Raw genomic sequence first — 56,279 nt, forward strand, 5'->3', positions numbered from 1 at the left:
AGCTCACCGAGGAGGAGTCCTCGCGGCTCGTCTTCATGGAGAAGGCCCTGCACCAGCGCGTCATCGGCCAGGAGGAGGCCATCGCGGCCCTCTCGCGGACGATCCGCCGCACCCGCGCGGGCCTCAAGGACCCCAAGCGCCCCTCGGGCTCGTTCATCTTCGCCGGCCCCACCGGCGTCGGCAAGACGGAGCTCGCCAAGGCTCTCGCCGAGTTCCTCTTCGACGACGAGAACGCGATGATCTCGCTCGACATGTCGGAGTACGGCGAGAAGCACACCGTCTCGCGGCTGTTTGGCGCCCCTCCCGGGTTCGTCGGCTTCGAGGAGGGCGGCCAGCTCACCGAGAAGGTGCGCCGCAAGCCGTTCAGCGTGGTCCTCTTCGACGAGATCGAGAAGGCGCACCCGGACATCTTCAACTCGCTCCTCCAGATCCTGGAGGAGGGTCGGCTGACCGACGGCCAGGGCCGTGTCGTCGACTTCAAGAACACCGTCATCATCATGACCACCAACCTCGGTGCTCGTGACATCGCCGGTGGTCCCGTCGGGTTCCAGATCGAGGGCGACAACGCCACCGGCTACGACCGCATGCGCGGCAAGGTCAACGAGGAGCTCAAGAAGCACTTCAAGCCCGAGTTCCTCAACCGCGTGGACGACGTCATCGTCTTCCCGCAGCTGTCGAAGCCCGAGCTGCTCCAGATCGTGGACCTCTTCATCAAGCGCCTGGGCGACCGTCTCCTCGACCGCGACATGACGGTGGAGCTGACGCAGCCGGCGAAGGAGCGCCTGATCGAGGTCGGGTTCGACCCGGCCCTCGGTGCGCGCCCCCTGCGCCGCGCGATCCAGCGCGAGATCGAGGACCAGCTGTCCGAGCGGATCCTGCACGGCGAGCTCGGCGCCGGCGACCACATCCACGTGGACTTCGTCGACAACGCGTTCGTCTTCACCACGACCCCGCGGCTGATCTCGATCAGCGCCGGCGCGTCCACGGGAGCGGCCACGGCCGGCCCCGCGACGCCCGACCTGATGTCGTAGCAGGCTCCCGATCGACTCCGTGCCCGTCCCCTCTCGCGAGGGGGCGGGCACGTCGTCGTCCGGGGGCGGGCGCCGGCTCGCAGGATCCCGCGCCCGGTGCGGCCTAGGCTTGTCGAATGGCCGATTGGAAGTACCCGGTGCGCCGCGCGCGCACGAGCGATGTCCCCTTCATCCAGGAGCTCAGCGAGCCGCTCGTGAACGAGCGCATCCTCCTGGGCAAGGACCGCGTGGTGCTCTACGGCGCTGTGCAGGAGTTCCGCATCGCCGAGGACGGCCACGGCACGGCGATCGGCTGCGGTGCTCTCCATGTGATGTGGGACGACATCGCGGAGGTGCGCACCCTCGCGGTCGCGCAGGACTGGCTCGGCAGGGGGGTGGGCCACCACATCCTGGAGCGCCTCGAGAACGACGCGCGCGAGCTCGGCCTGAAGCGCCTGTTCTGCCTCACCTTCGAGGTCGATTTCTTCGCCCGTCACGGCTTCGAGCCGATCGGCGAGAAGGTCGTCGACCCCGAGGTCTACGCCGAACTGCTCCGCTCTCCCGACGAGGGAGTCGCCGAGTTCCTGGACCTCGCCCGGGTGAAGCCGAACACGCTCGGCAACACCCGCATGCTGAAGACGCTCTGACCATCGCCACGTCGTAGCCTGTCCCGGTGACTCCGCCGCCCCGCCGCCTGCCCTCCCGGGTCTACCGGCGACGCCGCGCCGGGCTGCTGCTCGCGCTGGTCGTCATCGTCGCGGGCCTGGCGGTCGTCCTCTCGCTGCTCCCGCGGATGACCGGGTCCGACGCCGAGCCGAGCCCCACGCCGACCGTCGCGCTGCCGACGCTCTACCCGACCACCTCGCCCGGTGCGACGCCCGGCGCCGCACCCGCCTGCACGGCCGACTCCGTCGCCGTCACCGCGGTCACGGACGCCACGAGCTACGCGCCCGGCGAGGATCCGCAGCTCTCGCTCTCGCTGGCCAACATCTCGAGCACCGACTGCGTGATCGACGCCGGCACCAGCACGCAGGTCTTCACGATCACCAGCGGCTCCGAGCAGATCTGGACCTCGACGGACTGCCAGACCGGCGCGGCCGACCTCCCGGTGCTCCTCCAGGCCGGCCGCTCGGTGACGGGCAGCGCGCTGACCTGGGACCGCACGCGCTCCTCCGCCGACACCTGCTCCGGCGGACGCGAGGCGGTCGAGGCGGGCGGAGCGGCCTACAACCTGTCGGTGTCGGTCGCCGGCATCCCCTCGGGCTCGCCCACGCAGTTCCTGCTCCAGTAGTCCGCCCGGGGGACGTACCGGGTCCGCGGCGGCGCGTAGCATCGCAGGCATGTGGGGGCTGCTCGGCACGATCCTGTCCGCCTCGACCGGCCGGGCGGGGGTGGTCGCGCGGCGAGCGGCGGCCGTGGCCCTGGCGGTCCCGCTGCTGGTCGGCGGAGCGGCGGCGCAGGCCGTGGCGGCTCCGCAGCCCGTCGCCGGCGTCGTGCGGGCCGGTGTGGACGACTTCCGGTTCTCGCAGTACTCGGCCGACTTCCGCCTCGACCGCGACGACGAGGGCCGCTCGACGCTGACCACCGTCGAGACCTTCGTGGCCGAGTTCCCGCCGTCGCAGAACCGCGGCATGCAGCGCGCGATCCCGCTCGACTACGAGGGGCACCCGACCGACCTCGACCTCGTCTCCGTGACCGACGGCGACGGGGCGGCGCGGCCGGTCGACACCGAGCGCGAGGACGGCTTCCTCCTGGTCACCAGCGCGGCGGACGAGTTCGTCAGCGGTAGTCAGACCTACGTCTTCACCTACACGCAGCACAACACGACCCTCCCGGGCTCCGGCACGCGCAGCGGCGAGGACGAGTTCTACTGGGACGTCAACGGCACGGGCTGGCGCCAGCCGTTCGACCGCTACGACGTGCGCGTCGAGCTCGCGGGGTCGCTGGCCTCCGCCGCGACGGGGACCGTCAGCTGCTACCGGGGACCGGAGGGTTCGACGACGCCCTGCCCGATCGGCCGCGACGGCGCGGTCGTGACGGCATCAGGGGAGTCGCTGGCTCCGGGCGAGAACGTGACCGTGGCGATCGGCTTCGCCCCCGGGACCTTCACGCCGCGCGACGACCGCTACCTCGCCTCGGGCTGGTCCTGGGTGCAGCTGGGCGGTCTCGCCGCGGTCCTCCTCGGCCTCGCGCTGGCGGTGCACCGCCGCCGGACCGTGCTCCGCGACGCTCCGGGTCGCCCGACCGTCGTCGCCGAGTACGACCCGCCCGCGGAGGGGCTGTTCCTCTCCGCTGCGCTGCTGGGCAAGACGTCGAAGGCGCCCGCGGCCGGACTCCTGGACGCCGCGGTCCGCGGCCTCGTGCGCATCGAGGAGACGGGGGAGGGGCGGAAGCAGGAGTACGCCGTGCGGGTGCTCGACCCTGCGACGACGCCGACGCGACGCGCGGGACGCCCGCGGCCCCTCGCCTCCGACGACCGCGAGTTCCTCGACATCGCCGTGGGAAGGGTGCCGGGTGCGGTGCGCGAGCTCTCGGGCAAGGACAAGCAGTTCGGCAAGGCCGTCGGACAGTTCCGGACCGCGCTGGGCAACCGGGTGACCGAGGCGGGACTGAAGAAGGCCGGGACCATCGGCGGCAGCGTGCTCGTGCTCGTCCCGTTGCTGCTGGGCGTCATCGCGGCGTTCGTGGGCGCCGTCCTCCTGATGACCGGGTCCTTCGGCGGAGCGCTCCCGCTCGTGCTGATGCTGATCGCGATCGCCGCGGCCGTCGTCGGGACGATCCTGGTCTCGAGGGTGCCGCTGACGGCCGCGGGTGAGGAGCTGCGCGACCACCTGCGCGGGCTCGAGCTGTACATCCGCCTGGCCGAGGCCGACCGGATCGCGATGCTGCAGTCGCCCCGCGGGGCGGATCGGCGCACGGTCGGTCCGGTCGAGGTGGTGGAGGTGACGGAGCGACTGCTGCCGTGGGCCGTCCTGTTCGGGCTCGAGAAGGAGTGGTCGGCGGAGCTCGCGTCGGCCTACGAGCGGACCGGTGAGGAGCCGGTCTGGTACTCCGGGCCGAGCGGCTTCCACGCGGCGGCCTTCGCCGGCAGCGTGTCCTCGTTCTCGTCGTCGACGTCGAGCTACGTCGGATCCTCGTCGAGCTCGTCGAGCGGCGGCGCGGGCGGCGGCGGCAGCTCGGGCGGCGGCGGCGGAGGTGGCGGCGGGGGCGGCGTCTAGGCGGCGGTGCAACGGGGCGGCCGCAACGAAGTTGCCGCGCGGAGCCGGTGCGGCAGGGCGGCCGTCTGGCCTGGCCCGCGGGGAGCCGGCCGGTCCGTCTCCACAACTCGGCGCGCGCGCCGCCGCTGACCTGAACAGACGCGGTGCGAGGGCGCCTGCGGATCCGAGCGCTGGGCCGGTGCCTGTGAACCGCGCCGGGCACGGGTCGGTCAGTGCGTGGGGACCCGCTCCGGACGGATGCGCTCGGGCACGGGTACGAGCGCGTGGGTGATCGCGCTCGAGAGGGTGAAGGCGCTGGAGTCGAGATGCGAGGAGTGTCCGAGGCGGGTCGCTTCGGAAGCGCGCTGCTTCGCTCCGGACGCGGGCCGGATGTCTCCCGAGAGGCTGATCTCGCCGAAGGCGGCGATCCCGGGCCGCAGCGGCGTGTAGGCGTGGGCGGAGGCGATGGCGACCGCGATCGCCAGGTCCGCCGCAGGCTCCATGAGCTTCACGCCGCCGACGGTCGACACGTAGACGTCGCAGCGTCGCAGGGGGATGCCCGCCTGGCGCTCGAGGACCGCGAGGATCATCGCGACCCGGGACGCGTCGACTCCGTTCGTCACGCGGCGGGGGTGCTCGCCGTCGTTCGCGATCACGAGCGCCTGGATCTCGACGGGGAGCGCGCGGCGCCCCTCCATAGCGACCGTGACGCAGATGCCCGGGGTGGGGAAGCGGGTGCGGCTGAGGAACAGACCGCTCGGGTCGGGGATCTCGGCGATGCCCTCGGCCGTCATCTCGAAGCAGCCGACCTCGTCCGTCGGGCCGAAGCGGTTCTTCAGCGAGCGGACGAAGCGCAGCGCCGTCTGCCGGTCGCCCTCGAAGTGGCAGACCACGTCGACCAGGTGCTCGAGCAGGCGCGGCCCCGCGATGGAGCCGTCCTTCGTGACGTGTCCGACGAGCACGAGGGGGAGCGCCCGCTCCTTGCAGACGCGGATGAGCGTCGCGGCGACTTCGCGGACCTGGCTGGGACCGCCGGGCAGGCCGTCGACGGTGTCGCTCGCGACCGTCTGCACCGAGTCGACGATGAGCAGGTCCGGTCGGACCTCGTCGATCTGGCCGAGCACCGTGGCGAGGTCGGTCTCGGCCGCGAGGAAGAGGCTGTCGTGCATCGCGCCGGTGCGCTCGGCCCGCATGCGGACCTGCGCCGCCGACTCCTCCGCGCTGACGTAGAGGACGCGCTGCCCCTCGGCCGCGGCCCTGCTCGCGACCTCGAGCAGAAGGGTCGACTTGCCCACGCCGGGCTCCCCCGAGAGCAGCACGACCGCGCCGGAGACGATCCCGCCGCCGAGCACGCGGTCGAGTTCGCCGACGCCGGTGGGGCGGTGCGCCGCCGACGTCGTCTCGATCTCGGTGATGGGCCGCGCGATGCGGCCGGTGGCCGGAGCCACCGCGGAGACCGCGCGGACGAGGCCCGTGCGCTCGGTGCTCTCGATCACGGAGCCCCACTGCTGGCACTCGCCGCAGCGGCCGACCCACTTCGCGGTCGTCCATCCGCACTCCGAGCAGCGGTAGGGGGCGGTGCGCGTCTTCGAGGAGGCCATGAGGTCCTTCCGGGCCGGAGGAGGGGGACGAGCGCGACGCTACGGGGAACCCCCGACACCGCCGCTCGTTCGAACGTGTCTTCGACAGTACCGTCGACCACCGACGCGGGGAGCGGGGCGCGCCAGGCCGGGGGAGAGGTCTCACGGAAGCCGGCTGTGGAGGAGCGTCGATGCAGAGGAGCGGAGGTGGAGGATCGCGCCACGGAAGATGCCTCCACCCCGAGCGCCGCCCGGTCGGCGTCGGACGTCTGCGGGAGACTGAGGGCATGCCCTCGACAGTGCACGTCCTCAAGTCCGGCCGCCCGCTCGGCGTCAGCTGGTCCGGCCCCGAGGGCGCCGAGCGGGTCGTCGTCCTGGCGCATCCCGCTCCCGGCTCCTCGGACTTCGACCCCGACCCGGAGGCGACCGCGCGCCACGGCGTGCGCCTGCTCTCGTTCGAGCGCCCGGGCTACGGCGCCTCCTCCCTCCTGACCGACCTCGACCCCGCCGGAGCGGGTGTCGGCGCCAGCCCCGAGCAGGCCGCCGCCGACATCGCCGAGTACCTCGCGACCGTCGGCATCGCCTCCGTCAGCGCCGCCGGCTGGTCGGCGGGAGGCCGCGTGGCCCTCGCGCTCGCCGCGAACTACCCCGGCCTCGTGGAGCGCGTCGCCGTGATCGGCACGCCCGCCCCCGACGACGCCGTACCGTGGGTCGGCGACGAGAACCGCGCCGAGCTCGCCCGCCTGGCCGACCTCCCGCTCGACGAGGCCGTCCGCTCGCTCACCCGCTCCCTCGAGGGCGCCTTCGGCCCGACGCCCGCCCCGGACGCCCTGCTCGGGATGCTCGGCTCCGGCGACGCCGACACCGCGGTGCTCGAGACCCCCGGCGTCCGCGAGCGCCTCTCGCGCATGCTCGAGCGCGCCGTCGCCCAGGGCGCCCTCGGCATGGCCGCCGACCTCATCGGCTACGGCGTCCAGGACTGGGGCTTCGCCGTCGAGTCCGCCGAGCCGCCCGCGCTCCTCCTCTACGGCGCCGAGGACGCGGTCGCCGGCCGCCGCCACGCCGAGTGGTACGCCGCCCGTCTGCCCGACTCCCGCCTCGAGGTCGTGCCTGGCCGCGGCCACCTGCTCGCGATCCCGGAGTGGGACCGCGTGCTCGGCTTCCTCCTCCCGGCGTGACAGCGGCTCGTCCGCTCGATTGGCGCGACTTCCGGCCGTCGCGTACACTCGACCCCGGTACCGTGTCCGAGCGGCCGAAGGAGCATGTCTCGAAAACATGTGTGGGCTTGCGTCCACCGTGGGTTCAAATCCCACCGGTACCGCCAACGAGAAGGCCCCCCGCTTCCACGGAAGCAGGGGGCCTTCGTCGTTCCCGGCGTCGTCCGGTTGCCGCGACGAGCGGGTCAGCCGGCGCGGAGCAGCCAGGAGCGGCCGGCGCGCAGGGCCCGGTGCAGGCGCCTGACCGCGTGGTCGGCTTCCGCCGAGCCGACGTCCGAGAAGGAGCCCGCCCCACCCCAGAGCCCGAGGGCCTCGGCGGCCGCCGCCCGGACGTCTCGGCGGGTCGCCGCTCCGGCGAACAGCTCGTCGAGCCAGTCCGCGGCGCGGGCCCGCGCGCCGTCCTGCTGCGCCCGGGCGACCTCGCGCACCTCGGCGACGGCCGCCGTGATCTCGGCGAGCACTGCGGGGATCGTGCGGTCCATCCTCCTGAGCCTAGGAGCGGGAGCGCCGCGATGCAGCGTGGGTCAGCAGCGTCGCCACGACTCCGACGAGCACGCCCAGCGCGGTCTCGAGCGCCCGGTCGCGCAGCAGCATGAGCTCGTCGACGGGATGCGCGAGCTCGACCATGAGGATCGCGAGCGGAGTGACGAACGCGAGGGTCAGGCCGTAGTTGCGGCCGACCACGAGCTCGGCGGTCATCTGGAGGAGCACCACCACCACGATCACTGCGAGCGGGGACAGCGGCAGGGCGAGGAGCGCGGCCGCGATCAGCACTCCGACGATCGTGCCGAGCATCCGGTGGCCCGCGCGCACGAGCCGGGCGCCGGCGTCCGCTCCCGAGACCGCCGCGACGGCGGAGACCATCGCCCAGTAGGGATGGCCCAGGCCGGTGGCGGTGGGGATGACGCCCGCCACGAGGACGACGGCGCCGAAGCGGAGCAGGGCGGCGCGCGTCGTGGGGCGGGCGGCCGCCGCGCGGAACGAGGTGCGCCACGGAGTCGGAGCGAGGCGCCGGGCGCGAGGGAGCGCGAGGCCGCTCAGGCCGACGACGAGTGAGAAGGCGGCGGAGCCCGCGGCGAGGGCGACGGCGAGCGGGATCCGCGAGGGCTCGGACGGGACGGACGCGCACGCGGTGACGGCGAACACGGGGAACAGCGGGCCGGGCGGGTGCCAGTGCAGCGCGTCGCTGAGGTAGACGGCCGCGACGGTCACGGCGACCACGACGGGGATGATCAGCCAGTCGCGGTGAGGAGAGAGGGAGACGACGGTCCCGAGGGTCACGGTCGCGACGAGGAACGCGGCGGCCGACAGCTGCATCAGCAGGCGGGGCCGGTGCGTGTGCTGGCGTCCGTAGAGGGCCGTGAAGGCGCCGAAGGTCGCGTAGAGGGCGAGGTCGGTGCGGCCGAGTGCCCAGAGCACGAGCAGGGGCACGGCGATCGAGACGCCGGCGCGCAGGGCGACGCGGTGGGCGCCGGCGTGCGGGCCGAAGGCGAGGAGCTCGCGGGGGTGGGGCAGAACGGGGGTGGCGGCCATCGGGTCCTCTGATCGGAGTCCGAGCGGCGGCGGCCGGAGAAGTGTTTCACGGGTGAAGCAGATATACTTTACGCGTGAATCACTCTGAAAGCCAGCCGGACGACGCGGTCGACGAGATCAGGGCGGGCTGGGCCGTGCTGCGGCCCGAGCTCGACACCTCCGCGGTCGACGTCGTCGGGCGGGTGATCCGCGCCTCCGCGCTGATCGTGCGGGCGACGGAGGAGCTGCTCGCCGCCCACGGGCTGACCCGCGGCGAGTTCGACGTGCTGTCCACGCTGCGTCGCGCGGCCACCCCGCAGTCGCCGACGACCCTCCGGACGATCGCCCTCGCCTCTGCGCCCGCGATCACCAAGCGCGTGCACTCGCTGGAGCGGCGGGGCCTGGTGCGGCGCGCCGCGAACCCGGCGGACGGACGCGGCTCGCTCATCACGCTGACTCCCCAGGGGGAGGAGCTGGTCGACCGGGCCTTTCCCGAGGTGCTCGATGCCGAGCGGGCGCTGCTCTCGGGGGTCCCCGCCGATCTGCGGGCGGACGCGTCGCGCTCGCTCCGTGCGGTGCTCGCGAGCGTCGAGGCGGCCGCGAGCCGGTGACCCGCGTGGTGACCGCGAGGCGGCGGGCGCTCGCTACCGTGGTCCCATGCGCCTGACCTCGAGCTTCACCGTGCCGACGCGGCCGCCGGTGCTGCAGCTGGTCAAGACGGCGGCGGCCACGGTCGTCACCTGGCTCCTCGCGGCCGTCGTCTTCCCCGGGACGCTGCCCGTCTTCGGCGCGATCGCGGCGCTCCTGGTCGTCGCGCCGAGCATCAACCAGTCGTTCTCCAAGGCCCTCGAGCGCTCGGTCGGCGTCATCATCGGCGTGATCGTCGGATCGGTGATCGGCACCGTGCTCGGGGGCGAGAGCATCATCGTGCTCCTCGCGATCGTCGCCGCGATCGCCGTCGGGTGGGCCGTGCGCCTGACCCCCGCCTCCGCGGTGCAGATCCCGATCAGCGCGATGCTCGTGCTCTCGGTGGGCGCGGTCACGCCGAACTACGCGCTCGACCGCATCCTCGAGACCCTGCTGGGTGCGGCCGTGGGAGTCGTCATCAACGTGCTCATCGTCCCTCCGGTCGTGCTGGCGCCGGCCGAGCGGGCGATCGGAGACCTCACCGTCCAGCTCGCTGCCGCCCTCGACGACCTCGGCGACGCCCTCCAGGCGGTTGTTCCCCGACGCCGGCTCGACGAGCTGCTGATCAACGCGCGGCTGCTGCAGACCATGCAGAGCAAGGCCGAGGAGGCGATCGCGACCGGCGAGGAGTCCCTCCGGCTGAACCCGCGCCGCTCCGCCCACCGCGACCGCCTGCTGGCCCTCGACTCCGTCGTCCCGCGTCTGGGGCGCATCGTGACCCGGGTCCGGGGCATGACGCGGACCGTGCATGACCTGTACGACGACGAGCTCGTCGGGGAGCCGACGATCGCCGACATCGCCGTCCAGCTGCACCGGGCCGCCCATGATCTGCGCCTCCTCGTGCAGTCCTCGGTCGACGTGCCGGAGCCGGAGGCGATCACGGACGAGCTGCCCGCTCTCACCGCGCCGCTCGTGATCGCGACTCCGCACCCGCAGCACTGGATCCTGCTGGGGGCGCTCGCCGAGGACCTGCGGCGCATCCGCGAGGAGATCGTCGGCGCGGAGTCCTGACGGGCGGGCGCCGAGGGGCGTCGGCGGGAGGGCTGCGCCGGGCGTGCGGGTGCTGCTGGTGCGCGGTATCAGCCGTCCTGCTCGCCGTCCTTCCTCGATCCGCCTCCCTCGACGAGCTCGCCGTCGCCCGGGTCGGGAGCGATCTGGTGCAGCGCTTCGGGGTCGCTCGCCTCGGCGTGGAGGGTCTTGCCCTCGGCGATGAGGGAGTCGTCGTCCACGAGGATTCCGGCCAGCTCGGTGATGCGTCCTCGGAGAGCGCCGATCGGATCCTCGGTGGGCGCGTCCTCCTCGGAATGGTCGACCTCCGAGTCGGGGTAGCGGCGGAGGGCGGCCTCGTCCCGGTCGGGCCGAGGCGCACGGGCGTGCTCGACGCAGAGGCGGGCGACCTCCTCCGCGTGCGCGTGCATCACGGAGTGGGAGGCGTCGGGGATCTCCCAGGCCCGCGCGTGCGGCATCGACCGGGCGATCTCCTCGGCCCACTCGCGCGGCACGAGCCGGTCGAACTCGCCGCGGATGACGAGGGCGGACGCGCGGATCCGGGGGACGGTGTCCTCGATCCGGTAGTGCATCATCTCGGGCAGCACACGGGAGAACCAGCGCGGTCCGCAGAGGAGGTAGGCGCCGGCGGCGAGGATCGCGACCTTGAGCGGCTCGCGGACGCTCGACTGGGCGAAGCGGAGCGCGGCGATCGGGAGGCGGCGCTCGTGCCGGTTCATCACCGGTCCGAGCAGGACGATGGTCGTCAGCTCGGGGCGGCGGGCGGCGAGCTCGGCCACCACCTGGGTCCCCATCGAGTGGCCGAGGACGACGGGATCGTCGAGGCCCAGCTCGTCGATGACGGCCCCGACCAGCTCGGCGTAGTCGCCGATGTCCATGCGCCGCGCGTCGATCGGGTGCGGCACGCCGCCGAAGCCCGGCAGGTCGAGAGCGTGCACTGGGCCGAATTCGTTGAGCGCGGGTGCGAGGCGCTCGAAGTAGGTGGCCGCGACTCCGATTCCCGGCACGAGGACGAACGTGCGCTCGCCGTCGCGGCCCACCGTGCTCACCCGCGCCCAGACGTCGCGGTGGTGCACGCGCTGGACCGAGACGTCGGTGCTGCGGGTGCGGCGGTGCGGATCCCGCCCGCGGGAGCGCGTGGTCGCGAAGACGTCGCGGACTCCGCGCCGGAGAGTCGTGGCGAGGGTGGGGAGGAGGTCGCTCGGGCGGAGCACGGGGCCTCCTTCGATCGGGGGAGTTGGTCGCTGCGAGCCTAGGCGCTCGCCGCCGGGCTCAGATCAGCATGTCGTCCGACCTGTGGAGGATCAGACGGGCGGGCCCGGTGTGGAGGACGCCGTTCGTGAGGGGTGCGGTCCGGACGCCGCCGCGCCGGCGCATCGCCCGGAACGCCCCGGGGGCGAGCACGACGTCCATCCAGGCGCAGGGGTTCGCCGGTCGTCCGCCCTGGAACTCGATCCGCTCCCCGCCCTGCTCGATCGCGAAGGTGCGGCCGGCGAGCGCATCGACGTCGGCGCCGCGGACGATGATGTTGCGGCGGGCGTCGGCGGGGTCGAAGGGCCCTGCGCCGAGCTCGGCGGCGATGTGCTCGAGGGTCTCGACCGCGAAGAGCGTGATCGCCGCAGGGCGGTGCGCGCGCTGAGCGAAGAAGCGGTCGCCGACGATGCCGAGACCTGCACGGATCTCGATCCGCTCGGGCTGCTCGTTGCCCTCGGACGGCACCGGGCCGTCAGCGGGGCGGCCCTCGTAGCGGTGCAGGGGAGAGACGACGAAGCCCACGAGCTCGATCGCGGCGGCCTCCATGAGGCAACGGTACGCCGTAGGGGGAGCCGGCGGCGTTGGCCGGTCGGGACGCTCCGCTGTGCGGTCCGAGGCGCCGCGGCGAAGCGGACGTCGGAGCGGTGGAGCGGCGTCCCGGGAGGGAGCTGTCTGCACCGCCGCCGCCGATTCGCGGAGGGGGCTCCCGGCATGTATAGTCGTAACTCGTTGCGTGCGCCTCTGGCCCACGCGATGGACTGCGCCCGTAGCTCAACGGATAGAGCATCTGACTACGGATCAGAAGGTTGGGGGTTCGAATCCCTCCGGGCGCACTCTGGTTGAGACAGAACAGAACGGCCCGCTTCGGCGGGCCGTTCTCGTTTTAACGGTCGCGGGTTCCGGTGGGTGTCGCCGTCGGTCTCACGGAGAGCGCACGGCGGCGGTACGGCCGGTTCTCCGCCTTCAAGGGCGTGTCCTCTCCACGTCGTCGACAGTGCGGGACGTCCTTGGCCCGCGAGCTCATCGGCACCCGCGATCACGCCTCGCACGCTCTGCGATCACGTGACCGGACCGCGCCGCTCGCCCCTTCCCGCGCGCCGTTTCCTCCTCCACAGCGCCCATCTCGCGCCGTTCTCCACGGATGCAGCTGCCCCTACTGCGAGGACGTCGAACCGAGCAATACTCTCCTTCCGTGGGGCTGAACGGTCGCCGCCGACGCAGTGCGCTCGGCCGGCAGAGGAGAGGACATCGGATGAGTCGAACGGAACAGTCGGGGCGGGACGAGCGCGGACGACCCCGAGCGCGGACGGCGCGAGCGCTGGTCGGCACGACGGCGGGCTGCGTGCTCGTGGGCGGGCTGCTGGGCGGAGGCCTCGCGCCGCCGCCGGCCCTCGCAGCCGACGGTCCTCACACGACGATCGAGAACACCCTCCTGCAGGGAGGCGCGACGAACGCCGGAGTGACGACGGTCTCGGCCTGGGTTAAGAAGGGCGAGACGCTCCGGGTGGACCTGCACCCGCTCAAGGCGGGCTCGGGAACCGGCGAGGGCGAGACCGGCGGCGGTACCGCGCGGGTGACGGCTCCCGGCGGCGCCGTCCTCGACGAGCAGGACTTCGCTCCGGGAGCGGCGCCGTCGGTGTCCGCCGGCGGCTCGTTCGTGGCGGACGAGACGGGCGTCTTCCAGGTCCGGGTGTCCGACGACGACGTGACGGCTCCGGTGAACCTCGTCTGGAGCATCGGCGTCGAGGACCCGCGGGGAGGCGCTGTGGCCGGCCGGGTCTGGTCCGACTCCTACGCGATCCAGTCCGGGGCGAAGGAGTCCTACTCCTCGCCCGAGGAGCGGCGCTCCTCCTTCACGCTCCACGCCGTCACCGAGACGGGCGCCCGCTACGAGCTCGGGCTGCGCGGCTACGACGGGGTGGCCTCGACGGTCCAGGCGACGAACAAGGGCAACGTGAAGGTCGGGTCGTCCGACCCGTCCTACCTCTCGGTCCCCATGCCGCAGTCGAGCGAGGCGGGCGGCATCGGGGCGCAGTACGTGCAGGCCTCCGGTCGCTCCGGGATCGACGGCCTGCAGACCTACAAGCTCTTCCTGGACCCGCCGGCGTCCGATCTGCCGGAGTCGATCGCTCCGGCGTACCGCGCGCCGACGATCGAGGGCCTCGCCTTCCGCCGGTCGTCCGCGGGCTCCGACGCGGGCACGCTCACTGGCGTCCTGGGGACCCAGCCGGGGACCGTCGTCGTGGACGTCGACGCGGACGGGGACGGCTCCTACGACGGAGAGCGCGACGTGCACCTGACCCGGATCGCAGGCACGACCGGTCCCTTCTCGGTCGACTGGGACGGACGGGACGCGAAGGGCGGGGCGGTCGACGTGACCGATCCCGACGTCACCTTCCGCGCCTCGGTCGGTCGCACGAACGAGTTCCACTTCACCCGCGTCGATGCCGAGACGTCCGCCGGCGGCGTGTCCGTCGTGCGGTCGACCGGCGGTGGCGACGACCCGTCGACGGTGCACTGGGACGACTCGCTCCTCGCCGGATCGAACTCCGAGCGGTACTCCGGCACCTCTGCGGTGACGTCCGGCGACGGCGGCACCGACTCGTCGGGAGGGGTGCACCGCTGGGAGGGCGACGACTCCGGGCAGGGCCGCGTTCCCAATGCCAACGACTCGGTGCACGGCTCCTACGGCGATCTGCGTGCGATCGACGACTGGGCCTTCGGCTCGGACGGCGCGGTCGCGGTCGCGCGGCTCGATCCGCTCGCGCCGCACGTGACCATCGCGAAGACCTCCTCCGTCGACTCCGCCACTCCGCTGCTCCGCGGCGCCCGTGTGCCCTACCGGGTGACGCTGACCTCGGACGGGACCGGGGACTACTCCGACGCCGCCGTCATCGACTACCTCGACAAGGGCGTGCTCGACGACGCCGAGCTCGACGCCGACTCTCTCCGCGCCTCGCAGGGCACGGCCACCATCGATGCGGCGTCGGGCCGCATCTCCTGGGCGGCCGGCAGCCTGCCGGTCGGGGCGACGGCCGAGTTGACCTTCGACGTGATCGTGACGGGGGAGGGGGATCGCGCGCTGACGAACACGGCCTGCCTCGCCGATGCGCCGTTCGCTCCCGCCTCGTCCGGGACGGGGACCGACGCGAACCCCTGCGCCACTGTGCCGCACTACCTCGGCGAGGGATCGCTCCTGATCCGGAAGACCGCGTCCCAGGCGAGCGCCGAGCACGGCGGCACGGCGGGCTTCGACATCGTCGTGGCGAACACCGGATCGGTCGACGCGACGGACGTGACCGTGACCGACGTCCCGACGCTCGACCATCTGCTCGAGGCGACCATCGAGAACGGCGCCGGAGGAACGCAGCCGGCCACGGAGCCCGTCACGGGTCTCGACATCCCCGCCGGCGGGCAGGTGTCGCTGCACGTCAGCGGCCGGGTCGCCGACGGGTACGACGCCGCGACCCTGCCCAACCGCGTCTCGATCACCCACCAGCCCGAGGGCTTCGACCCGCCGACGGTCGAGAACGCCTGCGCGGACGATGCGACCTCGTCCTGCGCTGAGATCCCGGTGCCGCCCGTCGAGGGCCGGCTCTCGATCGAGAAGACGGCGATCGAGGATCGGGTCGACCACGGCGGGCGCGCCGGATTCCGCATCGTCGTGGCCAACGAGGGGGCTCGGCCGGCGGACGGGGTGACCCTCACCGACGTCCCCGAGCTCGCGCACCTGAGCGACGTCACGATCTCCCGCGACGGCGGCCCGGCCTCGTCCGACCTCACCGTCGAGGACCTGTCGCTGGCGCCGGGAGCGTCGACGACGTTCACCGTGACCGGACGGGTCGCCGACGGGGTGGACGCGTGGACCATCCCCAACCGGGCGCGCCTGACCGGGGTCCCGGAGGGCTTCGATCCGACGACCGTCCTGCACCCGTGCGCGGACGACGGCGGAGCCAGCTGCGCCCAGGTGGCGGTGCCCCCGGTCGGACTTGTGCCGACGGTCCTCGCCTCGACGGGAGCGGCGGCCGGACCCCTCGCAGCCGGAGCCGGAGTTCTGCTCCTGGCAGGTGGAGCCCTGACTGCCCTGCGCCGACGCTCGACCCGCACCTCGTGAACCGGAGCCCGGGCCGCCGCAGTGCGGCCCGGGCTCCCTGGACCATCTCCTCGAAAGGCACTACTGCATGACCGAGCACGGCCTCCCGTACCGCATCACCGAGCGCTTCCCTCTCCCCGACGGACGCGTCGGCGTGAGCACCTGGTGGTCCGCCGACCCGGAGCAGCTGGAGCAGCAGCTCCGGACGCGCGCCGGGCATCCTTATCCGGAGAGGGAGCCGGTCCGGCGGCTGCACCGCTCGAGCCCGACGGTCGTGCTGATCGAGGAGCGGACCGCGGGAGGCTTCCGCCCGCTCGACCCCCACGTCCTTGCCCGCACCGATCCGCGCTGGCGCCGCGCCCTCCTGCGGTCGCGCAGGCCGGCCCGGCTCCGACGGGTCATCGGTCCGCGGGATCTGCCGAGGACCGATCCGCCGGTCGAGGTGTCACGGCACGTCGATCCGACACGTCGAGCGTGAAGGAGGCAGGTGGAGAGCTCTGCACCTGATGCGCGGGTGAGGGTCTCGCAGCGAGGACACCGCCGGGTCAGGCTGCTTCCTCGAGGTCGTCCTCGACCTCGACGGGCGCGTCGACCGGGGCGCACGGGGGAACCGACTCGGCCGGGGGCGCCGAGGCCGCGATGCGCGAGCGCTCGAGACCGGCGAGGAGCACGGCGAAGGCCTCCTCGAGCTCGGCGGTGTCGCGGAGCAGGACGCGCTCGCCGCTGGCCGGATCGAGGCGGACCGTCCGGTAGGCGGGGCGGGGGAGATCGGAGACCAGGGTGATGATGCCGAGGACGACGCCGCTGCGGCGGGCGCGCGCGGTCCAGCGGTTGGCGTGGGTGCGGAGAAGGATCATGACCGGGGCCGTCCTCGGTGACGTGGTGCAGGAGCGGGGGAAGGGGGTGTCGCTGGCGGTGCGGGGATCCTCTCGAAGCTTGCTGCACGAAGGGCCTCCGCTTCCTGTGCTTGACAGCAGAGCCGAGCAGAGGTCACCGGCGCCGGGCGGCCGCCGCGGCGTGCAGGGCCCGCAGGAACTCGGGGACGACCGGGTTGCCGGTGTCCCGGGCGAGCACACCGATCTCACGGCTCGCGCCCGGATCGTCGATCGGGATCTCTCGGACGTCGTCGTCGACCGAGGACGGGCTCGGAGGCAGGATCGTCAGTCCGAGGCCGGCTGCCGCGAGTCCCCGGGCGGCGCGGTAGTCGCCGACCTCGAACGCCGGCACGGGATCGCGGCCGTCCACGGCGAGCAGGCGCCGGGCCGACTCGTGGAGGCCGTAGCCGGGCGCGAGCATGATCAGGTCGAGGCCGCGGAGGTCCTCCACCGTGACCGAGCGTCGCGAGGCGAGCGGATGACGGGGGTCCACGACCGCGAGGAGAGGCTCCGAGTAGAGCGTCGTCGTGGTGGTTCCGGGGAGATCGGGCGGATCCGCGACGATCGCCAGCTCGGACTCGCCCTCCGCCACGGCCCGCAGGCACAGAGCGCGCGAGCCGTGACGGAGCCCGAAGCCCACCTGCGGCCAGCGGCGGCGGAACCGGCGGATCACGTCCGGCACGAAGCTCTCCCCGAGGAGCGTCTGGAAGGCGAGGTCGATGCGGCCGTGCTCCACATCGCCCGCCTGCCGCACCTCCGCGAGCCCGGCGCGGATGACCGACATGCCGTCCTGCGCGACCTCGGCGAGACGGGTCCCCGCCTCCGTCAGCACCACCCCGCGGCCCTCCCGCCGCACCAGGGGAGTGCCGACCAGGGCGGACAGCCGGGCGAGCGACCGGCTCGCGGTCGGCTGCGGGATCCCGAGCTCGGCGGCCGCCGCCGTGACGCTCCCGGTCTGGGCGACCGCGACGAGCAGCGGCAGGAGGCGGAGGGTCGCGGGCCAGTCGTCGGACACGTCACCACCCTAGATCCGGACATGACCAGAACGCATGAGCAGCAGGAGAAAGGACATTAGTCATGCACCCGGAGGCGGTCTACCGTCGGAAGCATGAGCACCGCCGCGCGCACCCGACCGACGCGCGGAGCGGCACCGTTCTCGCAGCGGCGGCTGACCATCGCCCTCCTCGCCGCCGGAGTCGCGACCTTCGCCGAGCTCTACGCCGTGCAGAGCGTCCTCCCGCAGCTCGCCCGCGAATGGGCCCTCGCCCCGTCCGACGCCGCGCTCACCGTCTCGGCCGCGACTCTCGGACTGGCGCTCTCGGTGCTGCCGTGGGCCTCGGTGGCCGAGCGGATCGGACGGCTCGAATCCATGCGGATCGCCGTCCTCGCGTCCGTGGTCCTGGCGCTGCTCGCCTGCGTCGCCCCGACCTTCGAGCTCCTGCTCGTCCTGCGCTTCCTCGGGGGAGCGGCACTGGGTGCCGTCCCGGCGCTCGCCGTCGCCGCGATCCACGACCGGGTCGGAGGCGCCGGAGCGACGGCCGCCGCGACCGCCTACGTCTCCGGGACCACGATCGGCGGTGCCGCCGGACGCCTGCTCGCCGGACCGCTCGCGGCGGCGATCGGGTGGCGCGGCGCCCTGCTCGTCGTGACGGCCGTCTGCGCGGCGGCGGCGATCGTCTTCGCCGTGCTCGCGCCCCGGGGCGGCGGGGCGCGCGAGGCGGCCCCCGGCGGCTGGCGGAGCAAGACGGCGCAGGTGCTCCGCGATACGATGCTCGTCGCGATCGCGCTGCAGACGTTCCTCGCGGTCGGCGTGTTCGTCGCGGTCTACAACTACCTGGCGTTCCGGCTCGAGGCGCCGCCGTTCGCGCTCGCGCCCGCGCTCGTCTCCCTCCTCTTCGCCGCCTACCTCGCGGGCACCGTGTCCTCCCGGCTCGCGGGCAGATGGGGTCTGCGGATCGGCCCCCGCCTCGTCATGCGGATCGGCGTCGCCCTGATGATCGTCGGACTGCTGGTGATGCTCGCCGAGAACGTCGCCGTGGTGATCGCGGGACTCCTCGTCTTCACGGCCGGCTTCTTCGCCCTGCACGCCACCGGCGCGGCCTGGACAGGAGCGCGCGCGGCTCCGGCGCTCCGCGGGCACGCCGGCGCGGTCTACACGATCGCCTTCTACGTGGGCTCGGCCGCCGGCGGCTGGCTCCTCGGCCTGGCCGTCGGAGCGGGCGGCTGGCCCGCGCTGACGGCGGTGACGATCGGCCTGCTGCTGGTCGGGGCGGGGATCGTCAGTCTCCCGTCGCGCACCACCGCGGCCGGGCGCTGAACCGCCGCCGCCTCCACCCACCGCACCTCGAGCTCCGCCCGGCACCTCCCCGCAGAGAGCGAGGTGCGACATGATGGCCCGACTGCACGAAGCGGGGGACGGCATGGCGCGGAGCACCGGAGCGAACGGCTCCCCACGCGAGAGCGGCGGGACGGACGAGGGCGGCACCGATCCGCGCTACCACGCGGGCTTCCAGCGCGGCTACGACGGACGCGAGGCCGAGCGGCGCGGCAGCGGCGAGGAGCGCCTCCGCTCCCCGGTCCTGTCGGGCGGAGCCACGGGCACCGGGCGTTCGGTCGACCGACGAGGTGGCGGATCCGCTCCCGAGCGCGAGGACGTGAGATCGGCCGGCGGCTCGACCAGCCCACTGCGCTCCAGCCGGCGGAGCGCTCCGGAGGGCGCGAGAGCAGCGGTCCGGGCCGTCCCGGCACCAGCGGAGCCGACCGCGCCCCGACCCGCGGAGCCGTCCGTCCCGCGACCGAACGAGCCGACCGTCCCGCTCCCCGCCGAGCCCGACTCCGCTCCCCGCGATGCGGCACCCGACTCCGGCGACGGTCGCGACGCGACGGACGCCGACCACGACGCCCGCTCCGCCGTCTCCACGCGCCGCATCGCCGGGGCACTGGCGGTCGTCGGCGCCGTGAGCGTCCTCCTCGGGCTCCTCGCCCTCTGGCACAGCTCCCACAGCTGGTACGACTACTCGCCGTCGCAGAGCGCGTTCGGACCTGAGCAGTACCTCCGCGTGCTCAGCGACAACGCGATCGGACCGTTCCTCACCGTCGGCCTGATCGCGCTCGGCCTGGCGGTCGTGGCGCCGCTGCTGAGGGCTCCCCGCCGATGACGCGGGTCCGCCTGCTCTGGGCCGCCGCGATCGCGGTCACGGTCGTCCTCTGGGCCGCGGTGCTCGCGCTCCCGGTCGTGGTCCTCCTGCTGCCGAACCAGTACCAGGGCGACTCGATCACGGTCCCTCCGGAGCTCTACGTGCGGCAGGCGCTCGCGATGGTCGCGCCGCCGCTGCAGACCGCCGCCCTGGTGATGCTGGGGGCGCTGATCGTCGTCGCCGTCGCGCGGCGCCCGCCCGCGAAGGCCCGCACGGCGGAGACGGCGAGCGGCTGGGACGACGCCGTCCTCCTCGACCCGGACGGCCGCGAGCAGCGGACGGGCCCCGCAGGGCGCTGAGCGGACGCTGCTCGGTCGGACGCCGCCTCCCGGGAGCACCCCGCTCCTCCACGGTCGAAAGCCGCTCCTCCGGGAGCACCCGCCGCTCACGCCGGCAGCAGCTGGAACCGCTCCCGCGCCACTCCGCCCGCGACGAGGTCCGCGAGCAGCTCTCCCAGGACCGGGCCGAACTTGAAGCCGTGCCCCGAGAACCCGGTCGCCAGCGTCACGCGGCCCACGCGGTCGAGCACGAAGTCCTCGTCGGGCGTGCTGTCGTAGAGGCAGCTGATCGGCGCGGCGCTCGCCGCGTCCACGCCCGGCACCCACTCCGCGACGTAGCCGACGAGGCGGGCGAGCGCCCCCGGCTCCGGCTGGAACGTGCGCTGATCAGGATCGACGACGACTCCGGTGCCGTGCTCGCCCACCTTCACGCCGACTCCGGGTGTCGCGAGCCCGTAGACCACGGGCAGGCCGGCGCGGTGGTGGGCGAAGCTCGGCCAGGAGTCGAGGGGCAGGTCCGTCGCGAAGTGCGCGGGCTGCTCCTGCGTGACGCGCAGCGGAGGGAGGCGCCGGCCGGCCGCGCGGACGAGGCCGTCCACGAGCGGGGGCGTCCAGGATCCGCCGGCCACGACGACCGCGTCGGCGTCGAGGGCGCCGTCCGAGGTCAGCACTCGCACGTCGTCGGCGCGCTCCTCGATGCCCAGCACGCGCGTGCCGGTACGGAGGACGGCGCCGCGTCCGAGGGCGGAGTCGAGCATCGCGTCGATCGCGGCCGCCGCGTCCAGGCGTCCGCCCTCGGGATGCAGCAGGACGTCCGTCTCGAAGCGGAATCCCGGCCAGCGCCGCTCCGCGTCGGCCCCAGCGATCCGCACCACGGGGATCCCGTCGCGCAGGAGCGCCGATTCGATCCCGGCCAGGACGGAGGAGTCGCCGTGGTCGAGTGCGCCCACGGGGTGCAGGAGGCGGCGGCCGGTCTCGGCCTCGAGCCGTGCCCAGGCGCGCCCCGCCCGACCGGTGAGGGCGCGGTAGTCGTCCTCGAGGTAACCGCGGCGGAAGATGCGCGTCTCGCCGTGGGAGGAGCCGCGGTCGTGGCCGCGCTCGAACTGCTCAACGAGCGCCACGCGGTCACCGCGCTCGGTGAGGGTGCGTGCCGTCGCCGCTCCGACCAGGCCGGCTCCGACGACGACGACCTCCCGGGTCACGGGGTCTGCCGGGAGGCGCGGCGCACGCCGAGCAGGACGACCAGGCGGAGGAACCCGACGAGTCCCATCCCGATCAACGCGGCGATCAGCATCAGCACGGCGACACCGGACACCCAGGTCGTGTCGCCCGTCACCGACTGCGCCGCGAACTCGGTGCAGAACAGCGCCAGCCCCGCGTAGCTCAGGATCAGGACGGTGATCGTCCCGGGGCGACGGAGGCGTTGCGCCGGCGTCCGCCAGAGGGCCGGCGGCTCGAGCCAGCGGCGCAGCAGCCGGATCACGAGGGTGCCGACCAGGCCGAGGAAGCCGGCTGCGATCAGGATGATGCCCGCGCCGCCCAGCCCCGACGCCTCGACGCCGGCCAGTTCGAGGGCGATCCCGATCGCGACGCCGACGGCTCCGGCACCGCCCGCGATCATGGCCGCCCACACTCCGAAGCCGCCGCGGAGGATGCTCTCGCGCTCGGGACGTGCCGGGTCGGCGTCCATCGGGCGCTGCTGACGCGGCCGGATCGGCGCGGGAGGTGCCGGCGGGCCGGCTGCAGCGGCGGCCTCGGACACGCCCCAGACCGGAGCGGCGTCCGGCGTCTGCGACTCGATCACGTTCTCCCGCACCGGCACGTAGCGCAGCGGCGCGTCGATCCGCACTTGCGGGCGCCCGCGCACGACGATCGTCGCCCCCAGGTCGGCCCCGCGCTCCAGCGCGACGGGACCGAGGAGGAGCCCGACCGCCGGATCGATCCGCCACGCGTCCGACCGGGGAGCCGACCCGTACCACTCCGCCGACACGGCCCCGCCGAGGTCGACCGCGATCGGCCGCCCGTCGCTGTAGCTCGTCACCGGCACGAGCGACCGGCCGGAGTTGCGCACCCGCGCACCCACCCGCCACCAGTCGTCTCCGGCGTGCGTCAGCCGCACCTCGACGTCGACCAGCGACGCCGGCACCGCCCGCCGCCGTCCGATGACCACCGCGACGACCGCGAGCCCGGCGATGACCAGCCCGCCGAGCAGACCGACCACTCCGATGAAGATCTCCATGGGAGCAGTCAAGCAGGCGCGGGTCGTCGGCGCGGGCGCGACGAGGCCGCCTCCGGGAGGCTCGATCCCGGTCGTCGACGCCGTCGCTCCGCCTGACCGCCCTCCTTCCCGGCGTCCGTTCCCGACGCTCCGCCCGACCGCCGAGCCCGGAGCGGGCCACTCCGCATACTGAGGAGGCGCGTCGCGTCGACCGCATCGCGGGTCTCATCGCAGGAGGGGTCGATCATGCGCCACGGGTCGGATGTGACCGCGCGCCGGCGCCCTCGACGGCGGGCCGGTGCGATCCTCGCTCTCCTGGGGGCCGCGGCGCTCGCCGTCGCCGCCGTCGCGCTGTCGGACACGGCGGGAGGAGGCGGACCGGAGGCGGTGTCCTCCCCGGCCGGTGCGTCCGCGGGGTCGAGCACTCCGGCTGCTCCGGCGCCGAGCAGCCCGCCGGCGGTCGTTCAGCCTTCCGCTTCGAGCTTCGAGCCGTCCGCTCCCTCCCTCGCGACGCTGGCCGCACTCCCCGCCGTCGAGGGCCCCGCCGCCGTCCCCTACGACCGCGAGCTCTTCGGGCAGGCGTGGTCGGACGTCGACCGCAACGGCTGCGACACCCGCAACGACGTCCTCGGCCGCGACCTACTCGGCCCCGTGTTCAAGCCCGGCACCCGCGACTGCAAAGTCCTCACCGGCACCCTGATCGACCCCTACGACGGAGCCTCGGTCGCCTTCGTCTCGGGGACCGACACCTCCCGCCTGGTGCAGATCGACCACGTCGTCGCCCTGGGCTGGGCCTGGCACCACGGCGCCTGGTCGTGGACGGACGACCAGCGCCTCGCCTTCGCGAACGACCCCGCGAACCTCGTCGCCGCCTCCGAGCAGACCAACCGCGCGAAGAGCGACGCCGGCCCGGGGGAGTGGCTGCCGCCGGCCGCGGAGCTGCGCTGCGGGTACGTGGAGCAGTTCGTGGCGGTGCTGGGCGAGTACGGGCTGGCGGTCGGGGCGCAGGACCGGGAGGCGGCGGAAGCGGTGCTGGCCACGTGCTGACCCGCACTGGTGCCATGCGACCGGAGATGGTTATCCGCCTTGCTCCACTATCTTGAGCAGCGCCATGGCCTTCGATTCGGACTGGGGCGAAGGGGACCGGTTCGATCGGTGGTCACCTCCCCCGCCGCCCCGCCGTCGCCTCTCCGCCCGCGCGGACCGCGTGACCGCGATCCTGCTGCTCGTCCTCCTGCTGGTCCTCGGCGTCGTCCTGTCCTTCTTCGTCCTGGTCGAGCAGCTGGCGATGGAACGATGCGGCGGAGCCCCGGGCGAATGCGACTACGGGCTCCTGAGCACGACGACCGTGCTCGTCCCCGGAGTCGTCGCCCTGACCTTCCTCGTGACGGTCGTCGCACTCGTTCGACCGAACAGATCGCGTCGGATCTGGTGGATCCCCGCGATCGGCACAGTGCTGCCGACCTCGCGTTCCTGCTCGCGTCGGACCTGATCTTCGTCGCGGTGCACTGGGCACTTCGACTGCTCATCGGTCAAGCCTGGACGTGGTGCGGGGCGACAGATGTCGGTTGCGCAGACCAGAATGGCGGAGCTGAGAGGGGGCCCCGATGGCCGCGAGCGCACACGAGGACTTCGCCTTCGAGTCGGATCTGCCGAGCACCTGGAGCGGAGCGTTCCCCTGGCTGGAAGGGCACGCCACCGCCGACAGAGCGGAGCTCCGAGCAGCCCTGACCGGCCGGGATCTGGACGACCCGAGCGCGCGGGCCGCGATCGTCGAGCACATCCTCGAGTACCGCACCTCGTCGACCCTGCGCGAGCTCTTCCCGGCCGTGAGCACCCGCGACGTTCCAGGCCGAGTGGAGAGCGTCCGCCTCCGCAACGTTTTGATCCGAGAGGACATCGCCGATTTCGAGGCTCTCGCCCCCATGAGGGTGCGAGGCGTAATGGTGCTCCGCGGCATGGGGGCGCGCAGCGCGACCGAGCTGCTCGGCTGGGCCGTCGACGAGGCGATCCGCTCCAACAGCACGTCGCCGACTCCTCCCGCCGTCTCCGCCGCGCTCACGCGGCGTTTGCGTCAGGCGGCGGAGGCCACCCCGAGGACGAAGCTCCTGGACGCGGTGCAGGTCGCAGCGTCATGGCGACAGGCTCTCGGACAGGGAGAGGCCCCGCTGCTCTCCGCATCGCGAGACCTCGGTGCCGCTCCCTCGGCTGTCGTCGAGGCATGGGCTCTGCTCGACGCGCTGACCTCGGACGAGTGGGTCGGCGCCGGCTCGGGCTTCGCCTCCCTGCCCGAGCAGCTCGGCGTCCACCTCGCCGACCTCGACGACCGTCAGCGGATGATCTTCCTCGGGCGCCATGTGGACGGTCGCCGGGCGACCCTGGACCAATTGGGCGAGCGCCTCGGGGTGACGCGGGAGCGCGTCCGTCAGATCGAGGTCCGAGTGCGGAAAGCGACGTCGAGTTGGCTGGAGCGGGACGAGGGCCTGGCCTTCCGCGCCGCGGCAGTGAGGTCGCGGATCGGCGTCCTCTCGCACGTCGAGCTCCTCGCCTCCGTCCCGGGACTCCTCGACCCCGTCGACGACGAGGGGACGACGGCGCTGGCCGTTCTCGACGCCGTCGACGACGGATTCGAGGGAGACGGCGACTGGTTCGCCGTCCCCTCCCTCGGTGGCGCCCGGTCGGAGACGGAGGTCCGCTTCGCCGACCTCGCCGACCAGCACGGCGGTGCTTCCCACTCGGATGTGCTCGCGTCCTTCGCGGAGTGGACGGCACTCTCCGAGAAGCGCGTCGTCGAGTGGATGACCGCGCTCGGTCACGTGAGGATCGGCGACGTGTGGGCGAGGACGCGCCGGGCGTCCATCGGAGATCTGACGGTGGCGCTCCTGAGCGTTGAGGGAGCTCCGCGGTCGATCGAGTGGATCGAGGCCGCCTTCGAGGGGGAGCGGGAGCCCCGGTCGATCCGGAACGCGCTCGCGAACGACGATCGGCTCATCCGTGTCGGCCGGGGCGACTGGGGTCTCGTGGAATGGGGCGGCGAGGTCTACACGAGCATCAAGGACGCGATCGCAGCGGAGGTGGAGCGGAGCGACGGCGCCGTCGCACTCGACGCACTCCTCGAGGACCTCCCGGAGCGGCTGTCGGTGGCCGCGAGCAGCGTGCGGGGCTACGCGGCCGGCTGGCCCTTCGTCACCCGCGCCGGAGTGGTCCGCTTCGCGGAGCGGCGTGCCGCCGTCCGCAAGCGGCCCGGCCTCACGAAGAACCTGTACTTCCTCGACGACAGCAGGGTCGCCTTCCGCCTCGAGGTGACGGCCGAGCACCTCCGTGGGAGCGGAACGGTGCTGTCCTCAGGCGTGGCGCTCGCGCTCGGGCTCGCGCCCGGCGAGCGGAAGCGCTGGCACGGCGACGATTGGGGCCTCACTGTCACGTGGGAGGGGACTCAGCCGCAGATGGGGACCATCCGAGCCGCTCTCGCCACGATCGACAGCGCCGGCGGGGACGTCGTCCGGCTGGACTTCGCGGAAGATCGGGTGACAGCGACGGCAGTGGAGGACTCGGGGGATGTCACGGCGCTGACCGGTGTCTCGGCCGAGGATGATCGCGCTCTGGCCATCGCCGTCGGCCTCGATCGGAGCGCATCTGCCTCAGACGTCCTGTTCCGGTTGGAAGAGCGCGGCGAGGCCGATCTGGCCGCACTCCTTCGCGATTGAGCCGCCCACTGGAACAGCCGGCGCGAGGTCGGCGTCAGTAGGCGTCGGCAGCGACGAGATCGTGCTCGGCGCTGCGGTCAAGCGCAGCAAGCGCTCGGGCTGCCTGTCTCTCGCTGGGCACGGTGCCGGGGACGGCGAGGCGCTCGATCAGAGCGCGCTCGATGGGGCTGACCACGCCTCGCACGACTCCTTCGCCGAGCACAGCCGCCCACACCGCCGGATCGACACGGAGGACTCGAGCGACCGACTCCACGACCGAGTCGCCGTCCGGTGTAGTCGCGCTCGGTGCTCCCGGCGCCGCGTGCGCAGCGCTGGTCGGCGTGAGCTCGTCGACCAGCGCAGGAGGCAGAACCACCCGCTTCTTCTGCGCGGAGTCCCAGCAGGCGTTGTGCTTGGCCCACTGGGTCACGTTCTTCTGGGGCCGGTCCGGATCAGTGAGCACTGCATGCATGGATCGAGCGATCCCCAGCAGCGCCTCCTCGGTGATCGGACCGAGCGCCTGCTGACGCCACACCTGATCGAAATTGAATCGGTGGTCTGGCATCTTGCGGCCCAGCTCGAAGGCGAACTTGGACATCGCGTAGGCGACGATGTTGGCGAGATACCCGCCTTCGTACCAGTCCGCCTTCATGACGGCCGCCCTCAGCCGGTTGTACATGATGACCTTGGCGATGCTCTGCCGGTAGTAGTCGTCGTTCACTGCATCGGCCGACTGCTCCCACAGGCGGTCGGTCGCCACCGCATACGCCATGAAGTTGCTCTGCGCACCCCGGCTGACCTCGTGCGGCTTCTGCTCCCAGGAGAAGGCGAACTTCGCCCAGTCCGTCTTCGTGATGACCTGGCTCTTCGGGAACTCGAGTTCGAAGCGCCGCTGCTCTGCAGGCGTCCGCGCGTTCCTCGTGTTCTCGTACTGACCGCGGGTCCTCTCGTAGAACCATCCGGTGCCGAACTGCACGCCGTCCCGAGCGGGCGCCTTCACGCGGAGACTGATCTGCTCGAGTCGCACATGGAAGGGGCTGTTGGAGAAGAAGTCGGCCTCGCTGACCTTGTTCTGGCTGTTCGCGTAGCGCGACACCTTGGCGACGAGATCTGCCGCCTGAGCCGGAGCCACCGTCACCAGTTTCATTTGGACGAAGACGCCCTCCAGGGAGCGGTCCTTCGCCAGCCGCACGAAGTGCGCGAGAGACGACGTCGTCTGTCCGCCGTTGACGATCTGCCAGTTGTCGATCGAGGTGATGAAGCTGGCGCCGTCCCGCTGCTCGACGGTCACCCCGGTGGCGGTCGTAGTGAGGCCGTTGTTGTAGGCAAGGAACATGTCGGGCTCCTCGGCGAGAGTCGCCTGGATTCCCTTGTTGACCTTCCCGCGCGCGCTGAGGAATGTCCTGACGTTCGACTCGAGCAGCTGGCTGCCGTAGCGCTGGAAGGCATCAGCCAGGAGCCGCCCAGGAAGAACCGCGAGATAGCTCGTCGCGGCGGCGCCGTTCTCCGCGCCGATGAGGCAGGGGAGGCCTTCCGGCATCCACTCCGTGAGGTCGACCCGGATGTCATCGCGGCCACTCTCCGAGGCAGCCAGCTCCTCAAATCGCCGGAGGTCCCAGATGGAGTACGACGCGGGCGTGCCGGCGACGACCTCATCCTCGATGGTGGTGACCCGGGAGCTGAGCGTGGCATTGGTGACGAGGATGAACTTCAGACGGTTGAACTTCGCCAGATTCTCGCGGAAGTAGATCGCGTATTCGGCTTCGCGGGAGCTGGGCTCGAGGTTCTCGAAGAGCCAGCCGTCCACCGAATGCTCGAGATACGCCTCGCCGGCACCGAAGATCTTGCGTGCCTCCGTCTTCGTGAGGATCGAGCCCGGAGAGTCGTAGTAAGCACCGACGATGACGACGAGCGAGTCGTCTGCGGTGTCCTCGGCGTATCCGAGGATCTCCATCTTCTTCGATCGCCGCCCGGAGCATCGAAGAGGCTCGACTGTCGCGTCGAAGACGACTTCCGCCTCCTGGAGACGGGCCACCAGCTCCTCACCGAAAGCCTGGACGGCGAAGGAGGAGGAGCCTTCCGCTCTGATGGCGATGCGCTCGCGAAGCGCTTCCTCGAAGGTCATTGATTGTGCTCCGGTTCGTGCTCAGTGCAGTCGAAGACTGCTCGCGTAGTCGGCGAGCGACGCGATGTTCAAACGGTAGGTGACGCTCGTCACCGCGGCCGGAACCGCGACGGCGCGCACGCGCGGGAACTCGTCCACGACATCGAAAGCCAGAATGTCCCCGATCCGGAACCACCAGTCGGCGTAGTAGCTGTCCTCCCGGTCGAAACCGAGGGCATGAACGGCATCCCTCCAGAGCTTCCTTGAAACCGGGTCGTGATCAGCCTCGTCCGCCAGGGCATCGAAAAGCTGAAGCAGGTTGCTAGCTTCCGGGTCGGATGCGTCGGATCTCTCCATGGGCAGGACTGCGAGCTGAAGCGTGGCGTTGGCAGGTTCCAGCTGTTGCAGGCTCGAAATCGTCACCTCCAGGGATGGCAGGTGGGCTGACTTCACCTCGACGCAGTGCCCCGAGGGGAAGATGAAGTCCTTGCTGTTGCCGAAGGGGCCGCTCCAGTCCCGGAGGGCAGCGGATGGCGTCTTCCCCGCGGTGAGGATCATCTCGAGGATCGTCAGCTCGGCCATCAGCCCTCGCAGTGCGTCCTCGCCAAGCCGACCGCGCGGCTTCGCGAGGAAGTCCCGGAATGCCTCGAGACTGCGTGCGAACGCCTCCACGCTCGCCTCCGCGCCGTCGACCCGCTGACTCTCTTCGAGGAGGTACCGGCAGAGCACGAGGAACGCGGGGTCGAGTTCCGGCTCGAGGGAGGTGATCCGCAGATACGTGAGTCCCGACTGAGGCGCCTGCGAGACCTGGACCGAGAAGCCGCGCCCACCGTCGATGAAGTAGTCGAGGGTCGACGGGAGCTCGAGCACGAGAGCCGGATGCCGCTGACTGTTCTGGACGAAGACGCGAAGCCACAAGTGGCGAAGCCTCACGACCTTGCCGTCCTCTCCTCGGAGGACGGTGGCGAACGCTTCTTCAAGCTTCACGCGGCACCCTCATCTGATTCTTCGTCTGCCGTGGGCATATTGAGATTCATGCGCGCGTAAACCGTGTTCGCCACAAAGCGAGACACACGGCCCTTCTTGCTTCCCGCTCGCTCTTCAGCGTCGGAGGAAACCGGGAAGGCCACAACGACTGCGATCAGCGGTTCATCCGCTCGGATCTTCGGGCGCTTGTCGTCCTTCACCACGGCGCCATGCTCTTGTTCAGCTTTCGCATCCATGAAGGTCTGAGTGATCACGCTGTAGACGAGCAGCAAGGGGCGCTCTAATGCGTGGCGGATGATTGTGGGCTCCGATAGCCGCTCGCCAACACCGAGATCGGCCTCAAGCTTGCGGATGACGTCCTGGTTCATTGCGTTCTTCAGGTCGGAGCCTGCGGCGACGCGTCGATTGCCGAAGCGCAACGACATGCCCGAGGTCGCCTCGACTCCGGCCCGGAGGCTCGTCTTCGGGTCACCCGGAAGTCCGAGTGCACTCGACTGATCCCCGGAGCCGGAAACGAAGCCGACATCCCAGCTCTCCGCATTCACGGCATCGGCCAGGTGCGCAGAAAGCTGAGCCTTATCGCTCTTGGTTGTGCGACCGAAGAATGTCTCAGTGTCGTGACCTCTGAACTGTGCGAAGAAGCGCACGACCACTTCTGCCGGTACATCCTCCCAGACGAGCGACCCCCTGTCGTCGGCGGGACTCCCCAAGGTTTTCAAGGTCTCGACCAGATCGACTCCTGCTCTCAGATTCCGGTCCAGGTCATCACTCGCCGCCGATAGCACGTAGGACTCGAAGGACGCGCCGTTGATGTCGACCTCACCCTCGATCTGCAGGGCATTTTTCTGCTTGTTCGCGGCTGTGATCAGGAAAGCCTCGGGGTGCCTGCGCATCTTCAACCCGAACTCCTGCGGTGTCATCTTCAGAGAGTTCATCAAGCGAAGGGACCCGCGGAGATCGTCTGAGACATCCGCGACGTACTTGAAGAGGTCCACCACGGCGGAATCGATCCAGACTCGCACGAGGTCCTCGTAGCCCGGCCGATAGCCGAACCACCGCCCCATCTGCAGCAGAGTGTCCGCAGCTGCTGCCCTTCTGACGAAGTAGCTCACCTGCAATCCGTCGAGTGTGAGGCCCCGCGCGAGGACATCGCCTCCCACGAAGATCGTGGGCAGTCGCGACTCGGCGTCGCGGTCCTCTCGCGACATCTCGCTCAAGCGCTTGTTCCGAGGACCCATCGTTCCGCTGTTGACGAGGACGACTGTGATCTCGGCTGCGATCTCGAGGAGGTGCGGTCGCAGGACGTCCCAGGACGCTGTTCCCGAATACTCCTCCTCGAACACCTCCCTCAGCACTGAGGCCGAGGATTGACCGTTTGCCAGCTCATTCTCCGGCAACGCATATTCCGCGAGCACTGCTCGCGTGACCTCGTCGACGAAGTGCTTGACCTCCGCGGTCACGTTCTGCTGGACATCATTGAAGCGAGAGACGTTGATCATCATCGATGCGGGACGAGTCTCCCCGTCTCGTACTCGTCGGATCGCAGTGCCCACGATGAAGGCGCTGATGGCCTTCATCATGCTGTGCGGCAACTCCTCCAGTTCCGCCGTCCGCTTGTGACTGAAAGGAAGGACATCGAGACAGTCCTGCACGTCGGTGCGGATGCGCTTCGGGGTCTCCGGGGCGGTCTCCCGACCGAAGTAGGACTCGACGCCGGTGTAGTTCGACGGGCTCTCGAGAGCCTGGATGAAGTCGCGGGGGAAGAGGTCTTCGTCCACCGAGTCATCGATGAGCACGTTCGCGAAAGGTGTCGCCGTGATGGCCAGATACGAGCTGCGATTGGACGTAGCGAGAAGTCGGCGGATCACGCTGTTGACCGCAGCCGCGTCCTCCTCCGTCTTCGTGTTCACGGAGGCCCAGTCCGCTTCATCGTCGAGCACGACCAAGGGGGCGTTCAACTTACCCTTGTGCGCCGGCCCGACGAGGTAGTTGGCAAGGTTCGCGAGCACCTTCGCGTTCTTCTTGACGACGAAGATCGTCGGAGTGTCCCCCTCGAGGGCGACGACACCGGCGTTCTTGCTGGCGGCGCTGAAATCGGAGCGCGTCGTGGTGAGGATGTTGCTCTGGATCGTGGAGTCGATCTTCCCAACGCCGATGCGCATGTTCGCGTAGCGGGAGTCGATGTTGTCCGCGATGTAGACGGAGTCGACACCGGTCATGTCCTTATCGAGTCGCTGCTGGGTCTGACGCCGGAGTTCCTCTGTGTGACCGCCGATCACGACGATGATCTTGTAGCCGTAGTCGATCGCCTTGTTCAGGATGCCCAGGTAGGTGGCGGTCTTGCCCGACTGCACCTCTCCGATGACGAGTCCACGTCGAGCCCATTCGCCCTGCATCTTCGGGTCGCCCATGCGCTCGACAACGGTATCCGTCAGCTCGTCGAGCTTCCGTATGACATTCGGGCTCCACTCGCGGTTCACGAGGAGCTGTCGGTAGGCATTCCACCGCTTCGTGTCCGTCGTGTCCCTGCGTTCTGCGAGCCACTCCGTGAAGGTGTCCGGGTCGACGACGCTCGGACCGATGATGATGATGATATCGATGAGCTCGGTCACCCGAGCGATGACATCGTCGATATCCTTGTTCGACAGAGCGGGGGCAACGAGTGGGGCGAACTGCCTGGCCCTGGTCTCGAGTACATTCAATTCGATGGTCTCGTCGTTGACGAACATCCCGATCAGAATATCTATCAGCATCTTCTTCTGGGTGCTGATTGCCGATCTCGTCATGCGTTTGCGCTCCATACCTGCTTGATGAGTCCGTCGAGATCCTCGACGCGATCGAAGGGCTCGGTGGCCCGGAGTACCGACGCAACCTGCGCGGGGGAGAAGTTGCCGAAGCCGCCCGAGCGCTGGAGTGCGGAGAGCTGCTCTAGCACCTCGGTCGTGGTGACTGACGGTGCAGAGCTGGTCTGGCCCTTCGCCGCCTCGATGTAGAGGTCCGCTGTAGGAAAGGTCTGTCCGAGGTCAGCGAGCAGTCGGCCGAGCTGTCGTCGCTGCTCATCTGTCAGCGTCTCCTGCAGCGCGCTGACAAGTGGATGGTCGGCGTTGATCTGGTAACGGTAGCCGTCGCGCTCGGTCACTTTCTCCCACATCCGGGCGACAGTATCCCCTGTCGCGCGTCGACCGCGGAAGGTGTGCACCCGCTTGCTCTTCCCGATGACCTGGTCCATCACCCGGCGGAAGTGGGTCCGGAAGGCCTGAGGCGGCTCGGCTCGGGACTTCTTGATGTCCAGCTGCCACAGGTGATCGACGGTGTTGGGGATGTCGACCATGACGCGCGACTGCTTCGACAGCTCCTCGCGCCGGGACAGCCCGAACCAGTGACCGTAGGAGATCAGCCGGCGGTTGCGATAGATGTAGAAGCCCTGGCGCTCTCGCATTCCTGCGCCGAGGTCCCAGCGCTCGCGCTCCTTCTTCGAGAGTGCGGAGGCGTGGGGGAGGGTGTACGCCTGGAACTCGATCCGCTGCCCCTCGATCGTCAGCGGCTCCCGGTAGGACTCCTGCGTCCGAGGGTTTCTCGAGAGGAAGGGGTCCAGGGCGGGCACGTCGATGCCATTCACGGTGATGACGAGCGGATTCCGCGTGCCGTCATCCAAGAAGCGATGGAACGTGAGCGAGAGGTGACCCCTGAGATCCTGGAGTCGCTCAGCCATCACGACGTCGGGTCGTGCCGCTGCGCCCAGCATGTAGTCGAGCTCTTGCCAGACCACCAGCGTGCCGGCGCTCCGAGACAGCAGGGAATCAGCGCGGGGCAGAGCCTCGTACTCGTTCTCACCGAGAATGCTGAGTGACCACTGCCCTGTGGTGAGCACGTGATCGATGTCCCATTGGAGGGCGGTCGTCTCGCCGTTCTTGCGGGTGAGAACCGTCAGTCGCCTCGCCTGGGAGAGCGATGCGGTCTTCAGGCCAAGACCGAAGCGTCCGAGGTCGGAGCCGGCGCGTGTCGTCGTCCGCGCGCTTCCCGCGAGTTGCAGCGCGGTGCGCGCCTCTTCTGGGCTCATTCCTATGCCGTCGTCGAGAACGGTGAGGAATGAGGAATCGATCGGATCTCCAGTGATCTCGACTCTCCGCGCATCAGCGCTGATGCTGTTGTCGACGAGATCGGCGATAGCCGCTTGGAACGAGTAGCCAACAGACCGCATCGACTCGAGAAGCTCCACGCCGGGAACCAGGATCTCGTGCTCCAAACCGCCCCCTTGATGAACCTCAGCACAGCCTACGTGGCACGAGGACCTCCCTTGCGCATGGGAAGGACCGTCCGTGAGCACTTCCTCTCACCGGAGGACCGACTGCCATAGAGAGGCGGTACTGCGGCGGCCTCCTCGGCCGTCCACGAGGTAAGCTGCTTCTGCCCCTCGGGCGCTGGACGAGATCGTCGAGCGCGCGTCCGATCGGGCGTGCTCAGGAGTGGGATCGGGTGCATCGGCTGATGTCGGTGGCCCGATGCACACTGACGCGGGGCGGAACGAGAGGCAACACGTGGAATTCAGGATGGGTGAGCTCTTCTGCGGGCCCGGCGGCATGGCGCTGGGAGCGCACCGTGCGGCACAGGAGCTCGGAATCGAGCTCCAGCACGTGTGGGCCAACGACTACGACGCCGACACGTGTGCGACCTATCGGTCGAACATCCCCGGCGCGACGGCTGAGTCCGTGATCCATGCCGACGTCCGCGTCCTCGAGACCGCTTCGCTCGCTCCGATCGACGGCTTCGCCTTCGGATTCCCCTGCAACGACTTCAGCCGGGTGGGCGAGCGCAAGGGGATGATGGGACGCTTCGGGCCGCTGTACAAGTACGGCGTCAACGTGCTGAACGAGCACTCCCCGTCCTGGTTCGTCGCCGAGAACGTGGGCGATCTGAAGGGCGCCAACGACGGCCACTCCTTCCGCCAGATCCTCCGCGAGCTGGAGCGAGCGGGGGACCAGGGCGGTTACGTCCTCACCCCCCACCTCTACAAGTTCGAGCAGTACGGGCTCCCGCAGCGCCGGCACCGCATCCTCATCGTCGGCATCCGGAAGGACCTCGACGTGCAATTCGAGATCCCCGCGACGGAGCCATACGCGCACATCGACAACTCGGCTGGCAATCGGCTCGAGAACCCGCCGATCGGGCCGCTCGTCACGCAGAACGAGCTGGCGAAGCAGAAGCCTTGGGTCATCGAGCGGCTCACGCACATCAAGCCCGGGCAGAGTGCTTTCACCGCAGAGCTGCCGGAGCACCTGCGCCTGAACGTCACCGGCGCGACGATCAGCCAGATCTACAAGCGGCTGGAGCGAGACAAGCCCTCGTACACCGTGACGGGCTCCGGAGGAGGGGGGACGCACGTCTACCACTGGGATGAGCCGCGCGCGCTGACCAACCGCGAGCGGGCCCGGCTGCAGACGTTCCCGGACGAGTACGAATTCGTGGGAGGCCGCGACAGCGTCCGTCGTCAGATCGGCATGGCGGTCCCCGTGGAGGGAGCCGAGGTTGTCTTCTCGTCCCTCTTCAAGTCCTTCCTCGGAATCGACTACGAGACGACGCAGACCAATCTCCCGCGCTCGGTGGCGAACGTGATCAGGACGCCAGCAGGCAGGTAGTGCGCGGGTGAGCAGGGGGAAGGCGTCGGAGTCCTGGGCGTCCTCCGAGAGCGCTCGCCGCACGATGCGCGGCAACAAGCGAAAGGACACCGCGCCTGAGCTGGCTGTCCGCCGCCGGTTGCATGCTCTGGGGTTGCGCTATCGGGTCGACTACGGGCCTGTGCGCGGCCTCCGCAGGCGTGCGGACATCGTCTTCACCCGCCGCCGCATCGCAGTCTTCATCGACGGTTGCTTCTGGCATAGCTGTCCCCTCCACGCAACGCATCCGAAGCAGAATTCGCAGTACTGGTCGCCCAAGCTCGCCACGAATGTCGAGCGCGACCGAGACACCGACGCCCAGCTCCGCGGGGAGGGCTGGCAGGTGCTCCGGTACTGGGAGCACGAGGACCCGGACGCCATCGCAGCCGATATCGCCGAATGCTGGAATCGCAGCGCAATGCCGACTGCTGGAAGGAGCGGCCCTAGTTCAACTTGAACGTCGAGATCAGGACCTCGATCAGCTCCCGGGCGGTCCGCTCGTCGAGCTGGAAGGTCTGGCTGCTCTTTGGCCCGGAAGCGCGGTTGTCCGATCCGAATGTCGAGAGGTGGATGTACGGAGTGCCGTCCTCCGCCGTGACTGCCTGGTAGGTGCAGTCGACCTCGGTCTGGTGGACAGTGACGCGTTGCGTGCCGGGGTGCAGAGACCTGATCCGTGCCATGGCGGAGACTTCTTCCTGATAGTGCTGAGCTCGACGTAATCAGGATGTCATCGAATACTCCCGTGCCTTCTCCTCTTCGACCGAGTCCTCGATCGGCGGCGACGCCCGGCGAGAACGTGTTGCAGTGCACTTTGACGCCCCACCCACCCCCGTGTTAGGTTCGCTCCCGGACATGTGACTGGTCGTGCAGGCAGGATCCGATGAACACCCTCGAGGTGTCGTCGGGTCCTTTTTTGTTGCCCCGGCGCCTCCTGAGCGGCCGCCGACGGCCTGCCGGAAGACGCCCGCCCCGTCACCGAAGCAGAGAAGGAGCTCGCCCATGGCGCTGCCTGATGGATTCCGATGGGGCGGCGCGCTCGCCGCGAACCAGGTCGAGGGCGCGTGGCGCGAGGGCGGGCGCGGCCCGGCGGTCAGCGACGTCGCCTCCTACAAGCCGAAGGCGGACCCGAAGGAGTACGCGATCCACCACCGCAACACGGTGGAGAGCATCACGGCGGCGATTGCCGACGACGACACCGAGTACTACCCCAAGCGCCGCGGCATCGACTTCTACCACCGCTACCCCGGCGACCTCGCGCTGTTCGCCGAGATGGGCTTCACCACCCTCCGCGTCTCGATCGCCTGGACCCGCCTCTACCCGACGGGGGAGGAGGCGGAGCCGCTCGAGGAGGGCATCGCCTACTACCTCGCCCTCTTCACCGAGATGCGGCGCCTCGGGATCGAGCCGCTGGTCACGCTCTCGCACTACGACCCGCCGCTCGCGCTCGCGCTGAAGCACAACGGCTGGGTCGACCGCCGCACGATCGGGCTGTTCGAGCGCTTCGCCCGCACCTGCTTCGAGCGCTTCGGCCACCTCGTCGACCTGTGGCTGACCTTCAACGAGATCGACGGCATCATCCGCCACCCGTTCACCTCGGGCGGGATCATCGAGGAGACCGTCGAGGGCAGCGTGGAGCAGGCCTGCTACACGGCCCTGCACCACCAGTTCGTCGCCTCCGCCTCGGTCACGAAGACGCTGAAGGAGCTGTGGCCCGAGTCGCGGATGGGCTGCATGCTCACGATGCTGACCACCTACCCCAACACCTGCCACCCCGACGACGTCGCGGCGACGCAGGCGAAGGAGCGGATGCTCTACCTCTGCACCGACGTGCAGGCGGGCGGCGCCTACCCGCGCCTGGCGCTGCGGGCGCTCGAGAGCCGCGGGGTCGAGATCCCGTTCGAGGCGGGCGATGTCGAGCTGCTGCGCGAGCACCCGGTCGACTTCATCTCGTTCAGCTACTACATGTCGATGACGGAGTCGGTGCGCCCCGACGCCGAGCGCACCCCCGGCAACACGGTGCTCGGCGTCAAGAACCCGTTCCTCGAGTCGAGCGAGTGGGGCTGGCAGATCGACCCCGTCGGCCTGCGGATCTCGCTGATCGACCTCTACGACCGCTACGGCAAGCCGCTGTTCATCGTCGAGAACGGGCTCGGGATGCGCGACGAGCTGACCGAGGACGGCCGCGTCCACGACCCGTACCGGATCGACTACTTCCGCGCGCACTTCGAGCAGATGATCCAGGCCGTGGACGAGGGCGTGGAGCTGCTCGGCTACGTCAGCTGGGCGCCGATCGACCTGATCAGCGCCTCCAGCTCGCAGATCTCGAAGCGCTACGGGTTCGTCTACGTCGACATGGACGACCTCGGCCACGGCAGCACCGAGCGCTACCGGAAGGACTCGTTCTTCTGGTATCAGAAGGTCATCGCCTCGAACGGCGCGGATCTGGGATGATCCTCCTCTGCCCGGAGGCGCCGTCCGGCTCTCCGGGCAGCGGCCCCGCCACCCCCACCCCAGCCCTGACGCGGCCGTCGACGGAGACACGCATGCAGACCATCAAGAAGGTGCTCAACTCGAGCGTCGTCCTCGTCGTCGACGAGCGCGGCGTCGAGCGCGTGCTCCTGGGCAGAGGGATCGGCTTCGGAGCGAAGGCCGGCGAGGCGATCGAGCCTTCGAGCGTCGACCAGGTGTTCGTGGCGCTGGACGACTCGGACCAGCGCAACCTCGTCGAGCTCCTGGCGCAGATCCCGCCGGAGTTCGTCGAGCTCACCCGCGCGGTCGTCGCCGACGCGGAGGAGCAGGGGCTGCGGCTGGACCCGCACGTGTACCTCGCGCTGACCGACCACCTGCACTTCGCGGTGGAGCGGCAGCGGCGCGGGCTCTCGGTCGCCAACCGGCTGGCCTGGGAGATGCGGACGGTCTACCCCGTGCAGTACGCGGTGGGGGAGCGGGCGGTCGAGCGGATGCGCGAGCGCCTGGACGTGGAGCTGCCCGCCGACGAGGCCGCGAACGTCGCGTTCCACCTCGCCAACGCGGAGCTCGGCAAGGTCGGGATCGACTCCCTCCGGATCGTGCAGCTCATCCGCTCGGTGACCGCGATCATCCAGCACTCCAGCGGAGCCGCGCTCGACCGCGACGACCTCCGCTCCGCCCGCTTCGTGGCGCACCTGCAGTACTTCGCCGAGCGCTTCTTCTCGGGCGGCCTGCTCGAGAGCGAGGACGACTTCCTCTTCACCAGCCTCAGCGCCCGCTACCCGCGCGCGATCGCCTCCGCCGAGCGCGTGCGCTCCTTCGTGGCGGCCGAGTACCAGGCCGCCCTGCCCAACGAGGAGGTCGCCTTCCTGGCCCTCCACATCGCGCGCGCCGCTCCGGAGTAGCGCGCTGACCCCGGAGAACCGCATGCACCGCACCACCCCCGCCCGCCCGACGACGCCCGCGAGCTCGCGCCCGTGAGCGGCACGATCCACCTCGTCCGGCACGCCGAGACCCTCTTCAACGTCGCCGGCCAGCTGCAGGGCTGGTGCGACTCGCCGCTGACCGAGCGCGGCGAGCGCCAGGCGGCGGCCCTCGGCGAGAGGATGCGCGGCGTGCCGCTCGTCGCAGCGTTCACGAGCGACCTCACCCGCACCCGCACCACGGCGGCGGCGGCGCTCGCCGGGCACCCGTGGCTCGAGGCCGAGCCGATGGTCGAGCTCCGGGAGTGGCACTTCGGCGCTTTCGAGGGGCAGCCGAACGCCTCGCTCTGGGAGCCGGTGTTCGCCGACCACGGCTACTCCTACGTGCCCTCCTCCGCCGACTGGCCGCGGATGACCGACGCCGGGCTCGACTCGGTGCTCGACGCGATCCACCGCCACGACCCCTCCGGCCGCGCCGACACCGGTGCCACCGTGCGCGCCCGCGTGGAGGCCGCGATCGCGCGGTTCGTGCCGGCGGCCGAGCACGGCGACGTGCTGGTCGTGACGCACGGCGCGGTGCTCGGCAGCATCCTGCGCGCGCTCGATCCCGCGCACCGGCCGCAGCGGGGCTACCCGAACTGCGCGGTCGTGACGGTGACGGACGGCGTCATCGGCGAGGTCGACGGGAGCTGCGCAACGGCCTGACGCCGCCTCTCCTCCCGCGCCCGCCGACCGGGGCCGGCGTGCTGCCGACGCGCCGAGTCAGCCCTTGAGCGGGTCGTTGCCCCAGTTCATCAGCGAGTAGCGCCACTTCGTCTCAGTGACGTCGCCCGACGGACGCTGCTTCGCGTGCCGGTGCACGTAGCCCGTGACCTTCGTCATGTGGGCGTAGTCGTCGTCGCTCAGGTCGGCCTGCTTCGTGCCGAGGATCTCGATGATCCGTCGCCCGCTCTCGTGGCCCACCGACTCGCCGCCTCCCGCCGGCTTCTGGCCGACCTCCTTCGACTCGTCCGTCTCGAGCCACTCCTCGAGCTCCTTCGCCGTCATGTTCACGGCGTCGTGGAAGTCGTCGCGAGTGCTCTTCTTGTCGTCGTCGGTCGTCATGGGAGTCGCTCCTTCGCGCGCCGTCGCGGCGCTCGCGTCCGAGTCGAGCGCGTGCGGTGCCCGAGGTCAAGCCCCGTGCCGGGTCCCGCGGCCGCGCGTAGCGTCGACGACGTCCGCACTCGCGTGACCACCAAGCAGAGAAGAGGCAGCCATGCCCTCACGCAACACGCTCGTCCGCAGCCTCCACGACCTGGGAGCCGCCGCCTGGTTCGGCGGCTCGCTCATGGGTGCCGTCGGCCTCAACGGCGCCGCCTCCACCTCCTCCGACCCCGCCGAGCGCCTCCGTCTGGCCTCGAACGGCTGGGCTCGCTGGACCCCCGTGCAGCTGGCTGCGATCGCCGCTCACGGCGTCGGCGGGATCGGCCTGATCCTCGCCAACAAGACCCGCCTCGCCAACCAGCAGGAGAGCCGCACCAACACGATCATCAAGACGATCGTGACCGGTCTCGCCGGCGCCGCCTCCGTCACCGCCGCCATCGCGGGCGCGACCCAGGCCAAGCACGCCGACGAGGGCGCCGAGGGCGTCACCGAGGCCTCGCCGCACAATTCGGCCGAGCTGACCACCGCTCTGCGCGTGCAGAAGGTCACCCAGTGGGCGATCCCCGTGCTGACCTCCGTCATCATCATCCTCGGCGCCCAGCAGGGCGAGCAGCAGCGCCCGATCAAGGGCCTGTTCGAGACGACCGCGCGGATGTTCCGCAAGTAGTCCTCGCCGCTGACGCGCAGAACGTCGGCTGAGAGTGCCCGCCCTCCACTCCTCGTGGAGGGCGGCTGCTCTCAGCCGACGTTCTGCGTGCGGACTCCGGCTACCGGCGGGCGGACCTGCGCCGGAGCGTCAGAGCGAGCGCTCCCGCCCCGCCCGTGATGAGGGCGAGCGCCAGGGCCGCCAGACCCGTCGTCCCCTCGGCGCCGGTGTGCGCGAGTGCGGACCCGGGCTTCGGCGATGCGGTCGGTGCCGGTGCGACCGGAGCGACACTCGGCTGCGGGCCGGGTGCTGCCGTCGGTGCCGCCGTCGGTGCCGGGGTCGGTGCCGCGGTCGGCTCCGAGGTCGGCTCCACCGGCGGGGAGGTCGGCGTCGAGGTCGGCGTCGCGGTCGGCTCGGGCGTCGGCTCGGCGGCGGCCAGCTCCGGAGTGGACGCCGGGGCGACACGGTGCAGCGTCGCCTGCTCGTAGTCGTACGACATCGCCAGCAGCGACGCGTCGGCGCCGCGCGGAGCGGCCAGCTCAAGGCCCGCCGCTGCACCCGTCGAGGTGAAGCCCGCGGGCAGCGAGACGGTCGGCACGCCCGTGTTCGCTCCGACGTCGCAGAACGTGGTGCCCGCCCAGTCGGGGGTGGCCGAGGTGGCGCTCGTCGGCATCGCCAGAGCGTCGAGGTCGTGGTCCTCGAAGTACCGGTCCATCGCCGCCTTGCCTGCGTCCTGCTCGGCGACGGCCACGTCGTAGGCCGGGTTCGGCACGTCCTCGTTGCTGAGGAAGTAGTCGATGTCGCCCTGGGTCAGCGAGGACTTCCCGTCCGCGATCACGTCCGAGAACGTCAGTGCGTCGGCCGGCTCGGTGAGCGCGGCCAGGCCCTCGGGCCAGGCCGCCTCCGTCGAGGCGAAGAACGAGTCGATGCTCGGCCGCATGTCGATCCAGCCGCCCGGCTTGAGGGTGCCGGAGACGAACTCCCGGGTGAAGTCGGGGACCTCCACGACCTCGGCGCCCTGCGCGCGCAGGTCGGCGACGGCCGCATCCACCAGCGCGGTGGTCTCGGCGAGGCCGGGGCGGGCCGGGTCCTCCTCGTAGTCCCAGCGGACGTAGCCGATGCGCTTGCCCTCGAGTGCGGTGTCGCTCAGTCCCGCCACGAAGGAGTCGGAGTCGATGGTCTGCGCGATGACGGTCTGCGGGTCGGTCGGGTCGTACCCGGCCAGCACCTGCATCAGCAGGGCGGCGTCGGTGACGGTCGTCGTCATCGGGCCCGAGACGTCCTGGCGGAGCGAGAGCGGGACGATGCCCGTGACGCTGGTGAGGCCCATGGTCGGCCGGTAGCCGACGAGGCTCTGGTGCGCGCTCGGCCCGACGATGGAGCCGCAGGAGTCGGTGCCCAGGCCCGCGGGAGCGTAGCCGGCGGCGACCGCTGCGCCCGTGCCGCCGCTGGACCCGCTGGCGCTGTTCGCCTGGTTGTACGGGTTGTTCGTCCGCCCGCGCTCCGAGCTCAGCGTGTACGTGCCGTGCCAGGCGAACTCCGCCATGTTCGTCTTGGCGAGGATGATCGCGCCGGCGTCCCGCAGGCGCTGCACCGCGGTCGAGTCGAGCGCCGTGCGGTAGGTGTGCAGCGAGGCGCTGCCGGCGGTCGTCGGCATGTCGAAGGTGGCGTAGTTGTCCTTCACCAGGATCGGGACGCCGTGCAGCGGTCCGCGGAGCGAGCCCTCAGCGCGCTCGGCGTCGAGGGCGGCGGCGGTGGCGAGGGCATCGGGGTTGGCGAGGATCACCGCGGCGAGCCCGGGCTGGTCGCCGTAGGGGTCGTCGTAGGCCGCGATCCGGTCGAGGTAGCGCTGAGTGAGGGCGACCGAGGTGGTCGCCCCCGACTCGAGGAGCGCGAGGGCGTCGGTGATGCTGAGGTCGACGACAGCGGGCGCGGTGGCGGCGGGGGCGGTGGCGCCGAACGCGGCGGGAGCGCCGAGTGCGGCCGTGAGGGCGAGCCCGGAGCAGAGGGCGGTGGCGGCGGTCAGTCGCACAGCGCGACGGAACGTGGGGGAGGAGGACAAGCGTGCACCTTCGGATCGAGTGGGAGGGAGCTTGGAGCATCCCCAGTATCCGAAGCGCTCATTGCAGCGCTGTTTCAGCGGGGTGACGATCGACGGCGCAGCCTCGCCGGTCACGCCGTGGACCAGGGCGAGCGGCGCGACGACGGCCTCGGACCTCCCGGACGGCGCGGGGACGGTCGCGTTCGAGACGTGGCCGGGAAGTCTTCCGGAGCCGTTGACCCCGCTATCTCTACATAGGTAGCGTCACTCCCGTGCAACCACTCCCTCGTCTCACCCCCGCCACCGCGGACGTCCTCCGGACCCTCCTCGACGCCGACGGCCCCACCTGGGGCATGGTGGTGATCAAGGCCACCGGGCGGCCGGCGGGCAGTGTCTACCCGATCCTGGAGCGGCTCGAGGGAGCGGGCTGGGTGGTCTCGGAGTGGGAGGCCGCGAGCGAGCGGAGCGGTCCGCGTCGCCGGCTCTACGAGCTGACCGCGGAGGGCGCTCCGGCAGCCCTGGCCGCCGTCGAGCGGATGCGGTCGACCGCGCGGACGGCGCCGCGAGCGGCGGAGGCGACCGCATGAGCGCGCTCCTGCGGCTCCTGTCGCTGCTCCTGCCCCCGCTCGCCCGGAAGCGCTACCTCGAGGAGTGGCGGGCCGATCTGGCCGGGGCGGCCGAGCTGGGCCTGCCCCGGCGCGGCGTCGTCCTCGGGGCGGTCGCCCTGCTCGTGAGCGTCGACCGCGACCTGCCCGCGCACACCGGCGAAGCACGGGGCGCACTCCCGCGCCGCCTCGCCCGCCGCGGACTCGCGCTCTTCGCCGCGGCCGCGCTGATGCTCAGCGGCATCGCGCTGACCGGCGGCGGCATCGTCCCCGAGCCGGGTGCCGCCTCCGACACCGCCCTGGCCGCCGTCGGCGCCGTGCAGACCGCGGTGCTCGTCGCCGCCGTCGCGGTCGCGGTCCTCGGCGCGGTCCACCTCCTCGGCGCCGCGGCCTGGGCCCGCACGGTGCTCGCGCGGATCTCCCTGGTCGCGGCGGTCGTCGGCCCGGTGCTCACTGCGGCCGGCCTCCTCCTCCCCGGACCCCTCGCCCTCGTCGGTCTGCCCGTCTCCCTCGCCGGAGTCGTCTGCGGCGTGATCGTCCTCGGCGGCTCGCGGACCATCGCCCTCGCGCCGCGGACCGCGACACGCGCCCAGCGCCTCCCCGTCGCCCTCGCGGGCCTCGCGCTGGTGGCGGGCGTCACCGTGGTGGGCGCGGTCGATCTGCTGGTCTGGAATCCGCAGGCGAAGGTCCCGGGCCTGGCTCTGACGGAGATCTACGCGACCATGGCCGAGCGCGACGGCTTCGAGTTCGGATCCCATGCGATCTGGGTCACCGGGTGGGCTGCGTTCTGGACGGCCGCCGCGATCGTCGTGACGGTCGGCGCCCTCGTCGGCCGGAGGTCGCCGCTCACGCCCCGGCGGATCGCGGTGCTCATGCTCGCCCTGGTCGCCGGCGCCGTCGTCTTCCGCTTCTTCGCGGGGTTCGGCTTCGGGATGTCGGTCGCCGACACCTTCGTCACGTCCGGCGGCGACGGCTCCCTGGTCTCGGCGGTCCTGCCGCCGCTCGGACAGCTCGCGCTCGCCGGCGCCGCGATCGCGGTGGGCTGGGCGCCCCGGGTCGCGCGGCCGGCGGCGGCACCCGCTGCCTGATCGTGTTCTCAACGAAGGAGGGATCCGTCCGAGCGGTTCCGGATCCGCGAGAAAAGGCCGCCCTGTCGACGTTCTTCCTGCGTTGAGAACAGGATCGGCCGGGGGAGGCTCCTGAAGCAGCCGACCGTCAGCGGTCCGCAGCGGCTCCGGCGGCGTGATCATGTTCAGAACTCAGGAAGAACTGGCGCCGGCGTCTCCCGACCCGCGAGAACAGCCAGCCCCGTCGACGTTCTTCCTGAGTCGTGAACAGGATCGGCGGTGGGAGTCTCCCCGAAGCGGCCGACCGGCGGCGGTCCGCGGCGAAGCTTGGCGCAGCACCGCGGCCGGGTGGTGTTCGCAACGGAGGAAGGACGTGCCCGAGCGACTCCGGATCCGCGAGAACAGGCGGCTCCGCCGACATTCTTCCTCCGTGGCGAACAGGACCGGCCGATCCCGGAGCGGCCGAGTGTCCTCCTGCGGCCGGGCGCCCGCCTGCCGCTGAGCTACTCCAGCCGGCGCAGGAAGCGGGCGGGCTGGTCGAGGAAGCCGCGCCAGGTCCGCACCAGGTCGAGGTCGTCGTAGCGGCAGGGGCGCAGGCCCGTCTCGTCGAGCTCGTAGAGGTCGGCGCCGGGGAGGGCGGCGAGGATCGGCGAGTGCGTGGAGAGGACGACCTGGGAGCCGCCGGCGACCAGGTCGCGCAGCTGCCCGATCAGGGCGAGGCAGCCCGACACCGAGAGGGCGGACTCCGGCTCGTCGAGGAGCCACAGTCCGCTGATCCGGGAGCGGTTCGCGACGATGTCGAGGAACGACTCGCCGTGGCTCCGCTCGTGGTACCCGCCGTCGATCCCCACCTCCTCCAGGTAGCTGAAGAAGCCGTGCATCGTCTCGGCGCGGAGGAAGAAGCCGCGCTTGGACGCGCCGGCTCCGCGGACCAGCTGCAGGTGCTCGGCCAGGTCCGACTCCGAGGCGTGGGAGGAGTGCATCGCACCCGTGGATCCGCCCTCCGCGTTCAGCCCGTAGGCCAGCGCGACCGCCTCGAGCAGCGTCGACTTGCCCGAGCCGTTCTCGCCGGTGATCACCGTGACCGGCCCGAGGTCCCAGCCCTCGGCCAGCACCTGCCGCACGGGCGCGAGCGTCGCGGGCCACCGCGCGGGGTCGGCGGGGTGCTCCGGTCGGGCCTGCACGCGGCGCACCGGGAGGGTCGAGAACACCCGGTCAGTCAAGCAGGTCGACGCTCCAGCCGGCCTCGGCCAGCGCGCGGGCCGTGTCGGCGCGGGGGGAGTAGGGGAGATCATCCGCGCCGACCACGCGGTAGTCGGTGTCGCCGGGGCCGACCCAGAGGACGGAGTCGGACGGGCCGGCTCGATGCAGCGCGGCGCGCACGGCCTCGGCCGGTTCTGCGATCTCGACCACCTCGCAGCGCTCGACGCGGCGGGCGCCGTCGACCAGGGCGCGGCGGATGCGTGCCGGGTCCTCGAAGCGCGGGTGGTGGTCGGTGACGATCACCAGGTCGGCGCGCTCGGCAGCGGCCCGGCCCATCGGCGCGCGCTTGCTCGGGTCGCGGTCGCCGTCGGCGCCGAGGAGGACGAGCACGCGACCGGGCGTCACCTCGCGGAGGGCGTCGACGGTGCGCGCGACCGAGTCGGGCGTGTGCGAGAAGTCGAGGAAGACGCGCGGCCCGTCGGCGCCGGACACGAGCAGCGTCCGCCCGGGCACGGTGACGTCGATCCCGGAGCCGACCGCGGCGGCCACCCGGTCGCGCGAGTGGCCCGCCTCGATCAGCATCACCAGCGCGAGGGCAGCGTTCGAGGCCATGTGGCGTCCGAGCAGCGGCACGGACGTCGTCGTCGACCAGCCGTCGCGGGCGGTGAGCCGGAAGCGGGTGCGGTCGAACGCGGTCTCGAGCACGTCGATCCGCCAGTCGGCTCCGTCGCCGGCCGAGAGCGTGACGACCGGCACCGAGGCCTCGCGGGCGACCCGGCGCCCCGCCTCCGTGTCGACGACCACGACGCCGCGGCGGCTCCGCTCCGGCGTGAACAGGAGCTGCTTCGCGCGGAGGTACTCGTCCAGGTCGCCGAAGTCGTCGAGGTGGTCGTGGCTGAGGTTGGTGAACCCGGCGACGTCGAGCAGGATCCCCTCCACCCGCGAGCGCACCAGTGCCTGGGCGCTGATCTCGATCGCCGCGGCCTCGACGCCGTCCTCGGCCATCCGGGCGAGGAGCGCGTGCAGCTCGGAGGCCTCGGGAGTCGTGAGGCGGCTGGCGACCACGTGGTCCGCGCTGCGGCGCTGGGATGTGGAGCTCAGCCCCGAGACGACACCCAGCTGCCGCAGCACCGCGTCGAGCAGGTGCACGGTGCTGGTCTTGCCGTTGGTCCCGGTCACGCCGAGGAGCACGGGCCGCGTCCGATCAGTGCCGTACACGCGGGAGGCTATCCCGCCGAGCGCGGCGCGGGGGTCGGCGGCGACGAGCACGGGGAGTCCGGAGGCGCGCGCCGCCTCGGACCCGTCCTCGTCGGTCAGCACCGCTACGGCGCCCGCCTCCGCGGCGGCGGCGGCGAACCTCGACCCGTGGGCGTGCCGACCGGGCAGCGCGGCGAACAGCGCTCCGGGGCGGATCTCGCGGTGCGAGAGGGTGACGCTCGTCACCCACGTCGTGTCGCCGCCGCCGAGGAGGCGGACTCCCGGGGCGGCGAGGCCGTCGAGAGCGGTGCCGCTCGCGTGGAGCGGGTCGAGGAGCCGGAACACCGGCATGCGTGCCTCCTGCGGGCAGAAGTGGGCCGGGCCCCGCGCGGCGTATGCACGCGGGGCCCGGGCGATCACTTCGCGGTCGGACCGTAGAAGGAGCTGATCTCGTCGAGCTCCATCTCCGCGGTGGACTGGATGAGCTTCAGCAGCTCCGGGTCGAGGCCGGGGGAGAACTCCTCGAAGCGCTCCGGAGCGATGACGGACGGGACGCCCTCGGGCGCCTGCTCCTTCGACTCCAGGTCGGTCCCGTCCTTCGACGGCGAGGCGCCGCGGAAGATCTTCCCCGCCTCGGACGCGCCCTCGAGATCGAACGTGTACTGCTTGCTCTGCAGTCCGAGGTCGGTGAGCTTCTTCACCTCGGGGAATCTCTCGGCGTTGGTCTTCGGGATCGGGAGGGTCTTCCTCCAATCGACGCCGAGCGTCTCGAGGGCCTTCGCGTAGCCGTTCTCGTGCGCCTGATCGCGGACGATCAGGTACGCGATGGTCGAGCGCGCCGTCTTGTTGTCGGTCATCTCGTAGATGCGGCACTTCTGCAGGCGCCCGGTGGACTCGAGCATCAGGTTGTACAGAAGGTCGAGCACGAGGTTGCCCGAGTTGTAGACGTAGCTGCCGCTCCACGGGTTGCCCGCCGCGTCCACGGGCAGGGCGCCCTGCGCTCCGACGAGGTAGTGGTGGATGTTGCTCGTGTCGAGCGCGATGCTCAGCGGAGTCGCGCCGCCTGCGCCCGGGGTGTCGAGCGGGTCGGTCGGCTTCCCCTGGTAGCGGGGCGAGCCGTCGAGCAGGCGCGAGATCGTCGTGCCGATCAGCTCGACGTGGCTGATCTCCTCGGTGCCGATGCCCTGGATCAGGTCGCGGTAGGGCTTCGCGTCGGCGCCGCGGAAGTTCATGGCCTGGAAGAGGTACTGCATCATCGTGCGCATCTCGCCGAACTGCCCGCCGAGCCCCTCCTGCAGCGCGTTGGCGGCGGCCGGGTCCGGCTCGTCCTGCTCGATGTCGTTGATGAGTCGTTGCACGTGGAAGAACACCATTGCCTCCAGAGGGATCGTTCCGACCAGCGTGCGCCGTGCTCCTCGCCGTGCAGGACCCCCTTGCCAGGAGCGCGCGGCTGTGCACCAAACGTTCCCCCGCGCCTTCCGGGAGGGGCGGCCCGGCCGCTACCGCAGGGCGAACGCCTCGCGGTAGAGCGCGGTCAGCTCCGGCGAGCCGGGGCCGCTGAGTCCGCAGGTGAGGACCGTGTCCCCCTCGACCGCGAGGAGGTAGTCGACGCCGTTCTCGAAGGTGATCGGCGCGCCGTCGACGGCCGATTCGGCGGACTGCGTGACCGTCACCACGTCTCCGACTTCGCCGGCGTACCGGTCGAGGACGTGGAGGGTGACGACTGCGCCGTCAATGCCGCGCACTTCTGCGCGGAAGGCGACCTGGGCGGCGGAGAGCGCCTCCGCGGTGACCGGCGAGCACACGGCGCTCGGGCCGCCCGTGCCGTAGAGCTGGAACGCCGAGCTCGACGTGCCGCTGAAGCCGAGGGCGAAGGGGAGGAGGAGCGAGGCGGCTGCGGCGGCGCTCAGCGCGCCCACGCCGAGAGTGAGCCACGGGGAGCGGCGACGGCGCTCCGAGACTGCGGGCTCCTCGGTCCCGGGGCCGCCGGTCGCCGCGGTGACGTGGGCGGCGAGCTCGACCGGCGCGAGCGGAGGCAGCGTCGAGGCCGGATCGATCGAGTGCAGCACGGTGCGCAGGTCCGCACCCGACGTCGCGTCCGCCGCGTCTCCGCCTGCCGGGTGCCCGCCTGCCGCGTCTGCGCCCGCCGCGTTCCCGCCTGCCGCGGCCGTCGCGGCGGCGAGCAGCTCGGCGAACTCCTTCCGCCCGCGGTCGAGGCGCAGCGCGACGGACTCCGGCGACTCGGCCTGGACGACGGCCATCCCGCGGACGTCGAGCCACTCCCACGCCCACAGGCGGAGCAGCTCGGCGTCGGCCTCGCGGACCCGCGCCAGAGCGAGGCGGGCCGCCGCGTCGGAGGCCCCATCGTCGTGCAGCTGCGGCGGATCCACGACCCCGACGCGCTGCGAGAGCAGGACCTGCCTGCGCTGCAGCCGCCTGGCGGTCTGGAGCTGCAGCCGGGCGACGGCGATCGCCCACGGGACCGGGTCGCCGTCGGGGAGGTCGTCCCACCGTCGGTGCAGCGCGCCGAGGGTCGAGGCGAGGACGTCGTCGGCCTGGGCCTCGTCGGTGCGGCGCCAGAGGTAGCGACGGACAGGATCGGCGATCGCGGCGGCGAGAGCGGCGAAGCGCTCCGGGCCCGCGAGAGGAGCTGGCATGCCTCCATGCTCCCCCGTCGCGCCCGGCGGCGCTCGTCCGGACCCGGCGCGCCGAGCTGTGACTGTGCCGAGGAGCCCGGCTGGAGGGGGCGCCGGTCAGCGCCTGGAGCCGCCCGCGGACTCGAGCCACCCCGCGACGAACGGCTCGATGTCGTCCACCTCGGCCAGTGCGAGCCGCTCGAGCTCCACGCCGCGGCACTCCAGGGTGAGGACGTGCCCGCGCACGGAGGCGGCCGCGCGCACGGCGCCGTCGCCCTCCCAGACCTCGAACGGCTCCTGCTCCCCGTCGACCTCGATCTCGGCGATGCGGGTCGGCGCGGGAAGCGCCTCCGGGCGGACGAACGAGCTCGGGGACTCCTCGCGACCGCAGAGCAGCGCGACGTCCTGGCGGGGATCGCCGAGGGTCGTCCGCGTCTCGACGGAGGGGCCCGCTCCGCCGCGGACCGCGTCGGCGCGGAGGAAGGACAGACCGTGCGGCCCGCCCGAGAAGATCCACTCGCCGAGCAGCCGCCGACCGCTCCAGTCGGAGACCCCCCACACCGGCAGATCCCCGAAGGAGGAGCGGACGCGTGCGGCCCACTCGGCGAGATGCGCGGAGTACTCCGCCTCGTCGAGCCGGCCGCCGTAGTGCATGGCCCGATCCTAGAACGCGGGTACGGGGGAGGCCAGGTCCGCGAGGCCGTCCGCGGAGAGAGCCCCTCGGAGGCCGGGCCCCTCGGAGGATGGGCCCCTCGGAGGCCGGGCTCCTCGGAGGCCGGGCCCCTCGGATGCCCGACCCCCTCGGAGGCCGGGCCCCTCGCTACTGTGAACGTCGACCCCCGCCTCCCTTCCCCGCCGAGGAGCACCATGCCCATCTGGACCCTGCACGGAGACGGCCGCACCGTCGAGCCCGGCGCCGTCGTCGCCCCCGGCGAGCGACTCGCCTGGCCGGCCACGATCGCCATCGGCATCCAGCACGTCGTCGCCATGTTCGGAGCGACGTTCCTCGTGCCCGTGCTCACCGGGTTCCCGGTCGCCACGACCCTGCTCTTCTCCGGAGTAGGGACGCTGCTGTTCCTCCTGATCACGCGCAACCGGCTCCCCAGCTACCTCGGCTCGAGCTTCGCGTTCATCGCGCCCGTCACCGCCGCGACCGCCGTCGGAGGGACGGGGTCGGCGCTCGCCGGAGTCGTCGCCGTGGGCCTCCTCCTGGCCGCCGTCGGCGTCCTTGTGCAGGTCGTCGGCCTGGGCTGGATCGACAGGCTGATGCCCCCGGTCGTCGCCGGCGCGATCGTGGCCCTGATCGGGTTCAACCTGGCTCCGACCGCGTACCTCAGCTTCAAGCAGGCGCCGATCACCGGCACGATCACGCTCGCCGCGATCATCCTGTCGAGCGTGTTCCTCCGCGGCTTCCTCGGCCGCGTCTCGATCTTCCTCGGCGTGGTCATCGGCTACGTCGTCGCCCTGCTGCGGAACGAGATCGACTACTCCGCGGTCGGTGCGGCCGACTGGTTCGGCCTGCCGCCGTTCACCTTCCCCGACTTCGCCTCCGGATCCACCTGGTCGGGCATCGCGATGTTCCTGCCGGTCGTGCTCGTCCTCATCGCCGAGAACGTCGGCCACGTCCGCGGCGTCGCGACGATGACCGACGCCTCCGCCAACGCGAGCACCGGCCGCGCCCTGATCGCGGACGGCGTGGCGACCACCCTCTCCGGCGCCTTCGGCGGCTCCGGCACCACGACCTACGGCGAGAACATCGGAGTGATGGCGGCCACCCGCGTGTACTCGACGGCCGCCTACTGGGTCGCCGGCGTCACCGCGATCCTGCTCAGCCTCTCGCCCAAGGTCGGCGCCGTCTTCAACTCGATCCCGGCCGGAGTCCTGGGCGGCGCGACCACCGCGCTCTACGGCCTGATCGGCGTGATCGGCATCAAGATCTGGATCGACAACCGCGTCGACTTCTCGCGCCCGGTCAACCAGTACACCGCCGCGGTCTCCCTCGTGATCGCGATCGCCGGCTTCTCGTTCTCCTCGGGCGGCTTCGAGCTCGGCGGCATCGTCCTCGGCGCCGGCGCCGCCCTCGTGATCTACCACCTCGGCAACGCCATCGCCCGCTGGCGCCACACCGGCGCTGACGACGGCGGCCCGCTCCCCGCCATCGGCCAGCTCGGCGGCGACCCGCAGGACCGCTGACCGCGGCCTGCGCCGGCGCCGACGGCACCGCCGCCGCTGAGACGCCGCTCCAGTGCCGAGACACCGCTCCAGTGCCGAGACACCGGCCGCGATGCGGTGTCTCAGTGCTGAGTGCGGTGTCCCGGTGCGGCGAGTCGAGTGGACGGGCCGACGACCCTCGATCGTCGCCCCGCGGGTCGTAGGGTTCGAGAGTGCTCGAACCCCTCCTCCCCGTGCTCTCCTTCACCCGCTACGACATGAGCGCCGCAGGGTCGGCGGCGTCGCTGTTCCTCGACCGGACCACCCTCTGCGGGATCTACGTCCTGGAGTTCGAGAACAGTCAGCGGTACGTCGGCCAGACCACGAACATCGTGAGCCGGTACGCGACGCACAGGCGCCACCACGGCGACGTCGTCGCCTTCCGCTTCGCTCCCTGTGAGCGTGCGCAACTCGACCGCGCAGAAGTGGCCGAGATCCGGAGGCAGGAGGCCGAGCACAGCCTCCGCAACCTCGCACTCACCGGCTGGCCGGGCGGAGTCGATGACCTCGGTGTCACGCTGGAGGAGGGGCGGAGCGTCCTTCTGCCCTGGAACAGAGAGGATCGCCCTCGGGTGGGCGAGGAGGGCGAGGCGACGATGCCGGGCCGCTTCTGGGAGCTGGCTCGCCGCGAGGACTACCTCGACCTCTCGGCAGCCCTGGGCCGGTACATCGGCGAAACGGTCCCCGATCCGTTCGGAACACAGCAGATGCTCTGGACGGTGTCCGCGCTGCCGTCCACGAGGCGGACGAAGAAGCGGCGACGGCTCCTCACTCTGAGCTGCGGAGTGCTGGAGACGGTCTTCGTCCAGGAGGACCTGGAGAGCGGGGAGATCGTCATCGCCGTCAATGTCGATGCCCCGACGTTCGCGGAGCGGGTGGATCAGCAGGGAGTCACCGAGCTCCCGCCCGCTTTCGGAATCGAGTACTCGACCAGCTACAAGAGCGCGGAGGTCAGCGGCTGGGAGTTCGAGTCGTGGGAGCAGTTCTGGGAGGCGCTCGACTTCGAGCCGTTCGTAGAAGCGGCCTACAAGCTCAACACGACGCTGATGCGGCGAGGCGGCAGCCCCCTCCGCCGTCACCACAATCCGTTCTTCGCCAGCGACCTGCTGTTCTCCGCGGTCAGGATCGACGCCGAGGGCGATCGATCCGCGGAAGAGCCCGCCGACTGAGCGCACAGCCGCCCCGGGACGCCGCCGTGCCGTCGAGACGCCGCTCTCCGGCGGACGTGCTGGCGCGCGCGGCGGCGTCTCGGCGTCCCCCGGAGCGGCGCCCGCGCTTACCACGTTCGGGGAAGTCCGCAACCCGGTGCGCTCCCAGGCGGCTCCCGCCTAACGTCGAGCGTGACGACCGCAGCAGCGGAACGCCGCACACCGAGTGAGACAGCAAGGAGCACCACCGTGCCGCAGATCATCGAGACCGTCGACGTCAACGTCCCCGTGTCCGTCGCCTACAACCAGTGGACCCAGTTCGAGGAGTTCCCGCGCTTCCTCGACGAGGTCGAGTCGATCCAGCAGGTCACCGACACCCTCACCGTCTGGAAGGTGAAGGTCGGCCCCGTCGAGCGCGAGTTCGAGGCGAACATCACCGAGCAGCACCCCGACGAGCGCGTCGCGTGGAACAGCACCGGCGGCGAGACCGACCACGCCGGCGTCGTCACCTTCCACAAGCTCTCCGACACCGAGACCCGCGTCACCGTGCAGCTCGACTGGGAGCCCAAGGGCTTCCTCGAGACCCTCGGCTCGCTCGTCGGCGCCGGCAGCCACGCCGTGAAGAAGGACCTGAACAACTTCAAGGAGTACATCGAGAAGCAGGGCACCCCCGACGGTGCCTGGCGCGGCGACGTCGAGGCCTGAGCCGTGACCGACACCAGCACGCCGAACGACTCCGAGGGCGAGAAGAAGGACGGCGGCCTCGGCACCGAGGGCACCATCCCCGCCTCCGAGGACGGCCTGGCCGTCGGCGTCTCGGGCGACTCGCACTTCAACCCCGAAGAGGACGAGCCCGCGGACTCCGAGAGCTGACCTCCCCTCCGCGAGATGCCACTTGTGCACGCGACACGCCGCGAGGCGTGCGCACAAGTGGCATCTCGCGGTTGACGCCTAGCGCCAGGCGCGCGTGTACTGCGGAGGTACCGGCAGGGCCGCGCCGAGCTCATGGGCCATCCGCACCGGAGCGTTCGGGTCGCGCAGCAGCTCGCGGGCGAGCAGAACGACGTCGGCGTCGCCGTTCGCGACCACGCCCTCCGCCTGCTCCGCCGTGGTGATCAGTCCCACGGCTCCGACCAGCGCACCCGTCGCCCTCCTCAGATCGCGTGCGAACGGCACCTGGTAGAGCGGCGCCACCGGGATGCTGGCGTGCACCAGCCCGCCGGTCGACACGTCGAAGAGGTCCACCCCCTCGGCGCGCGCCCACTCCGAGACGGTGATCGTCTCCTCCAGCGTCCAGCCGCCCTCGGCCCAGTCGGTCGCGGAGAAGCGGACGAGCAGCACGAGCTCCCCGATCTCGGCGCGGACCGCGCGGACGACCTCGAGCAGCAGGCGCGCCCGATTCTCGAGCGAGCCGCCGTAGGAGTCCTCGCGGGTGTTCGAGAGCGGCGACAGGAACTGGTGGAGCAGGTACCCGTGCGCGGCGTGCAGCTCGATCACGTCGAAGCCGGCGTCCGCAGCGCGGCGGGCGGAGGCGCGGAACGCCTCGACGAGGCCGGGCAGCTCCTCCGCCGCCAGCTCACGCGGCTCCGCGTAGCCCTCGAACGCGACGGCCGAGGGAGCGACGGTCGGCCAGCCGCCGTCCTCCAGCGGCACGGATCCGCGTCCGCTCCACTCGCGGTAGGTCGACGCCTTCCGGCCGGCGTGGGCGAGCTGCACGCCCGCGAGCGCGCCCTGCCCGTGCACGAAGTCGACGATCGGAGCCCAGGCGTCGCGCTGCTCGTCGTTCCACAGCCCCGTGTCCCAGGGGCTGATCCGCCCCTCGGGGACGACGGCCGTGGCCTCCGCGATGACGACGCCGGACCCTCCGCGCGCGAGCCCGCCGAGATGCACGAGGTGCCACGAGGTGGGCACGCCATCCTGCGCCTCCACCGAGTACTGGCACATCGGCGCCGCCCAGAGGCGGTTGCGCGCGGTCCTCGAGCGGAGCGTCAGCGGCTGGAACAAGGCGGTGTCGGTCATGTCTCTCCTGTCGTGCAGCTCCGCGAGATGCCACTTCAGTACGCGACACGCCGTGGAAGGCGTGCGCAAGTGGCATCTCGCGGAGAGGGTCAGGTGCTCCAACCGGGAGGAGAGCCCGGCTATGCCCGGATCAGCGCGGCCAGGTCGCCCCGGGCGCGTCCTGCCAGACGGTGCTCGGCGGGGCGAGCGACTCCAGCTCTTCGAACAGCGCGTCGGGGATCTCGAGCGCGTCGTCGGCCACGAAGGAGTCGTAGTGCTCGGCGGAGGTGGCACCGACGACCGTCGTCGTCACGCGGGGGTCGCGGGTCGAGAACTGCAGCGCGGCGGCGGCGAGCGGCACGCCCGCCCGGTCGCAGGCCGCTCCCATCGCCGCGACGGCGTCCACGATCTCGCGCGGAGCCGGCTGGTACGCGTACGAGGCGACGGGCTCGGGCCAGCGTGCGAGCGCGCCTCCGCCGTAGACCGCCGCGTTGACCACGATCACGCCGCGGTCGACGGAGGCGTCGATCAGCTCCTCCGAGGAGCGGTCGACCAGCGTGAAGCGGTTGTGGGTGATCACGGCGTCGAACAGGCCGGTGTCGACGTAGTGGCGCAGCATCGGCGCGGGTCCGCCCGAGATCCCGATCGAGAGGGCGACGCCCGCCTCCTTCATCGCGACGAGCGCGCGGACGGGTCCGTCCTCGCCGAAGGCCTCGTCGTACGAGATGCGCTCCGGGTCGTGCAGGTAGAGCAGGGGGAGGACGTCCATCCCGAGGCGCTCGCGGCTCTCGTCGAGGCTGCGGCGCATCCGCTCGGCCGAGTAGCTGCCGGTGCTCGGGTCGCGGTCGAGCTTGGTGACCACGGTGATCCCCTCGGGGACGCCGCCCCGCGCCTGCAGGGCCTCGCCGATCAGGCGCTCGCTGTGCCCCTGCGCGTACTCGTTCGAGGTGTCGATGACAGAGACGGCGCGGGTGGCGGCGGCGGAGTCGAGGACGCGCTCGAGGGCCGGCACCCGGTCGAGGTCGGCGACGCGCTCGGGGCGCCAGGAGGTGCCGAGGGTCAGCCGGGTGACGGTGGCGCCGGACGGGCCGAAGGGCCGGAGCGCGGAGGTCTGCGAGGTCATCGGACCAGCCTGGCAGCGGAGGGGCCGTCACCGCACCCGACCGGCAGGTGAACGGACGGTGCACGGTGCGCTCCGTGCGCGCGCCGCTCTAGGCTCGGCGCGTGACCGTCGACCTCTCCTCCGCCCGCTCCGCCGTGCTCGACGCTCTCGCCACTCCGGCGCTGGTCCTCGACGAGGCTGTGCTCGACCGCGACATCGCCGCCGTCGCCGCCGCGGCCCGCGAGCGGGGCCTGGCGCTCCGCCCCCACGCCAAGACGCACAAGTCGCTCGAGATCGCCCGGCGCCAGCTCGCCGCGGGGGCCGTCGGGCTCACCGTCGCGACCGTCTCGGAGGCCGAGGTCTTCGCCGCGGGAGGGGTGCGCGATCTCTTCATCGCCTACCCGCTCTGGCTCGACGCCGAGCGCGCCGGGCGGCTCCGCCGCGTCCTCGCGAGCGCCCGCGTGCGGGTCGGCGTCGATTCGGCGGAGTCGGCCGAGCGCCTGGCCGCGGCCCTGCCCGGGCGCGAGGGGCTCGAGGTCGTCGTCGAGATCGACTCCGGCCACCACCGCAGCGGCGTGCTGCCCGCCGAGGCCGGCGCGATCGCCGCGGCCGCCGTCTCGGCCGGGCTCGACGTCGCCGGCGTCTTCACCTTCCCCGGCCACAGCTACGCGGCGGGCAACGGAGCGGCGGCCGCCCGCGATGAGGCGCGCGCCCTCGCCGAGGCGGTCGCGTCGCTCGCGGCGTCCGGAGTCGAGGCCCGCGTGGTCAGCGGAGGATCGACCCCCTCGGCCGCGTTCGCCGACTCCTCGGTGCTCACGGAGCTGCGTCCCGGAGTCTCGGCCCTCGGCGACGCCCAGCAGTGGGAGATCGGCACGATGGCGCCCGAGGACATCGCCGTCACCGTCCTCGCCACGATCGTGTCCCGCCGCGGCGACCACCTGATCGCCGACGCCGGCAGCAAGGTGCTCTCCTCCGATCGCGGCGCGGCCTCGAGCGGCTTCGGCCGCCTCCCGGAGCACCCGGAGGCGCGCATCCCGGTGCTCTCGGAGCACCACGCGACGATCACCGGAGTCGACCTGCCAGTGGGGACGCGCGTGCGGATCGCGCCGAACCACGTCTGCGTCGCGGTGAACCTGGCCGACGAGTACCGCGTCCTCCTGCGCGGCGGCGGCGGTGCGACCTGGCCGGTCGACGCCCGCGGGCGAAACAGCTAGGCGATCCGCGAGCGCGGGATCCGCAGGCCGAGGAGCGCGCTCGCCGCCAGAAGCACGAAGGCGGAGGCGAAGGCCGCGGTCGGCGAGGCGGCGTCGGCGAGGGCGCCCGCGAGCAGCGG

51 protein-coding genes, 2 tRNA genes and 1 pseudogene (2 of these 54 cut by a window edge) are annotated in these 56,279 nt (G+C 71.6%); 30 read left to right on the forward strand and 24 right to left on the reverse strand.

Going from position 1 to position 56,279, the window contains the following annotated elements; translation table 11 throughout:
* From GSU45_RS03045 to GSU45_RS03060, 4 genes are all read left to right on the forward strand, one after another.
* Positions 1-1,031, forward strand: partial view of an ATP-dependent Clp protease ATP-binding subunit gene (locus GSU45_RS03045; RefSeq protein ID WP_159912605.1) — the end only. The gene continues 1,480 nt to the left of window position 1, outside the view; the window shows 1,031 of its 2,511 coding nt (coding positions 1,481-2,511); its start codon lies beyond the left edge, outside the window; the stop codon is at positions 1,029-1,031.
* Between the two features lie 116 nt (positions 1,032-1,147).
* A complete protein-coding gene (locus tag GSU45_RS03050; protein WP_104224089.1) occupies positions 1,148-1,657 on the forward strand; it encodes an amino-acid N-acetyltransferase in 510 nt (169 codons plus the stop codon).
* Positions 1,658-1,683: 26 nt separating this feature from the next.
* A complete protein-coding gene (locus GSU45_RS03055; protein ID WP_159912607.1) occupies positions 1,684-2,301 on the forward strand; it encodes a hypothetical protein in 618 nt (205 codons plus the stop codon).
* A gap of 49 nt (positions 2,302-2,350) precedes the next feature.
* Positions 2,351-4,228, forward strand: a complete 1,878-nt coding sequence (locus GSU45_RS03060) for a DUF2207 domain-containing protein (RefSeq protein WP_208543483.1) — start codon at positions 2,351-2,353, stop codon at positions 4,226-4,228.
* 209 nt (positions 4,229-4,437) lie between these two features.
* Here GSU45_RS03060 and radA read toward each other — a convergent pair whose 3' ends face one another.
* Positions 4,438-5,808, reverse strand: a complete 1,371-nt coding sequence (gene radA / locus GSU45_RS03070) for a DNA repair protein RadA (protein WP_159912609.1) — start codon at positions 5,806-5,808, stop codon at positions 4,438-4,440.
* A 266-nt stretch (positions 5,809-6,074) separates the two neighbouring features.
* Between radA and GSU45_RS03075 the strand changes: the two genes are divergently transcribed.
* Together GSU45_RS03075 and GSU45_RS03080 are read left to right on the forward strand one after the other, a co-directional pair.
* Positions 6,075-6,965: an alpha/beta hydrolase gene (locus GSU45_RS03075; protein ID WP_159912611.1), complete on the forward strand. Its 891-nt coding sequence runs from the start codon at positions 6,075-6,077 to the stop codon at positions 6,963-6,965.
* Between the two features lie 56 nt (positions 6,966-7,021).
* A tRNA-Ser gene (locus GSU45_RS03080) sits at positions 7,022-7,111 on the forward strand.
* A gap of 78 nt (positions 7,112-7,189) precedes the next feature.
* On the opposite strand, the gene GSU45_RS03085 is transcribed toward GSU45_RS03080, so the two are convergent.
* Both GSU45_RS03085 and GSU45_RS03090 read right to left on the reverse strand, forming a co-directional pair.
* Complete coding sequence (locus GSU45_RS03085; RefSeq protein ID WP_159912613.1) at positions 7,190-7,486, reverse strand: hypothetical protein; 297 nt, start codon at positions 7,484-7,486, stop codon at positions 7,190-7,192.
* A 10-nt stretch (positions 7,487-7,496) separates the two neighbouring features.
* The gene (locus GSU45_RS03090; protein WP_159912615.1) at positions 7,497-8,537 is read right to left on the reverse strand and encodes an FUSC family protein; all 1,041 of its coding nucleotides are present in this window, start codon (positions 8,535-8,537) and stop codon (positions 7,497-7,499) included.
* 74 nt (positions 8,538-8,611) lie between these two features.
* On the opposite strand from GSU45_RS03090, the gene GSU45_RS03095 reads away from it, so the two are divergent.
* Together GSU45_RS03095 and GSU45_RS03100 are read left to right on the forward strand one after the other, a co-directional pair.
* Complete coding sequence (locus tag GSU45_RS03095) at positions 8,612-9,127, forward strand: MarR family transcriptional regulator (protein WP_159912617.1); 516 nt, start codon at positions 8,612-8,614, stop codon at positions 9,125-9,127.
* A gap of 46 nt (positions 9,128-9,173) precedes the next feature.
* The gene (locus GSU45_RS03100; protein WP_159912619.1) at positions 9,174-10,214 is read left to right on the forward strand and encodes an FUSC family protein; all 1,041 of its coding nucleotides are present in this window, start codon (positions 9,174-9,176) and stop codon (positions 10,212-10,214) included.
* Between the two features lie 68 nt (positions 10,215-10,282).
* Here the strand turns inward: GSU45_RS03100 and GSU45_RS03105 are convergent, their stop codons facing one another.
* Both GSU45_RS03105 and GSU45_RS03110 read right to left on the reverse strand, forming a co-directional pair.
* The gene (locus tag GSU45_RS03105) at positions 10,283-11,425 is read right to left on the reverse strand and encodes an alpha/beta fold hydrolase (RefSeq protein ID WP_159912621.1); all 1,143 of its coding nucleotides are present in this window, start codon (positions 11,423-11,425) and stop codon (positions 10,283-10,285) included.
* Between the two features lie 58 nt (positions 11,426-11,483).
* Entirely contained in the window at positions 11,484-12,011 is a 528-nt protein-coding gene (locus tag GSU45_RS03110; RefSeq protein ID WP_104248232.1) for an MOSC domain-containing protein, read from the reverse strand.
* Between the two features lie 214 nt (positions 12,012-12,225).
* On the opposite strand from GSU45_RS03110, the gene GSU45_RS03115 reads away from it, so the two are divergent.
* The 3 genes from GSU45_RS03115 to GSU45_RS03125 all read left to right on the forward strand — a co-directional run bounded on the left by GSU45_RS03115 (position 12,226) and on the right by GSU45_RS03125 (position 16,036).
* Positions 12,226-12,298, forward strand: a tRNA-Arg gene (locus GSU45_RS03115).
* 419 nt (positions 12,299-12,717) lie between these two features.
* Positions 12,718-15,579 carry a DUF11 domain-containing protein gene (locus GSU45_RS03120; protein ID WP_159912623.1) on the forward strand — a complete coding sequence of 954 codons (2,862 nt, stop codon included), beginning with the start codon at positions 12,718-12,720 and terminating at the stop codon, positions 15,577-15,579.
* Positions 15,580-15,646: 67 nt separating this feature from the next.
* Complete coding sequence (locus GSU45_RS03125; protein ID WP_159912624.1) at positions 15,647-16,036, forward strand: hypothetical protein; 390 nt, start codon at positions 15,647-15,649, stop codon at positions 16,034-16,036.
* A 67-nt stretch (positions 16,037-16,103) separates the two neighbouring features.
* On the opposite strand, the gene GSU45_RS03130 is transcribed toward GSU45_RS03125, so the two are convergent.
* Together GSU45_RS03130 and GSU45_RS03135 are read right to left on the reverse strand one after the other, a co-directional pair.
* Entirely contained in the window at positions 16,104-16,415 is a 312-nt protein-coding gene (locus GSU45_RS03130) for a hypothetical protein (protein WP_159912626.1), read from the reverse strand.
* A gap of 133 nt (positions 16,416-16,548) precedes the next feature.
* Positions 16,549-17,448 carry a LysR family transcriptional regulator gene (locus tag GSU45_RS03135; RefSeq protein WP_104225991.1) on the reverse strand — a complete coding sequence of 300 codons (900 nt, stop codon included), beginning with the start codon at positions 17,446-17,448 and terminating at the stop codon, positions 16,549-16,551.
* 93 nt (positions 17,449-17,541) lie between these two features.
* Here GSU45_RS03135 and GSU45_RS03140 point away from each other — a divergent pair, with 93 nt between their 5' ends.
* From GSU45_RS03140 to GSU45_RS03150, 3 genes are all read left to right on the forward strand, one after another.
* The gene (locus tag GSU45_RS03140; protein WP_159912628.1) at positions 17,542-18,750 is read left to right on the forward strand and encodes an MFS transporter; all 1,209 of its coding nucleotides are present in this window, start codon (positions 17,542-17,544) and stop codon (positions 18,748-18,750) included.
* Between the two features lie 73 nt (positions 18,751-18,823).
* Positions 18,824-19,591: a hypothetical protein gene (locus GSU45_RS03145; RefSeq protein WP_159912630.1), complete on the forward strand. Its 768-nt coding sequence runs from the start codon at positions 18,824-18,826 to the stop codon at positions 19,589-19,591.
* Positions 19,588-19,929 (forward strand): hypothetical protein, encoded by a 342-nt coding sequence (locus GSU45_RS03150; protein WP_159912632.1) that lies wholly within the window; start codon positions 19,588-19,590, stop codon positions 19,927-19,929. Before GSU45_RS03145 ends, GSU45_RS03150 begins: the two co-directional genes overlap by 4 nt.
* 86 nt (positions 19,930-20,015) lie before the next feature.
* Here GSU45_RS03150 and GSU45_RS03155 read toward each other — a convergent pair whose 3' ends face one another.
* Positions 20,016-21,110: an FAD-dependent oxidoreductase gene (locus tag GSU45_RS03155; RefSeq protein WP_159912634.1), complete on the reverse strand. Its 1,095-nt coding sequence runs from the start codon at positions 21,108-21,110 to the stop codon at positions 20,016-20,018.
* Entirely contained in the window at positions 21,107-22,147 is a 1,041-nt protein-coding gene (locus tag GSU45_RS03160) for a hypothetical protein (protein ID WP_159912636.1), read from the reverse strand. Before GSU45_RS03160 ends, GSU45_RS03155 begins: the two co-directional genes overlap by 4 nt.
* Positions 22,148-22,372: 225 nt before the next feature.
* On the opposite strand from GSU45_RS03160, the gene GSU45_RS03165 reads away from it, so the two are divergent.
* The 3 genes and pseudogenes from GSU45_RS03165 to GSU45_RS17355 all read left to right on the forward strand — a co-directional run.
* Positions 22,373-23,173 (forward strand): HNH endonuclease family protein, encoded by an 801-nt coding sequence (locus GSU45_RS03165; RefSeq protein WP_159912638.1) that lies wholly within the window; start codon positions 22,373-22,375, stop codon positions 23,171-23,173.
* Between the two features lie 160 nt (positions 23,174-23,333).
* Positions 23,334-23,618 (forward strand): hypothetical protein, encoded by a 285-nt coding sequence (locus GSU45_RS03170; RefSeq protein WP_159912640.1) that lies wholly within the window; start codon positions 23,334-23,336, stop codon positions 23,616-23,618.
* Between the two features lie 466 nt (positions 23,619-24,084).
* Positions 24,085-24,561 (forward strand): annotated as a pseudogene (locus GSU45_RS17355) (sigma factor-like helix-turn-helix DNA-binding protein); the annotation flags it as partial.
* A gap of 1,306 nt (positions 24,562-25,867) precedes the next feature.
* Here the strand turns inward: GSU45_RS17355 and GSU45_RS03180 are convergent.
* The 4 genes from GSU45_RS03180 to GSU45_RS03195 are packed head-to-tail and all read right to left on the reverse strand — an operon-like array spanning position 25,868 to position 33,149.
* Entirely contained in the window at positions 25,868-27,937 is a 2,070-nt protein-coding gene (locus GSU45_RS03180) for an AIPR family protein (RefSeq protein WP_159912644.1), read from the reverse strand.
* Positions 27,938-27,958: 21 nt separating this feature from the next.
* Complete coding sequence (locus GSU45_RS03185) at positions 27,959-28,903, reverse strand: PD-(D/E)XK motif protein (protein ID WP_159912646.1); 945 nt, start codon at positions 28,901-28,903, stop codon at positions 27,959-27,961.
* Positions 28,900-31,704: a Z1 domain-containing protein gene (locus GSU45_RS03190; protein ID WP_159912648.1), complete on the reverse strand. Its 2,805-nt coding sequence runs from the start codon at positions 31,702-31,704 to the stop codon at positions 28,900-28,902. The genes GSU45_RS03185 and GSU45_RS03190 overlap by 4 nt, the downstream gene beginning before the upstream one ends.
* The gene (locus tag GSU45_RS03195; protein WP_159912650.1) at positions 31,686-33,149 is read right to left on the reverse strand and encodes an ATP-binding protein; all 1,464 of its coding nucleotides are present in this window, start codon (positions 33,147-33,149) and stop codon (positions 31,686-31,688) included. Before GSU45_RS03195 ends, GSU45_RS03190 begins: the two co-directional genes overlap by 19 nt.
* Positions 33,150-33,453: 304 nt before the next feature.
* Between GSU45_RS03195 and dcm the strand changes: the two genes are divergently transcribed.
* Both dcm and GSU45_RS03205 read left to right on the forward strand, forming a co-directional pair.
* Positions 33,454-34,539, forward strand: coding sequence for a DNA (cytosine-5-)-methyltransferase (gene dcm, locus GSU45_RS03200; RefSeq protein ID WP_244248193.1), 1,086 nt, complete (start codon positions 33,454-33,456; stop codon positions 34,537-34,539).
* A gap of 7 nt (positions 34,540-34,546) precedes the next feature.
* Entirely contained in the window at positions 34,547-35,014 is a 468-nt protein-coding gene (locus GSU45_RS03205) for a very short patch repair endonuclease (protein ID WP_279631106.1), read from the forward strand.
* Here GSU45_RS03205 and GSU45_RS03210 read toward each other — a convergent pair.
* Entirely contained in the window at positions 35,001-35,237 is a 237-nt protein-coding gene (locus tag GSU45_RS03210) for a hypothetical protein (protein ID WP_159912656.1), read from the reverse strand. The genes GSU45_RS03205 and GSU45_RS03210 overlap by 14 nt on opposite strands.
* A 319-nt stretch (positions 35,238-35,556) precedes the next feature.
* On the opposite strand from GSU45_RS03210, the gene GSU45_RS03215 reads away from it, so the two are divergent.
* From GSU45_RS03215 to GSU45_RS03225, 3 genes are all read left to right on the forward strand, one after another.
* The gene (locus GSU45_RS03215; protein WP_159912676.1) at positions 35,557-37,008 is read left to right on the forward strand and encodes a family 1 glycosylhydrolase; all 1,452 of its coding nucleotides are present in this window, start codon (positions 35,557-35,559) and stop codon (positions 37,006-37,008) included.
* 92 nt (positions 37,009-37,100) lie between these two features.
* Positions 37,101-37,931: a PRD domain-containing protein gene (locus tag GSU45_RS03220; RefSeq protein WP_104237822.1), complete on the forward strand. Its 831-nt coding sequence runs from the start codon at positions 37,101-37,103 to the stop codon at positions 37,929-37,931.
* Between the two features lie 72 nt (positions 37,932-38,003).
* Positions 38,004-38,654 carry a histidine phosphatase family protein gene (locus tag GSU45_RS03225; RefSeq protein ID WP_159912678.1) on the forward strand — a complete coding sequence of 217 codons (651 nt, stop codon included), beginning with the start codon at positions 38,004-38,006 and terminating at the stop codon, positions 38,652-38,654.
* Between the two features lie 57 nt (positions 38,655-38,711).
* Here GSU45_RS03225 and GSU45_RS03230 read toward each other — a convergent pair whose 3' ends face one another.
* The gene (locus GSU45_RS03230; RefSeq protein WP_159912680.1) at positions 38,712-39,053 is read right to left on the reverse strand and encodes a DUF3140 domain-containing protein; all 342 of its coding nucleotides are present in this window, start codon (positions 39,051-39,053) and stop codon (positions 38,712-38,714) included.
* Positions 39,054-39,204: 151 nt separating this feature from the next.
* Between GSU45_RS03230 and GSU45_RS03235 the strand changes: the two genes are divergently transcribed.
* Positions 39,205-39,759 (forward strand): hypothetical protein, encoded by a 555-nt coding sequence (locus GSU45_RS03235; RefSeq protein WP_159912682.1) that lies wholly within the window; start codon positions 39,205-39,207, stop codon positions 39,757-39,759.
* 100 nt (positions 39,760-39,859) lie between these two features.
* Here GSU45_RS03235 and GSU45_RS03240 read toward each other — a convergent pair whose 3' ends face one another.
* Entirely contained in the window at positions 39,860-41,770 is a 1,911-nt protein-coding gene (locus GSU45_RS03240; RefSeq protein WP_159912684.1) for an amidase family protein, read from the reverse strand.
* 281 nt (positions 41,771-42,051) lie between these two features.
* Between GSU45_RS03240 and GSU45_RS03245 the strand changes: the two genes are divergently transcribed.
* Complete coding sequence (locus tag GSU45_RS03245) at positions 42,052-42,366, forward strand: helix-turn-helix transcriptional regulator (protein ID WP_159912686.1); 315 nt, start codon at positions 42,052-42,054, stop codon at positions 42,364-42,366.
* On the forward strand, positions 42,363-43,472 hold the full coding sequence (locus tag GSU45_RS03250) for a hypothetical protein (protein ID WP_159912688.1): 1,110 nt from the start codon (positions 42,363-42,365) through the stop codon (positions 43,470-43,472). The genes GSU45_RS03245 and GSU45_RS03250 overlap by 4 nt, the downstream gene beginning before the upstream one ends.
* Before the next feature lie 482 nt (positions 43,473-43,954).
* Here GSU45_RS03250 and GSU45_RS03255 read toward each other — a convergent pair whose 3' ends face one another.
* The 5 genes from GSU45_RS03255 to GSU45_RS03275 all read right to left on the reverse strand — a co-directional run bounded on the left by GSU45_RS03255 (position 43,955) and on the right by GSU45_RS03275 (position 49,141).
* Positions 43,955-44,662, reverse strand: a complete 708-nt coding sequence (locus tag GSU45_RS03255) for an AAA family ATPase (RefSeq protein WP_244248194.1) — start codon at positions 44,660-44,662, stop codon at positions 43,955-43,957.
* Positions 44,663-44,666: 4 nt separating this feature from the next.
* Complete coding sequence (locus GSU45_RS03260; RefSeq protein ID WP_159912692.1) at positions 44,667-46,202, reverse strand: UDP-N-acetylmuramoyl-L-alanyl-D-glutamate--2,6-diaminopimelate ligase; 1,536 nt, start codon at positions 46,200-46,202, stop codon at positions 44,667-44,669.
* A gap of 65 nt (positions 46,203-46,267) precedes the next feature.
* Positions 46,268-47,221 carry a manganese catalase family protein gene (locus GSU45_RS03265; protein WP_159916821.1) on the reverse strand — a complete coding sequence of 318 codons (954 nt, stop codon included), beginning with the start codon at positions 47,219-47,221 and terminating at the stop codon, positions 46,268-46,270.
* A 129-nt stretch (positions 47,222-47,350) separates the two neighbouring features.
* Positions 47,351-48,508, reverse strand: coding sequence for a hypothetical protein (locus GSU45_RS03270; RefSeq protein ID WP_159912694.1), 1,158 nt, complete (start codon positions 48,506-48,508; stop codon positions 47,351-47,353).
* 96 nt (positions 48,509-48,604) lie between these two features.
* Positions 48,605-49,141 carry a hypothetical protein gene (locus tag GSU45_RS03275; RefSeq protein WP_159912696.1) on the reverse strand — a complete coding sequence of 179 codons (537 nt, stop codon included), beginning with the start codon at positions 49,139-49,141 and terminating at the stop codon, positions 48,605-48,607.
* Between the two features lie 213 nt (positions 49,142-49,354).
* Between GSU45_RS03275 and GSU45_RS03280 the strand changes: the two genes are divergently transcribed.
* The 4 genes from GSU45_RS03280 (at position 49,355) to GSU45_RS17060 (ending at position 52,719) form a co-directional block, all read left to right on the forward strand.
* Entirely contained in the window at positions 49,355-50,680 is a 1,326-nt protein-coding gene (locus GSU45_RS03280; RefSeq protein WP_159912698.1) for a solute carrier family 23 protein, read from the forward strand.
* 191 nt (positions 50,681-50,871) lie between these two features.
* Complete coding sequence (locus tag GSU45_RS03285) at positions 50,872-51,867, forward strand: GIY-YIG nuclease family protein (protein WP_159912700.1); 996 nt, start codon at positions 50,872-50,874, stop codon at positions 51,865-51,867.
* Positions 51,868-52,095: 228 nt separating this feature from the next.
* Complete coding sequence (locus GSU45_RS03290; RefSeq protein ID WP_104224157.1) at positions 52,096-52,551, forward strand: SRPBCC family protein; 456 nt, start codon at positions 52,096-52,098, stop codon at positions 52,549-52,551.
* A 3-nt stretch (positions 52,552-52,554) separates the two neighbouring features.
* Complete coding sequence (locus tag GSU45_RS17060; protein WP_167302041.1) at positions 52,555-52,719, forward strand: hypothetical protein; 165 nt, start codon at positions 52,555-52,557, stop codon at positions 52,717-52,719.
* A 78-nt stretch (positions 52,720-52,797) separates the two neighbouring features.
* Here the strand turns inward: GSU45_RS17060 and GSU45_RS03295 are convergent, their stop codons facing one another.
* Positions 52,798-53,865, reverse strand: a complete 1,068-nt coding sequence (locus GSU45_RS03295) for an NADH:flavin oxidoreductase/NADH oxidase (RefSeq protein WP_159912702.1) — start codon at positions 53,863-53,865, stop codon at positions 52,798-52,800.
* 130 nt (positions 53,866-53,995) lie between these two features.
* Positions 53,996-54,967 (reverse strand): aldo/keto reductase, encoded by a 972-nt coding sequence (locus tag GSU45_RS03300; RefSeq protein ID WP_159912704.1) that lies wholly within the window; start codon positions 54,965-54,967, stop codon positions 53,996-53,998.
* 101 nt (positions 54,968-55,068) lie between these two features.
* On the opposite strand from GSU45_RS03300, the gene GSU45_RS03305 reads away from it, so the two are divergent.
* Positions 55,069-56,160 (forward strand): alanine racemase, encoded by a 1,092-nt coding sequence (locus GSU45_RS03305; RefSeq protein WP_244248195.1) that lies wholly within the window; start codon positions 55,069-55,071, stop codon positions 56,158-56,160.
* Here GSU45_RS03305 and GSU45_RS03310 read toward each other — a convergent pair.
* Positions 56,157-56,279 carry the final stretch of an MFS transporter gene (locus tag GSU45_RS03310; RefSeq protein ID WP_244248196.1) on the reverse strand. It continues 1,056 nt past the right edge of the window, so only the last 123 of its 1,179 coding nucleotides appear in the window; its start codon lies beyond the right edge, outside the window — the gene reads right to left on this strand; its stop codon occupies positions 56,157-56,159. The genes GSU45_RS03305 and GSU45_RS03310 overlap by 4 nt on opposite strands.

Source organism: Rathayibacter sp. VKM Ac-2801 (genome assembly GCF_009834245.1).
GTDB lineage: Bacteria > Actinomycetota > Actinomycetes > Actinomycetales > Microbacteriaceae > Rathayibacter.

Coding starts and splice junctions, on each gene's coding strand:
- GSU45_RS03050 (WP_104224089.1), top strand. CDS start 1,148: ATGGCCGATTGGAAGTACCCGGTGCGCCGCGCGCGCACGAGCGATGTC.
- GSU45_RS03060 (WP_208543483.1), top strand. CDS start 2,351: ATGTGGGGGCTGCTCGGCACGATCCTGTCCGCCTCGACCGGCCGGGCG.
- radA (WP_159912609.1), bottom strand. CDS start 5,808: ATGGCCTCCTCGAAGACGCGCACCGCCCCCTACCGCTGCTCGGAGTGC.
- GSU45_RS03075 (WP_159912611.1), top strand. CDS start 6,075: ATGCCCTCGACAGTGCACGTCCTCAAGTCCGGCCGCCCGCTCGGCGTC.
- GSU45_RS03085 (WP_159912613.1), bottom strand. CDS start 7,486: ATGGACCGCACGATCCCCGCAGTGCTCGCCGAGATCACGGCGGCCGTC.
- GSU45_RS03090 (WP_159912615.1), bottom strand. CDS start 8,537: ATGGCCGCCACCCCCGTTCTGCCCCACCCCCGCGAGCTCCTCGCCTTC.
- GSU45_RS03100 (WP_159912619.1), top strand. CDS start 9,174: ATGCGCCTGACCTCGAGCTTCACCGTGCCGACGCGGCCGCCGGTGCTG.
- GSU45_RS03110 (WP_104248232.1), bottom strand. CDS start 12,011: ATGGAGGCCGCCGCGATCGAGCTCGTGGGCTTCGTCGTCTCTCCCCTG.
- GSU45_RS03120 (WP_159912623.1), top strand. CDS start 12,718: ATGAGTCGAACGGAACAGTCGGGGCGGGACGAGCGCGGACGACCCCGA.
- GSU45_RS03125 (WP_159912624.1), top strand. CDS start 15,647: ATGACCGAGCACGGCCTCCCGTACCGCATCACCGAGCGCTTCCCTCTC.
- GSU45_RS03130 (WP_159912626.1), bottom strand. CDS start 16,415: ATGATCCTTCTCCGCACCCACGCCAACCGCTGGACCGCGCGCGCCCGC.
- GSU45_RS03140 (WP_159912628.1), top strand. CDS start 17,542: ATGAGCACCGCCGCGCGCACCCGACCGACGCGCGGAGCGGCACCGTTC.
- GSU45_RS03145 (WP_159912630.1), top strand. CDS start 18,824: ATGGCCCGACTGCACGAAGCGGGGGACGGCATGGCGCGGAGCACCGGA.
- GSU45_RS03150 (WP_159912632.1), top strand. CDS start 19,588: ATGACGCGGGTCCGCCTGCTCTGGGCCGCCGCGATCGCGGTCACGGTC.
- GSU45_RS03160 (WP_159912636.1), bottom strand. CDS start 22,147: ATGGAGATCTTCATCGGAGTGGTCGGTCTGCTCGGCGGGCTGGTCATC.
- GSU45_RS03165 (WP_159912638.1), top strand. CDS start 22,373: ATGCGCCACGGGTCGGATGTGACCGCGCGCCGGCGCCCTCGACGGCGG.
- GSU45_RS03180 (WP_159912644.1), bottom strand. CDS start 27,937: ATGACCTTCGAGGAAGCGCTTCGCGAGCGCATCGCCATCAGAGCGGAA.
- GSU45_RS03190 (WP_159912648.1), bottom strand. CDS start 31,704: ATGGAGCGCAAACGCATGACGAGATCGGCAATCAGCACCCAGAAGAAG.
- dcm (WP_244248193.1), top strand. CDS start 33,454: ATGGGTGAGCTCTTCTGCGGGCCCGGCGGCATGGCGCTGGGAGCGCAC.
- GSU45_RS03210 (WP_159912656.1), bottom strand. CDS start 35,237: ATGGCACGGATCAGGTCTCTGCACCCCGGCACGCAACGCGTCACTGTC.
- GSU45_RS03215 (WP_159912676.1), top strand. CDS start 35,557: ATGGCGCTGCCTGATGGATTCCGATGGGGCGGCGCGCTCGCCGCGAAC.
- GSU45_RS03220 (WP_104237822.1), top strand. CDS start 37,101: ATGCAGACCATCAAGAAGGTGCTCAACTCGAGCGTCGTCCTCGTCGTC.
- GSU45_RS03230 (WP_159912680.1), bottom strand. CDS start 39,053: ATGACGACCGACGACGACAAGAAGAGCACTCGCGACGACTTCCACGAC.
- GSU45_RS03235 (WP_159912682.1), top strand. CDS start 39,205: ATGCCCTCACGCAACACGCTCGTCCGCAGCCTCCACGACCTGGGAGCC.
- GSU45_RS03250 (WP_159912688.1), top strand. CDS start 42,363: ATGAGCGCGCTCCTGCGGCTCCTGTCGCTGCTCCTGCCCCCGCTCGCC.
- GSU45_RS03260 (WP_159912692.1), bottom strand. CDS start 46,202: ATGCCGGTGTTCCGGCTCCTCGACCCGCTCCACGCGAGCGGCACCGCT.
- GSU45_RS03270 (WP_159912694.1), bottom strand. CDS start 48,508: ATGCCAGCTCCTCTCGCGGGCCCGGAGCGCTTCGCCGCTCTCGCCGCC.
- GSU45_RS03275 (WP_159912696.1), bottom strand. CDS start 49,141: ATGCACTACGGCGGCCGGCTCGACGAGGCGGAGTACTCCGCGCATCTC.
- GSU45_RS03280 (WP_159912698.1), top strand. CDS start 49,355: ATGCCCATCTGGACCCTGCACGGAGACGGCCGCACCGTCGAGCCCGGC.
- GSU45_RS03295 (WP_159912702.1), bottom strand. CDS start 53,865: ATGACCGACACCGCCTTGTTCCAGCCGCTGACGCTCCGCTCGAGGACC.
- GSU45_RS03300 (WP_159912704.1), bottom strand. CDS start 54,967: ATGACCTCGCAGACCTCCGCGCTCCGGCCCTTCGGCCCGTCCGGCGCC.